This is a genomic window from Anaerostipes sp. AF04-45 (assembly GCF_003461725.1).
GTDB lineage: Bacteria > Bacillota > Clostridia > Lachnospirales > Lachnospiraceae > Anaerostipes > Anaerostipes caccae.
This window is the reverse complement of record NZ_QTXQ01000002.1, coordinates 230,451-288,121: the sequence shown is the minus strand read 5'-3', so window position 1 is coordinate 288,121 and position 57,671 is coordinate 230,451. Positions and strand designations below refer to the sequence as shown.

The window sequence follows — 57,671 nt, the reverse complement described above, 5'->3', positions numbered from 1 at the left end:
GACGGCGCTGTTGTGATGGACAAAAATAAGATCATAGAAGTCGGCCAAACAGAGGACATAAGAAAGGCATATAAAGAGGCGGAGTATATTGATGCGAAGAAAGGCGTCATTATGCCCGCCTTCATTAATACCCATGAGCACATATACAGCGCCATGGCCAGAGGACTTTCCATTGACGGATACGATCCGAAAGGCTTTTTAGACATCTTAGACGGCATGTGGTGGACTATAGACCGGAATCTATCGGAGGAACAGATCTTACAGAGCGCCAGGGCTACCTACATTGACAGCATTAAAAACGGTGTGACGACGGTATTCGACCACCATGCCAGCTTCGGCAGCATTACGGACAGTCTCTTTATTATAGAAGAAGCGGCAAAAGAACTGGGAGTGAGAAGCTGTCTGTGCTATGAAGTTTCCGACAGGGACGGAATGGACAAAGCAAAGGAAGCGGTTATGGAAAATGCAAGGTTCATTCAGCATACTCTGAAGGATGATACAGACATGATTGCCGGCATGATGGGAATGCATGCGTCTTTTACCATCTCCGATGAGACGATGGAACTGGCGGCGGCCAACAAGCCGGAGGAAGTGGGATACCATATCCATGTGGCAGAGGGCATCGAGGACCTTCATCACTGTTTGAAGCACTACGGAAAAAGGATCATCGACCGGCTGATGGACTGCGGAGTACTGGGAGAGAAGACTCTGCTCGGACACTGTATTTATGTAAATGAGCATGAGATGGATCTGATCAGGGATACGGACACGATGGTCGTCCACAATCCGGAATCCAACATGGGAAATGCCTGCGGCTGCCCTCCGACGATGAGGATGGTACAGAAGGGAATCCTTGCCGGACTTGGAACCGACGGCTATACCCATGATATGACAGAATCTTATAAGGTGGCAAATTTACTGCATAAACATTCTCTGTGCGATCCGAATACCGCATGGGCGGAAGTGCCGCAGATGCTTTTTGAAAACAATGCAAAGATCGCGGGCAGGTATTTTAAGTCCCCGCTTGGAGTTCTTAAAAAAGGTGCGGCCGCAGATGTCATCATCGCTGACTACGATCCGCTGACACCGATGAATGAAAGCAATGTAAACGGGCATATCCTGTTTGGTATGACCGGAAGAAATGTAGTGACTACCATCGGAAACGGAAAGGTTCTGATGAAAGACCGCAGGCTCCTGGTGGCCGATGAAGCCCAGGCCATGGCAAAATGCAGAGAAGAGGCAAAGAAACTGGCCGATACGATCAATAACCGATAGGAGGATGAATTTATGAGTGATATTATGACGTCAGTTCCCTTTCGAAAGCTCCTTGACTGGGTGCTGAGAGAAAAGGAAGAGAAGGGAACAATCTTTGGTGTCCGCAGGCCTTACGAGGCTGATCCGTCTGAGACCGTACAAATTTTCGGACGGAAACTGGAGACACAGATCGGACCGGCGGCGGGACCCCACACACAGCTTGCCCAGAACATCGCGGCAGCTTACGTGGCGGGCAGCAGATTTTTTGAACTTAAAACCGTACAGATCATGGACGGAGAAGAACTGTCTGCCTGTGTCAATAAACCGTGTATACTTGCAGAGGATGAGGGATATAACTGTGAATGGTCCACAGAGCTCTATGTGCCCCAGGCGATGGAAGAATACATAAAGGCGTGGTTTTTGCTGCATATTATTTCAAAAGAATACGGTCTCGGTGCTGCGGACGGATTCCAGTTTAACATCAGTGTGGGCTATGACCTGGCAGGCATCAAGTCTGAAAAGATCAACACCTTTATCGACACGATGACGGAGGCAAAAGACAGCAGTATTTTCAAAGAATGTATGAGGGAAGCCAAGCTTATGGCAAAACGGCTTCACAATGTCACTGAGGAAGATATTGAAGCTATTCCGTCCGATATATGCAATTCTGCGACGATTTCGACTCTTCACGGATGTCCTCCCCAGGAGATTGAAAGCATCGCCGACTACCTATTAAAAGAAAAAGGCCTGCATACCTTTATCAAATGCAACCCGACACTGCTCGGGTATGAATTTGCCAGAAAGACCATGGACGGCATGGGCTATGACTACATGGTGTTCGGGGACTTTCATTTTAAGGACGATTTACAGTATGAGGATGCGGTGCCGATGCTCACAAGGCTTATGAAGCTGGCGGATGAAAAGAACCTGGAATTTGGGGTGAAGATTACCAACACTTTCCCGGTGGATGTGAAAGAAAACCAGCTTCCGAGCGGGGAGATGTATATGTCAGGAAAGGCATTATTTCCACTGTCTATTTCCCTGGCAGCAAAGCTGTCTGAAGAGTTTAGAGGAAAATTAAGGATTTCTTATTCCGGAGGCGCGGATGCCTATAATATTGCAGAAATCGTGGGGGCAGGAATATGGCCGGTCACGGTGGCCACTACTCTGCTGAAGCCGGGCGGTTACCAGCGGCTTTCTCAGATGGCGGAGAAGCTTCAGGAACGCGGAGTCATGCTTCCGTTCAAAGGCGTTGACGTGAATGCGGTTTCAGAGCTTGCCGTGAAGGCCAGGACAGATAAGCACCATGTAAAAGCCGCAAAGCCGCTTCCTTCCAGGAAAATGAAACAGCCGGTTCCGCTCTTGGACTGTTATGTGGCGCCTTGTAAGGAGGGATGCCCGATTCATCAGGATATTACGGCATACATGCCGCTGACCGACGAAGGAAAATACAAAGAGGCGCTGGAAGTCATCATGGAGAGAAACCCTCTTCCGTTTATCACAGGAACCATCTGTGCCCATAACTGCATGAGCAAATGTACGAGAAATTTTTATGAGGAACCTGTACATATCAGAGACAATAAACTGAAGGCAGCCATGGGAGGTTATGAAGATGTCCTGAACTCTTTGAATCCGGCAGAAAAGAACGGCAAAAAAGCCGCTGTTATCGGAGGCGGACCGGCCGGCATGGCGTGTGCGTATTACCTTGCGAAGGCAGGAACGGAAGTAACCTTGTACGAGAAGACAGATTCTTTGGGCGGCGTGGTGCGCCATGTGATTCCGGAGTTCCGGATTCCGGCTGCATCTGTGGAGAAAGACGCTTCCTTCCTTCGAAAACTCGGCGTTGACATACAGCTGAACGTAGAGATTGAAAATGCACAGGCATTGAGGAAGCAGGGATATGACGCGGTAATTCTGGCTGTGGGGGCATCCAAACCGGGAGAACTCTCACTGGAAAAAGGCGGCGTGATCAATGCGCTGGAATTCCTGAAAGAGTTTAAAGAAAAAGACGGGGATGTGATGATCGGAAAGAACGTTGCAGTGATCGGCGGCGGAAATACTGCTATGGACACGGCACGGGCGGCGAAGCGGACAAAGGGCGTGGAGCACGTCTATCTGGTCTATAGAAGGACGAAACGGTATATGCCTGCCGATGAAGAAGAACTCTTGATGGCTGTGGAAGACGGTGTGGAATTTAAGGAACTTTTGTCACCGGTACTCCTGGAAGACGGAGAACTGGTCTGTAAGGTTATGGAACTTTCCGACCCGGATAAGACAGGACGGAGAAGTGTGAAGAGTATCGGTAAGCGCACAGGAATACCGGCGGATACGGTGATCGCCGCGGTGGGAGAACAGGTGCCTTCAGATTTTTATCAGGAAAACGGAATTCAGGTGGACAGCAGGGGAAGGGCAAAGACCGACCCGGAAACGCTGATGACCAGCCAGGAAGGCATTTACGTGATCGGAGACGGACTCTGCGGCCCGGCTACGGTAGTCGAAGGCATGAGAGATGCCATGCTTGCGGCTTCTGACATTCTCGGATCTTCAGTTTCCAGAGGAAACGACAATCCTGCGCAAAAGTCAGACTGCTGTGAGAAGAAAGGAATACTGAAGGATTCAAAGGAAGAAGAAAACCAGAGCAAAAGATGTCTCGGCTGCGATGTTGTATGTGAAAACTGCGTGGATGTCTGTCCGAACCGGGCCAATGTATCCATCCATGTGCCGGGATTCGAAAAAGACCAGGTCGTTCATATCGACTATATGTGCAATGAGTGCGGGAATTGCAGGAGCTTCTGCCCGTACGACAGTGCGCCTTATCTGGATAAATTTACTCTGTTTGCCAATGAAAAGGATATGGAAAACAGTAAAAATGACGGATTTTTTGTACTGGACCGTGAAGAAAAGAAATGTCTGGTAAGGTATCTGGGAGAAACAATGACAGTGAACTTGGAGGATGAGAGTTCTGCAGTGACAGAAGGTTTGAGAAGGCTGATGACCGTCATCTGTGAAGACTACGCATTTTATCTGCTTTAGTCTGCGGTCCGGAACGGGGAGTCCGGCAAAGCGGGCTGTTGAGCGGACAGCAGGGAGATAGTAGATATGTTTGATAGTTTTAAGAGTAAGACAGGAGTAAAAGAGCTGTTTTTGACCGATGGGAAGCCGCCGTACAAACAGGCGCTCCCTCTGGCTCTGCAGCATGTAGTGGCGATGATCGTGGGATGTGTCACACCGGCCATCATCGTAGCCGGGATCGCATTATCAAGAGGTGAGATCTCACCTGAGGATAAGATCGTCCTTGTACAGGGCGCGCTGATCGTCGCTGCGGTGGCGACGCTTTTGCAGCTTATTTCGTTAAAAAACAAAGTAGGGTCCGGCCTGCCTGTCATCATGGGTGTCAGTTTTGCATATCTGGCAACCATGCAGGCGGTAGTCCAGGAATTTGATCTGGCTACACTGTTCGGCGCACAGCTGACCGGCGGAATCGTTGCAGTCATCGTAGGTATTTTTATCAAAAGAATCCGTTCTTTATTTCCGCCGATCGTGACGGGAACGGTAGTATTTACTATCGGGCTTTCCCTATATCCGGTAGCGGTGGGATATATGGCAGGAGGCACCGGATCAAAGGATTACGGCAGTGTTAAGAACTGGGCGGTAGCCCTGATCACGCTGGCGGTAGTCGTGGGACTGAGCCATTTTACGAAAGGATTTTTGAAACTTTCCGCGATCCTGATCGGTATCTGTGTCGGATATGTGATCGCCGTCATTCTCGGAATGGTGGACTTCAGTCCGGTCCTCTCGGCGTCCTGGGTGCAGCTTCCGAGGCCCCTTCATTTCGGGATCAAGTTTGAGCCCTCTTCCATGATTACCATGTCGATCCTGTTTGTCGTGAACTCGGTGCAGGCCATCGGGGATCTGACGGCCACAACACAGGGAGGCCTGGGCAGAGAACCTTCGGACCGGGAACTCTCCGGAGGCATCATCGGAAACGGACTGGGCAGCCTGTTCGGTGCGCTGTTCGGCGGCCTTCCCACAGCTACCTTCAGCCAGAATGTAGGAATCGTGGGAACCACGAAGGTTGTGACGAAGAGAGTATTTTATCTGGCGTCAGGGATCATTCTGGCAGCAGGACTGCTTCCGAAGATCGCGTCTCTGCTGACCACGATCCCTCAGTGTGTATTGGGAGGGGCGACCATATCTGTATTTGCCTCTATTGCCATGACAGGAGTGAAACTGATAGCAAAAGCCGGGCTCAACAACCGGAATACGGCGATCGTCGGTCTTGGAGTGGCTGTCGGAATGGGCATTACACTGGCTCCGGATTCTCTTTCACTGTTTCCGTCATGGGTCATGATGGTTTTCGGAAAATCAGCGGTTGTACTGGCGACCCTGATCACAGTTGTACTGAACCTGATCATTCCGCAGGAGGAAGAAAAAGTGAGGGTCCGCAGGAGGATTCCTCTGAAATTTACGGTCAAAGAAAAGAATTTCAAGAACCTTAAGTCGCTGTAAGATGTGACGGGAATGGAGGGATAGGTATGTTCCGATGTATGGTCAATAAAAAAGAATATGTTGTGGAAAAGGACCAGAAACTGATCCGTTTTTTGAGAGACGAACTGAAGCTTAAATCTGTCAAAGACGGGTGCAGCCAGGGAGCCTGCGGCACCTGTACGGTGCTGGTGGACGGGAAGGCTGTGAAAGCCTGCATCCCGATGATGTCAAAGATGGACGGCAAAGAGATCCTCACGGTGGAAGGTATTCCCGAGGAGGAAAAAGAGGTTTTCGTCTATGCATTCGGGGAGGCGGGGGCCGTCCAGTGCGGTTTTTGTATTCCGGGAATGGTCATCTGCGCCAAGGGTCTCCTGGATGTAAATTTGAATCCGACGAGGAAGGAGATTGCTTTCGCACTCAGGAATAACATCTGCCGCTGCACCGGATATAAAAAGATCATGGATGCGGTGGAACTTGCGGCCAGACTTTTCCGGGAGAGAAAGAAGATTCCGAAGGAGAACGGACAGTGGAAGGTGGGAGAGAGAGTCCATCGGCTGGATGTGAGAGAAAAGGTACTGGGTACCGGGGAGTATACGGATGACATCGAGATGGAAGGCATGCTTTTTGCAAGCGCCGTCCGCTCGGAATATGCCAGGGCAAAGGTACTGTCTGTCGATGGCTCAAAGGCCCTTGCCGTTCCCGGTGTGAAGGCCGTGATCACGGCAAAGGATATCCCGGGGAATGTCCGGACCGGACATCTGAAACGGGACTGGTATGTACTGATTCCGGAAGGTACAACGACAAAATATCTGGGAGATTCCATTGCCCTCGTGGTGGCTGAGAGCGAGGAGGCGTTAGCTGAGGGGAAAAAACTGGTGAGGGTCGAATATGAAGAACTCACTCCGGTGAAGAACCCTTACGAAGCCATGAGAGACGATGCGCCCCTCGTGCACAGTGACGGCAACCTCCTGGCAAGAGAATACGTATGCCGGGGGAATGCAGAGGAAGCCATTAAAAATTCCAGACATGTGATCAGCAAAAAGTTTCATACTCCGTGGACAGAACATGCATTTCTGGAACCGGAGTGCGCAGTGGCTTTTCCATATAAAGAAGATGGAGTGAAAGTTTACTCCTCGGATCAGGGGGTGTATGATACCCAGAGAGAATGCTATGAAATGCTCGGCATTTCGCCGGAAAAGGTGTATGTGGAAAATAAGCTGGTGGGCGGCGGTTTTGGAGGAAAAGAAGATATGACGGTCCAGCACCATGCGGCATTGGCTGCCTACCTTTTAAAAAGACCCGTGAAGGTGAAACTAACCAGAGACGAGAGCATTCTGATCCATCCGAAGCGTCACCCTATGGATATGGAATTTACCATGGGATGTGACGATAATGGAATCATTCAGGGAGTGAAGGCAAGTATCATCTCTGACACCGGAGCCTATGCGTCCCTCGGGGGACCCGTGCTTCAGAGGGCCTGTACCCATGCGGCAGGTCCGTACAATTACCAGAATTTTGAGATCGAAGGCCGGGCGTACTATACAAACAATCCACCGGCAGGCGCGTTCCGGGGGTTTGGCGTGACCCAGAGCTGTTTCGGGCTGGAGATGGTTCTGACACTGATGGCGGAGAAAGTGGGAATTTCCCCGTGGGAGATCCGCTACCGCAACGCCATACGGCCGGGACAGGAACTTCCCAACGGACAGATTGTGGATGACTCCACAGGACTGGCAGAGACATTGGAGGCAGTAAAAGACGTTATCGACGAGTATCCGGACGCAGGCATCGCCTGTGCCATGAAGAACGCCGGAGTCGGCGTGGGCATCCCGGACACCGGACGATGTATTTTGAAGGTGATTAGTGGGAAACTTCATATAAGAAGCGGTGCATCCTGTATCGGACAGGGACTTGGGACTGTTTTGGTCCAGGTAGTCGGAGAAGAGACCGGACTGTCCGGAGATGATATCGTCTATGAGGCTTCCAACTCCATCTTGGCTCCCGATTCCGGGACGACTTCCGGTTCCAGGCAGACGCTGGTCACCGGTGAGGCGGTAAGGAGGGCATGCGCTCTCTACAACGAAGCGGTCAGGGGAAAGAACATCACGGATCTGGAGGGACAGGAATTCTATGGGGAATATCTGGCAGAGACCGATCCGATGGGAAGCGATAAGAAAAATCCGGTGTCCCACGTGGCTTACGGATATGCCACTCAGGTCTGTGTGCTGAATGAGGACGGAACGATCAAAAAGATGGTGGCGGCCCATGATGTGGGGAAAGCCATCAACCCTCTCTCGGTGGAAGGGCAGATCGAAGGCGGTGTGGTGATGTCCCTTGGATTTGCGCTGACCGAACAGTATCCGATCGATGAAAAGCTGAAGCCGACGGCAAAATACGGAACCCTGGGACTTTTCAGGGCAGATAAAGTGCCGGAGGTGGAGAGCCGGATCGTAGAGAAAGCAGGCCTTCCGGTTGCATGCGGAGCCATCGGAGTCGGAGAGATCACGTCCATCCCAACGGCACCGGCTGTGGCCTCTGCGTATTATAAAAAGAATGGTATATTTGAGCAGAAACTTCCGCTTAAGAACACACCATATGCAAGAAAAAAGAAATCATGATCATATAAAAAGGAGGCGGTTTTCGATGAAATACTTATTGAAAAACGGGACATTTGTGTCCGGAGACCAGATGAAGAAAGCCGACGTTCTGATTGAAAATGAGAAAATAGCAAAGACAGGACCGGATCTTAATGATCCGGAGGCCGTTGTTATCGATGTGACCGGGAAACTTTTGTTTCCCGGTTTCATTGACGCTCACACCCATTTTCAGCTGGAAGTCGCAGGGACAGTGACGGCAGATAATTTTGACACAGGGACCAGGGCGGCCATAAAGGGAGGCACTACGACGGTCATTGATTTTGCCACCCAGTATAAAGGCGAAACGCTGGAGAAGGCACTCGAAAACTGGCATATGCGGGCGGACGGCAGAAGTTCCTGTGATTATTCCTTCCACATGGCAATTTCCGACTGGAATGAGCAGACGGCTGAGTCTATGGAGCATATGATGGAAGAAGGGATCACATCGTTTAAACTTTATATGACGTACCAGGACATGATCCTAAATGACCATGATATTTTTATGGCGCTCAGGAAAATGAAAGAGATCGGCGGCATTACAGGCGTCCACTGTGAAAACGCAGGAATGATCGATGCGCTGACAGAAGAGGCGAAAAAGAGAGGGGATTTGGGAGCCGATGCCCATCCGAGGGTAAGGCCTGACGGGGCGGAAGCGGAGGCAGTCAACCGGCTGCTGGCAATCGCAAAAGAGGTGGATATTCCGGTGATCGTCGTCCATCTCACATGCAGGGAGGCGCTCGATGTCATCGAGAGGGCGAGAAACAGCGGACAGACGGTGTTTGCGGAGACCTGCCCCCAGTATCTGCTGCTGGATGAGTCTTTTTATGAGCGCAGAGAAGATGGAAGAAATTATGTCTGTTCCCCGCCTTTAAGGAAGAAGGAACACCAGGAAGTACTCTGGGAAGGACTGAGGACGGGAAAAATTCAGACAGTGTCCACGGATCACTGCAGTTTTACGGTGGAACAGAAGAATATGGGAAAGGATGATTTTACCAGAATTCCAAATGGGATGCCGGGGGTGGAAACCAGAGCCGTTTTACTTTATACTTATGGAGTGGGCTCAGGCAGGCTGACACCCCAGCAGATGTGCCGGGTGCTGTCAGAGAACCCTGCGAAGCTTTACGGACTTTATCCAGAGAAAGGCTGTATCATCGAAGGAAGCGATGCGGATATCGCTGTGCTTGATCCAGAGGGTGAAGATATCATCACTGCCCGGACACAGGAACAGAATGTGGATTATGCCCCGTTTGAGGGGATAAAAATAAAGGGAACCATCGATAAAGTTTTCCTGCGAGGCTGCCTTGTGACCGATGGAGGAAAAGTTGTGAAAGAAAAACAAGGAAAATTTATAAAGAGAGGACCTCATATGTTATGAAGCCAATCGTTGTAAGAGGCGGCGGGGACATTGCCACCGGGACCATTTATCAGCTGAGCAGGGCAGGATATCCGGTCCTTGTCTTAGAGACAGAACATCCGTCTGCTATCCGCAGGCAGGTGGCATTCTGTGAAGCCGTATATGAAAAAACTGCATCTGTGGAGGGCCTGACCGCTGTGCATGCAGATTCTCTGGAGGAAGCCATGGACATGGTTAATCCGTCAAGACCTGTGGTGCTTGTTGATTCGGAGGGGGATTCTATCAGAGAGATAAAACCCGATGTGGTGGTGGATGCTATTCTTGCAAAAAGAAACCTTGGGACCAGAAGGGATATGGCAAAGCTGACCATTGGATTGGGACCGGGATTTAGCGCAGGCAAAGATGTGGATTATGTGATCGAGACGATGCGGGGCCATAACCTCGGAAGGGTCATCGAAGAAGGTCCTGCCATGGCTGACACAGGCGTTCCCGGCAGGATTATGGGATACGGGAAAGAAAGAGTTATTCACGCTCCGGCAGAAGGAATCCTGTACGGGCGGACCGGGATTGCCGCACAGGTAAAAAAGGACGATGTCATTGCCGTGATCAGAGAAGACGGCGGCACAGAGGTGTCTGTATTCGCATCTCTTGACGGGATCGTCCGGGGAATCATCCGGGACGGCTACCCGGTGAAAAAAGGATTTAAGATCGCGGATATTGATCCCAGGATCGGAGAAAGAGATAACTGTTTTACGATTTCAGATAAGGCAAGGTGCATCGCCGGCAGTGTGCTTCAGCTTATATGTGCCGGTGAGAAAGGACAGCGAAGAAGGTGAGACGATGAAGAAAGTACGGGTTCAGGATGCTGTGGGCATGGTGCTCTGTCATGATATGACAGAAATCGTGCCGGGCAAGTTTAAAGGACGGGCGTTTAAGAAGGGGCATGTAGTGAAGGAAGAGGATATCGAAAAGCTGCTGGATATCGGCAAGCGTTATCTCTATGTCTGGGACCTGGAAAAAGGATATGTCCACGAGGATGATGCGGCGCAGCGGATGGTAAAAGCCGCCGCCGGAGCAAATATCTCTTACGGAGAACCGAAAGAAGGGAAAATTGAGCTCAGGGCATCCTGCCGGGGTGTCTTAAGAATCAATATCGATCTTCTGTACGAGTTAAACGGCTTAAAAGATGTGTGCTTTTCCACCATCCACTCCGGAAAGACAGTGGAAGAGGGAAAGGTTCTGGCAGGCACAAGAGTGATTCCTCTCGTGACAGAGGAAGACATGCTTTTACAGTTTGAGAAACTCTGTGAAGAGAAAGGCCCGCTGATCGAAGTCCTGCCGTTTCGTCATACAAAAATCGGAATCGTGACCACCGGTTCAGAGATCGCTGACGGGCGTATTGAGGATAAGTTTGGTCCGGTGCTTAAAAGAAAAGCAGAAGAACTGGACGGAGAGATCATCGGTCAGGTGTTTCCGGGAGATGAGAAAGAAGAAATCACAAATGCAATCCTTGATTTTATCGGACAGGGTGCGGATATGGTCCAGGTTTCCGGCGGCATGAGTGTGGACCCGGACGACGTGACGCCCTCTGCTATCAGAGACTGCGGCGGCGAGGCGGTCACTTACGGAAGCCCTGTGCTTCCGGGAGCTATGTTTATGCTTTCCTATGTAAAAGGAATTCCGGTTGTTGGACTGCCGGGCTGTGTCATGTACTCGAAGCGCACGGTGTTTGATCTGGCGGTGCCGAGACTTTTGGCCGGGGAAAAGCTTACAAGAGAAGATTTTATAAAAATGGCGCATGGAGGATTTTGCATGCAGTGTGATCCGTGCACTTATCCGGACTGCGGATTTGGAAGGTAGGAGAGATGAACGATTTTTCACATTTTGACACGAACGGCAACGCCGTCATGGTGGACGTGTCAGACAAAGAAAATACAAAAAGAGAAGCGGCTGCACAGGGCAGAATCTTTGTCGGAAAAGAGGTCTATCAAAAGATCAAGACGAAGCAGGTAGAAAAAGGCGATGTACTTTCGGTGGCCAGGATCGCAGGCATTATGGGGGCAAAACAGACCAGCAGTCTGATTCCTATGTGTCATGTACTGCTGATCCATAAATGCAGCGTGAACTTTGAGATGCGGGAAGAAGATTATTCGATCAGGGCCGTCTGTACGGTGAAGACAACGGGAAAGACCGGAGTGGAGATGGAAGCGCTCACAGGGGTGCAGATCGCACTTCTGACCATATATGACATGTGTAAGGCAGTCAGCAAGTCCATGTCTATGGGAGACATTCACCTTCTTGAGAAGTCCGGAGGAAAAAGCGGACCGTTCCGCTATGTTTCGGATAATATGCCAGAAACGGAGGACAGCAGTGGGAAAGATTGAGGCAATCTGTATCAGTGAAAAAAAGGGGACTGTAAAACGTCCGGTAGAAGAAGCACTTCTCGTTGAGGAGTTTGGAATCCGGGGGGATGCCCACGCCGGAAAATGGCACCGGCAGGTCAGTATTCTCGGATATGAGAAAATAAAAGAGTTCAACGAGCAGGGAGGAAAGGTGGAGGACGGAGACTTTGGGGAAAACCTTATCGTATCCGGAATCGATGTGGACGGTCTTGCTGTGGGCGATCGTCTCCTGGCAGGTGAGGTGATTCTGGAAGTGACCCAGAGGGGAAAGGAGTGCCACAGCCACTGCGAGATTTACAAAAGGGTCGGAAAATGCATTATGCCCACAGAGGGCATCTTTCTGAGAGTGGTCCGCGGAGGGACCCTCCGGGCAAATGATGAGATCATAAGAGCATGAGGAGAAGAAATATGGCATACAGAATCGCAGTCATCACGCTGAGTGATAAAGGAGCAGCAGGTGAGCGCCGGGATGAAAGCGGTCCGCTGATTCGAAGGATCACAGAGGAGCAGGGCTATGAAGTGGTTTCGGCTGAAATCCTTCCGGATGGGATAGAACCGCTGAAAGGAAGACTCATAGAGATTTGTGACCAGTACACGGCGGATCTGATCCTGACCACGGGAGGCACCGGATTTTCAGAGCGGGACCTGACGCCGGAAGCCACACTTGAGGCGGCGGAGCGTCTTGCTCCGGGGATCAGCGAAGCCATGCGCCTGGAATCGTTAAAGATTACAAAGAGGGCAATGTTAAGCCGGGGAGTTTCTGTCATAAGGAAGCGCACGCTGATCATAAATCTTCCGGGCAGCCCAAAAGCAGTCAAAGAAAATCTGGAATGTATCCTTCCCACACTTTCCCACGGACTGGGTATCCTGTGCGGAAAAGAATCGGAATGCGGACATCCGGGGAAATAGATATTTGACTGTATACCCTAACATTTGTTATGATAAAAGGACGGGATTATCAATAGTTCCTAAAAATCATGAAAGGATTCGTTATGGGAAAAGTTGCAGTAATTACAGATAGCAACAGCGGAATCACACAGAATCAGGCAGGGGAGTATGGGATCTACGTGCTGCCTATGCCGTTCTATATTGATGAGAAGCTGTATTTTGAGGATATTACCCTGACTCAGGAAGAATTTTATAAGAGACTTGGGGAGGGCGTGGATATCAAGACATCTCAGCCTGCTCCGGGAGATGTGATGGATTTGTGGAACAAGGTGCTGAAAGAATATGATGAGATCGTCCATATCCCTATGTCCAGCGGCCTGAGCAGTTCCTGTGAGACGGCTCACATGCTGGCAGAGGACTTTGACGGCAAAGTCCAGGTAGTGAATAACCAGAGGATTTCTGTCACCCAGAAGCAGTCCGTGCTGGAAGCCAAAAAGATGGCAGAGCAGGGCATGGGTGCGGCCGAGATAAAGAGCATACTGGAAGAACATAAGATGGAGTCATCTATTTTTATAACCGTAGATACATTAAAATATTTAAAGCAGGGGGGAAGGATTACCCCCGCAGCTGCAGCCATCGGCTCTGTTTTGAATATCAAGCCGGTGCTTCAGATTAAGGGAGAAAAGCTGGATGCATTTACGAAGGCAAGAGGGATGAAGCTTGCCAAGAAAAAAATGCTGGAGGCTGTAGATAAGGAACTGAACGAAATGTTTGGCCCGTCTGTGGAAAAAGAAGATGTCAATATTCAGGCCGCCTATACGGGAAGCAGGGAAGAAGCCGCTCTCTGGGCAGAAGAGATCAAAGGACGTTTTCCGGGACATCACTTTGAGATGGACCCGCTCTCTCTGAGCATCGCCTGTCACATAGGCTACGGAGCATTGGCAATCGCATGGACAAAAACTCTTGTATAAATATGAAACAGGAGGTATGAAATGAAAGATACAGTCAAAGATTTAAAGGAAAGAAGAAGCATAAAAAAGTATCAGGACAGACAAATCGAGGAGGAGGACCTTCAGGAGATTCTGAGGGCTGGGATGAACGCACCCACCGGCATGGGAATGCAGTCACCGGTCATGGCGGTCATACAGGACAAAGAAACGATTTCAAAATTGTCGAAGATGAATGCGAAATTCCTGGGAAATGAATCAATCGATCCTTTTTACGGAGCTCCGACGGTGATCGTTGTTTTGGCAGACAAAAACCGGCCCACATATGTGGAAGACGGCAGTCTCGTGATGGGAAATCTGATGAACGCTGCACACGCGCTGGGAATCGGTTCCTGCTGGATTCACCGGGCGAAGCAGGAGTTTGAGAGCGAAGAAGGCAGGGAACTCCTGAGACAATGGGGAATTGAAGGAGATTATGCCGGCATCGGCCACTGCATTCTGGGATACCAGGACGGAGAGACACCGAAGGCAAAACCCCGGAAGGAACATTACATTTACAGAGTTTGAACATAAAACAAAAAAGACGCTTTTTGACGGCCCGTTTTATAGTAGGCATCAGAAAGCGTCTTTTTTGTTCTATTATTTTCCTATCCCGTTTAAGAGGGCGGTAAAATCATCTTCCGGCATAGGCTTATAGAAATAGTAACCCTGAATCGTGTCGCAGCCGATATTTTTTAGAAAATCTACCTGCTCTTTATGTTCGATTCCCTCTGCTACGGTCCTTATTTGTAATTCCTTTACCATCGAAATAATTCCCCGGATGACGGTTAAATCTTTTTTGGAATCCGGGCTGCTGACAAAAAACAGGGAGTCCAGTTTCAATACATCGATCGGGATGTCCTTCAGCATGCTGAGAGAAGAGTAGCCTTTTCCGAAGTCATCCATGGCACAGAGAAATCCGTGTTCGTGAAGCTTCGCGATGATCTCCAGGAAATATTCTGTGTTCTCGAAACACGCTGATTCCGTGAACTCGATCTCCAGCAGACCGTCAGGGATCTGATATTCTTCTTTAATGGAAGAATAAATTCGTACAAAATCCGGATTATAAAACTGGATCTTAGAAACATTCACAGAGACCGGGATGACGGGGAGGCCGGATTTCAGCCGGTTTTGCATCAGAATACATACTTCCCGGAACACATACTGGTCCAGTGTGCTGATCAGAAAATTCTTTTTAAGCACCGGAATAAAGGAGGCAGGAGAAATCACCCGTCCGCTCTTATCCTGCCAGCGCACCAGGGCTTCAGCTGAATCAAAAGAGTCAGCTGAAAGGTTTACTTTCGGCTGATAGTAAACGATAAACTCCTTGTTTTTTAACGCATCGCTGAACCGGCTCTGAATGTTGATCTCCGCCACCATCTGTTCCCGGATGCTGTCGGTGTAAAAGGCGTAATGGCGTTCTTCCTGGCCTTTTACCGTCTTCTGGGCAAAATTGGCACGGTCCAGGATGGAATCGATCTCTATGGCAGAAGGCACATCTTTGACACAGCATATACCGCCGTAGATGGTAAGGCTGTAATGTTCTTTGGAGTCCATGGCGAAAGCACGGATACGGCTGTCCACGGCTTTTTGGCGTGCGATGAGCTCTTCCCGGTATTCATACTTCCTTAAAACGACGAATTTATCTCCGGAGATGCGGGCGAATGTCTCACCTTCTGTCATATCTTCCGACAGGAATACGGCATACTGTTTTAATAGAAGGTCGCCGAAATCATAACCAAAAATATCATTGCAGTATTTGAAATTCTGAAAATCCAGATGGAAAAATGCATAATCACACAGAGGGTTGGAAGCCAGGAGATGCTTGGAATCCAGCCGGAACTTTTCAAGATTTGAGGCTTTCGTAAGCGTATCCTGATAGGCGATAGATTCCAGGTTTGTGTTCCTGCGCTCCAGATGAAGCAGTCTTCTGAAATAGATGAGAAGGATGCAGACCCATGTAAAAATCGCCACGGCAGAGAGGGCGATACTCAGCCGCGTAAAATTTTTAATTTGTCCATTTGAATAGTTATCCGCAATAAATACAGTGTCGTTGGCGGTTGCAAAAAAATTTTCACTCAGAGCGAGCAGTCTTTTCGAATCGGCTCCGTCCCGGACCATGTCTATTTCTTTTTTTATCTCGTCCCATTCTTTGGAGAGCTTTTTCAGACTTTTCTTATATGTAGGATCTTCGAGAGGTGTCAGGCCGTATTTTCCTTCACCGGTGGAAAGCTCCGTTAAGATGTCGTCCACATAATCGATCAGGTAATCTTTAGACTGCCGGTTGGACTCCAGTTTGACGATCCTCTGTCCGCATCCGCGCACGATTCCGAGATAGTTGATCAGTTTGCCGTAGCCCTGCATATTTACAATAGAGCGCACAGAAAAAAGACTTGCAAAAATCATCAGCAAGAAAAAGACTGGTATTAACACTCTATTCCAACGTTTCATGAAGTCTCCCCTCTTCATTAGCCAATGCTTTGTCTGTGATATTTCCCAGGACATCCCTTTTTATCTTCTTATCATTATACCGGAAAAGTCCTTCTGTTGTCTATGATTATTAAAAGAAACAGGAAGATCGGTATACTACGATATATGGCTGATATACTCCCGAATCACACCGCAGGAATTCTCAAATTTTTCTTTCTCCTTATCAGTCAGGGATATCTCTATAACCTGTTCAATTCCGTCTTTTCCGATAATACATGGAACTCCCGCATGAATGCCGTATTGTCCATATTCTCCTTCAAGGAGAGGAGAGACCGGAAGGACTTTTTTTGAATCATGGAAGATAGAGCGGACAATCTCTGACAGAGCGATGCCGATACCGAATTCTGTGCTGCCTTTTCCCTCGATCACCTCATGTCCCGCATTGGCAGTCTCCTCTTCGATCTGTACAAGATCCAGTTTTCCATACCGTACCGTATCATCTTTCATCCACTGAAGCAGCGGTTTGCCGGAAATATGGACCGCAGAAAAAGGTATCATCTGTGAATCACCGTGTTCGCCCATGACAAAGGCCTGGATAGAACTGCGGTCCAGGTGCATCTTCTGGGAAAGAATTCTTCTTAACCTGCACGAATCCAGAGAAGTTCCGGTGCTGAAACAGCGGTTTTTCGGAAGGTCCAGCTGTTTTCTCAGATAATCCGCCACGATGTCGGCCGGATTGGAAATGCTGATCAGGATTCCCGGTATATGCAGGCCCTGCATATGAGAGGCGACCTCTTTCATGATGCGGATAGAGTCATCCAGCATATCCAGACGGGTCTGGCCCGGGAGCCTTGAAACACCGGCGGCCATAACGATGACATCCGCATCCTCCACATCCCCATAGTCTCCTGTCCGGACGGTGATCTGATGCGGGAGCAAAGAAACCGCATCGTCAAGGTCCAGCGCCTGGCTGTAAGCCTTTTCTCTGTCAATATCTATGTAAACCAGGTCATCCACTTCACCCCGGTACATGAGGCTGAGCCCGCACATAGTTCCCACGTGCCCCGCTCCGATGATAACGATCTTTCTAAGTTTCAATCCCATAGTCTGTCTCCTTTACAGTATTGCTTTCATGTGATAAAATCGTAGCACTTTCAATTTTAAAAGTCAACGCAGGGGACAGGGGAGATGATCATATGAAACATTGGCAGAACAGGATGCACACGGCCAGGAGAAAATGGGCGGCGGCATTCCCTGTTATTTTTGTGTCCTTATTTATGTTTTTTTCGATATTTCTTCTGTTTGGAATCGGCCAGGTAATCATGGTATCCTTTCTGACCCTTTTATTTCGGACAAAGAGCCAGAAAGATTTTTCCTTACAGGACCTGCTGCACTGCTACGGGATCATGCTCATCGTGTGCGGGGCATCGTACGCGGCATCCCTAAATCTGATCCTATGCTTTTTCCTGAATCTGCTGGTACCGTTCTTTCTAGTATTTCTTCTGACAGATAAATTTAATCCCAAAGCGTATTTTTTGTACGGAATGGAATTTGTGTTTCTTCAGCTGCGCCCGATCCCGGCACAGGCAATGCCTGCGCGCTTATGTGCTTTTTTTTATGCCTTTGCCGTTCTCACAGCCTTTTTGTATCTGCATTCCAGAATCATCAAGAAGAAAAGGCATTATGGAACTGTGAGAAAAGGAATGAATAATCTGGCGGTGCAGCTTGCCAGGCTTTCAGATGGGGAGAAGGATTCGAGAGATAAAGAGGAGCTGATCCGGATGATGTATCATATGAATCAGGTGATTTACTCCAGCCGCAATTATACATATCTGTCCAACGGATACGGCACGGTGAATTATTATTTTATGCTTATTTTCCAGCGTTTCCAGTACCTTCTGGATGAAATAATCGGAGAGGATGACATCAGAGATTCAGAAAACCGGGAATATTTCAGAAAGCTTTCCGGTATATTTTTCAGCGTGGAGCAGAAGATGAACCAGTCAGATAACGGTGAGCTCATAGAAAAAATCAAAAGCTTCAGCAGGACGGAAAATCTGACATCCAGAAGGGCCGGAGAGGGAATGAACGGGATCTTGGAACTGTTGTGTTTTGCGCTCTCAAAAATCACCGAGATAAAAATGAATCGGAAGGAGAAAGAGTGGAAGATTCCGGACGTTTCTCATAGAGTAAAAAGCATGAGGTCCCATCTCAGGCTGGATCAGTTTCATATGAGATTTGCGCTTAGACTCTCTATCGTCCTTTGCATCTCTTTTACAGTCTGCAGACTGACGAATCTGGAACATGGCTACTGGTATCCGATGAGTTCTTTTCTCATGCTGATGCCGTATTCGGAGGAAAGCATGATGAAGATCAACAACCGTATTCTCGGGACCATCGCGGGGCTGGGTGTGACCTTTGTGCTGACCGAACTATTTAAAAGCCTCGGCGGACATATCGCTGTCATTGCCGTCATGACCTGCCTTATGTATTATGTACCGGTCACCTCATGGACGATGCCTATGTACAGCACCTGCTACGGAATGGCGCTTACTACACTGAGCATGCCCAGGGGAGAAGCCATGGAACTCAGGATTCTGTATGTGGGGGCTGCGGCTGTGACCGTACTTCTTGCAAATAAATTTCTCCTTCCGATCACCGCTGAGTCTGAATTTTTAAAAAGTGTAAACAGCCTGCTGGATATCGATGAAAAAATAATGGGAGAAGTACGAAAGGGAAAAGACAGTGACCTGAACATGATGAGGGAGCTGCTTGTGCAGTTTCAGATGGCTTCAAAGGAGATTGAGGATTACACAGAAAAGCATTTAAATCCGGAAGAGAAGAAATTTTTCCGCCAGCTCCTGCCGGTCAATGCCCAGCTGGTTTCGGAGATGGAACAGATCGGTTCCTATATGCGCAGAAGACAGATGACTCCGAAGAATAACATGATGTTGGAAGAACTGCTTGGAAACATTGAACGGGCACTGAAAAGAATTAGAAAAAGTTACACAAAAAATGAACTGACAGGTTCCATGATCCTGGAAGAGGACAGGGTATATGGATGTCTGGACGAAGAACTGTATTTTAATACTCTTGCCATGAACTGCCTGGGGACCGTCAGGGAACTGAACGAGATTTTCCGGTGTAAATAAAGGCTGCGGAATGCTGTACCGCAGCCTTGTTTCTTTTTGGTTGATTTTATCAACTAAAATCAACTTCTAATCCATTGTAGTATTTCTGTATACGGTTATAATGAATTTGAGGTGATGAATATGAAGGAGTTAAATCTGTCAAATATTTTGGTGAAAAAGAGAAAAGAAAAGGGAATAACCCAGGATCAGCTGGCAGCCTATATCGGTGTCTCTAAAGCTTCGGTATCTAAGTGGGAGACCGGTGTTTCCCAAACAAAAAGATATTAAGAAACAGCCCATGTTTACCTGCTTGCAAACAAAAGAATATTGCTACTAGACTAAGAGATACTACATAAGTGTGTTGGTATCTCTTTTTTGTTGCCGTGAAACAGCAGACTATTTCATTTCTGCTTGATTACCTTAAAACTTATTAGTCTATGGTTTGTCAAGGGCTTGTTGCGTGAGAAATGCTGAATATCACCCTTTACAAAACATAGGCTGATAAGTAACTTTTCAAAAGCAGAAAAGAAATGGCAATGCTTATAACAATATGATATAATGCAGATGAAGACAAAAAAGGAATTTGTCGAGCTGGTTAGTTCGAGATAATTTTGAGTTTGTTAAGATGTGGTGCACTTGATGGAATCACAGGTACGACATCATATTATGGAGGATGAAATAGATGATAGGTTTGATTGTTGCGAGGTCAAAGAATAATGTTATAGGCAAGAATGGTAATATACCATGGAAAATAAAGGGAGAACAAAAGCAATTTAGAGAGTTAACAACGGGTAATGTGGTTATTATGGGGCGAAAGTCTTATGAAGAAATCGGTCATCCGTTGCCTAATAGAATGAATATTGTTGTTTCCACCACAACAGAGTATCAAGGAGATAATTTAGTTTCAGTTAAATCATTAGAAGATGCATTATTATTGGCTAAAGGACGAGATGTATACATATCTGGTGGATATGGACTATTTAAGGAAGCTTTGCAAATAGTAGATAAAATGTATATCACAGAAGTAGATTTAAATATTGAAGATGGAGATACATTCTTTCCAGAATTTGATATCAATGATTTTGAAGTTTTGATAGGGGAAACACTTGGTGAGGAAGTGAAATATACGAGAACATTTTATGTAAGGAAAAAATGAATTGAGTAAATTTTGGATTTAGGGTGTTTTCATAAATATATTGCTTTTTATGCATATATAAATTGTTGTAAGACAAATTCCAGTTGAACCAAATCGCTGCGCGATGGCCTGCCAAGGCTGTGGCGCAGCGATTTGGTTCAATTGGTAAAAATCGGTGTGCAGTCCAGAGGAATGGGCAGATACATTCTAAATGTAGTCTGCTTTTTCCTCTGTCCTGACGCCGATTGTTTACGAAATAATTTGTATGGGGCGATAAAATCAGAATTTGAGAGAGTATTGAATATGAATAAGGAATGGTCTGAACTTAATAAAACAATGCAGGCACAAATAAAAAAGAAAGATACTTATAAGAGGGGTATTGATACTTTACTTACTTTACGAAGTCAGTTAATACAAACCTTAGTATCTTTCAAAGAAGAATTATGCAGAGAAGATTTTAACTCAATCCCCTTCATAAACGCTGATGGTTATCATAGTAAGACGATTGCTTATTCTATTTGGCATATTTTCCGCATTGAAGATATAGTTGTGCATACAGTGATAAATGAAGATGAACAAGTATTTTTTGCAGGCAATTATCAAGAGCGTATCAATTCACCTATCATTACAACAGGAAATGAACTCATGAAACAGCAGATTGCAGACTTTTCAAAACAGCTTAATCTGGAAGAATTATATTTATATATTTTCGAAGTATGGGAAAGCACTGAGAAAATGCTTGAACGGTTATCTTATGATGAATTGAAAAGAAAAATACCGAAAGAAAGAAAAGGATACTTAGAATCGTTGAATGTAGTAAACGACAATGAAAAAGCAATTTGGCTGATTGATTATTGGTGTAATAAAGATATTTGTGGACTAATTCAAATGCCGTTTTCAAGACATTGGATTATGCACACAGAAGCCTGTTTGCGTATAAAGAACAAGATACATTCATAGGCAAAAATTTCAGTTTGTAGAACTAAGGAAATTGGAATTTAAGGAGGAATAAAGTATGGTTAGTGATTTTATAAGAGCAGCATTTCCATGGATTTTAATGGGTTTATTTGTAGCAATCAGTTGTTCCCTTATGAGTAAAAAAGAGAAATAAATTCCTGTTTGTATTTATAAAAGAGAAAAAATGAGAAAAGTAGTTTTATTTATTGCCATGAGCCTTGACGGATATATTGCGGACGGTAATGGTGGAGTAGCTTGGCTAAATGGTCATGGAAATGACAATGAAAACATCGACACTTATACAGAATTTACCAAAGATATAGATACTGTCTTAATGGGGTGGAATACTTCTCATCAGGTTGTTACTGAACTTTCTCCGCAAGAATGGGTATATAATAAATTTACAACTTATGTATTAACACATAAAGAGTGCAATTCTTCCCAACAAATTCATTTTACAAGTGAAAATCCTGTTTTATTATTGGAACGGCTAAAACAAGAAGCAGGAAAGGATATTTGGATTTGTGGCGGAGCAAATCTTGTTCAGCAGTTGGTAAGCAAAAATATGATTGATAAATATTACATTTCTGTTATTCCTACTCTGTTAGGAAATGGGGTTCGTCTTTTGGGCAACATAGACAGGGAAATAAAGTTAAGGCTTTGTAAAACACAGACTTATAACGGAATAACCGATTTGATTTATATGCGTAGATAACTAGAGAGAAACAGAAAAGCTGTTAAACCGACGGAGCGATCCGACCACGTTGGCGGGAAAATCCTTAAGATTTTTCCGCCATGCTTGCAAGGGGGCGGTTCGCTTCGGCGGTTCGGCGAGCTTGCGAGCCGTTCAAAGCCCCCGTTATCTAACAAGGGGGGCACAAAAAACAAGAAACACTATACACTAACAAGCGGAAAACGCTGTATTTATAAGGCAAAACCCCATTTTTACAGTAGTGATATAAATTGTACCTATATCACTATGAAAATTGAATAGTAAATATGAGAAAGACAGTTGATTTCAAAAAATAAGAAATTGATTGTCGTTTTCTTTTGCAGAAATTTAAGTGCAGGCAATTATGGTAGTTGTCGTAATTGCTGTCAGCTCAGTGTTTATCACTGATGGTGTGAAAGATTTACGGTTGGAGATGTTCAATAAGATTATTGGTGCTTAATTATTTTTATTGTAGTGCTGATATGAGAATGTTATAATTGGGGTATAAAACATACAAATAAATTTGCTGAAAAATGAGGTATCAAAATATGGAAAATGAATTACTGGAAAACTTAGGAAGACTTCACACAACTGAACTTGGCGTTATTAGAATTAAAAAGAACTTATCTTTGAATGTAGAAAATGTAATTGAATGGTGCAAAGAAAAAATTAGCCTTTCTAATGCGGAAATCACAAGAAAAGGAAAAAACTGGTATATAACGATTGATAATTGTATTATAACGGTAAATGCGTACAGTTATACCGTTATCACTTCTCACAAGGTAAAATGATAAATTTTTCTATAAAGGAATTAAACGCATTTGCAGTTATTGGGCAGGAAGTAGAACTGACTAATTATCAAAAAAAGAATATTCAGATTAGTACACAGTTTTGGAGAAAGTTTAACAGTAGTTTGAAAAAAGCGTATCTTTCACAATCAGGAAATTGGGTAAAATATGCTTTTATGGAAAGAAGAAATGGAAAACTTTATTATTTCTGTTCTATTCCCCAAAGAACCATTACCCCAGAGGGCTTTCTGTATAAAGAAATACCGTCTTATAAATATTTGGTTGTGGAGCATATTGGTGCTATGGATAAAATATATGAAACTTATGGCAAGATTTATGAAGAAATTATTCCTAGTACATCGTATATTCCTATAAAAGATATTATCCTACACTTTGAAAAATACGATTATCGTTTTCATTGGAATAGTGATAATTCAGTTATTGAAATTTGGATACCTATTCAAGATTAGAAGCAATTTTATATCCATACACACAAAGCAGTTAGTCTTAGGATTGACTGCTTTTTCTATACAGATTTTTAATGACAGGCAATTATCAATTATGGTAGTTGCCTTTTTTGATTGGAGGAATTGAAGAATGAATGATAAAAACTTTATTGAAGAACTAAGACAAAAGCGTGAGGAATACGGAGTAACACAAACAAGGCTTGCTGTTGCCTGTGGTATCAGCCGTGAATATTACAACCGCATTGAAAAAGGAAAACAGCCATTGAATGACGAATTAAGAGAAATCATAGAAAAACAGATTGAGCGTTTCAATCCGCAAGAACCACTATTCTTATTGATTGATTACTTTCGTGTCCGCTTTCCTACTACGGACGCATTGGCGATTATCCGTGATGTATTACAACTGAAATCTAATTACATGCTTTATGAAGATTATGGAAAATACGGATATGAAAGCAAATATGTACTTGGCGACATCAATATCATGTGTTCCATGCAGGAGCATTTAGGTGTTTTATTGGAACTGAAAGGCAAAGGCTGTCGGCAAATGGAATGTTATCTACTGGCACAGGAACGCTCATGGTATGACTTCATGCTGGATTGTATGACGGCTGGTGGTGTGATGAAACGGCTTGATTTGGCTATCAATGATAAAGCAGGAATATTGGATATTCCAAAGTTAAAGGAAAAATACAAGGCTGGCGAATGTATCTCCTACTTCCGTATGCAGAAAGATTACAGCGGTACAGAAAAATGCGGTAGCGATTTACCAAAGAATACAGGAGAAACCTTATATCTCGGTTCAACAAGTAGCGAATTATATATGTGTGCTTATCAGAAAAATTATGAGCAGTATGTCAAGAATGGCACAGAAATTGAAGATACGGAGATTAAGAACCGTTTTGAAATACGCATGAAGAACGAACGAGCCTATTATGCGGTTGTAGATTTACTGACCTATCGGGACGCTGAACGCACCGCTTTTTCTATCATCAATCATTATGTCCGCTTTGTTGACAGAGAGGACGACAAGCCAAAAAGTCAATGGATAACAAATGATGATTGGGCATGGTTTGTAGGGGAAAACAGAGAGCCGATACGCTTAACCACAAAGCCAGAGCCTTACACTTTACAAAAAGCGTTGCATTGGCTACAAAGACAAGTCGCACCAACCATAAAAATGGTACAGGCATTAGACAGAGAAAATCGTACAACGATACTGAAAGATATGATTGAGCAGGCAGAACTAAAAGACAAGCATAAACATTTATTACAATTAGAGAAATCAACCATAGAAGAACGTATAGATACCGCTGTTCCACAAGAGAATGACGGTATTTTTTAATGTAATTGAAAAATTTCAGATTTAGTCAGCAAAGAGCTGTTTTCATTCCCTATGTGAAGTGAAAGAAGAAAAATAAATTTTTTATTAAATCTGCAACAAAATGGCTACTTGCGTACAGATATGGTGCGAGAAAAGGAAATCTAAACTTTTTTTGAAAATAGGTCATTAAATCGGGGCTTGCTGTCCCTATATGAAGTGAAAGAAGAAAAAAGTTTTGAAAAAATGACGGAAATTCGTGATTAGTGGACAGTCTTCTGTGAAAAGAGGAAAAACATCATCATTTTGTATTCAAACAGGCATTAGCAGTTGAGTGTTGATGTGAAAAGATGAAAATACTTTGTTCTCAACTTAACAATTTAAGGTTTCCGTTCCCTATATGGTGCAAAGAAAATATTTCATTCTATTGTTGGCAGTAACGGTATGGTTTGGGTAGTTAGGGTGTGAAAAGGAAAATATTCTTTTTTCATCATCAACTTAGCAAAATGACATTTTCTATCCCTATATGGTGCATGAAAAGAAGTTAAAATTTTTCCATTTAAACTTAGCAAATGGACGTTTGCTGTACAGATAGTAGTGAAAAAGGAGAAAATCAACCGTTGATTGCCAAAATGAACCGTTCCATTTGTACTAATAATGGAAAAAGTTTTGGATTTTGGTTACGTTTCTCCTCTTTTCCAACGCGATATATAGGAAAGACGATTTTTTTCTTTCAATCGTTCTTTGACAACTGAATAAAGTAATTCAATACGTTTGACAGACAGCTAGCCGTTGAAACAAATACGCCACGACCTTTCCCCTGCAAGAGCGAGCGAAAACCTATTTGTGTTCTTGTAAAAGATTTGTCCTCTTTTATCGCCATGACCTGTACTGTCAGATAATGATACTCCCGTACAGCCACAGCTTGAGCATTAAGAGCGTCGCACGCAATGGGTACGGCTACATAAGAACTATGCAGAGGTGGAACTCCTGTGGGCTATGACAAAAGCCGTTGAATTGCTTAGAAAGATTTTACAGAAAGGGGGTATGTGTTATTGATAATGCTGTAAAAACAATTCAAAAGAAAAATGGCAAGTGTGGCATTGGCAACAGAGGAAAGACAAAGATTGTAGTAAAAGAGCATTTTTCCGAAAAGGGCAAAACAATGGAAGAACTTCTAACTGATGTCATGCTGGAAAAAGCAAAGCAGACAATCGCATAAAATCGGTGCAGTTGTAAGAAATAGATTGAATGACAAAAAGTACCCGTGTTATACTTTACTTGCAAGCAGGTATTGTAAACACGGGTTAGTTATAAAGGAGGATAACTGACAATGAAACAACAGATTTACAATACTGCACTTTATCTTAGGTTAAGCCGAGATGATGAATTACAGGGCGAAAGTTCCAGCATTACCACACAGAGAAGTATGTTGCGTTTATATGCAAAAGAACATCATTTGAATGTCATTGATGAATATATTGATGACGGCTGGTCGGGAACAAATTTTGACAGACCGAGTTTTCAAAGAATGATTGAGGATATAGAGGCAGGAAAAATCAACTGTGTTGTAACGAAAGACCTTTCCCGTCTTGGCAGAAATTATATTATGACAGGACAATATACAGAATTGTATTTCCCTAGTCATAATGTCCGCTACATAGCGATTGATGACGGTGTAGACAGCGAAAAAGGCGAAAGTGAGATTGCACCATTTAAGAACATCATCAATGAATGGGTGGCAAGAGATACAAGCCGTAAAGTCAAATCAGCATTTAAGACAAAGTTTGCGGAGGGGGCTCATTACGGTGCTTATGCTCCGTTAGGATATAAGAAACACCCTGACATCAAAGGAAAACTGTTGGTTGATGATGAAACAAAATGGATTATTGAAAAAATCTTTTCCCTAGCCTATCAAGGTTACGGAAGTGCAAAAATCACAAAGCAGTTAAGAGCAGAAAAAGTTCCGACAGCGTCATGGCTAAATTTTACAAGATACGGTACTTTTGCACATATCTTTGAGGGAAAACCCGAAAGTAAGCGTTATGAGTGGACGATTGCTCATGTCAAGGCGATATTGAAAAGTGAGGTTTATATCGGAAACAGTGTTCACAATATGCAGTCTACGGTATCGTTCAAGAGCAAAAAGAAAGTGCGTAAGCCCGAAAGTGAATGGTTTCGAGTAGAAAACACTCACGAGCCGATTATTGACAAGGAAGTGTTCTATCGTGTGCAGGAGCAGATAAAATCAAGACGCAGACAGACAAAGGAAAAGGCAACGCCGATTTTTGCAGGGCTTGTCAAGTGTGCGGATTGTGGTTGGTCTATGAGATTTGGAACGAATAAGACAAATAAAACGCCTTACAGTTATTATGCTTGCAGTTACTACGGGCAGTTTGGCAAAGGTAATTGTTCTATGCACTACATTCGTTATGATGTGCTGTATCAAGCCGTATTGGAACGCTTGCAGTATTGGGCTAAGGCAGTACAGCAGGACGAAGAAAAGGTATTGAACAAGATACAGAAAGCTGGCAATGCAGAGAGAATACGGGAAAAGAAGAAAAAGGCAAGTACATTGAAGAAAGCCGAGAACAGACAAAATGAGATTGACCGTTTATTTGCGAAAATGTATGAAGATAGAGCCTGTGAGAAGATAACAGAGCGAAATTTTGTGATGTTGTCCAGCAAGTACCAAAAAGAACAGATAGAACTGGAACAGCAGATAACAAGCCTAAGAGAAGAACTAAGTAAAATGGAACAGGATATGATAGGTGCTGAAAAGTGGATTGAGTTAATCAAGGAATATTCCGTACCAAAGGAACTGACAGCACCATTATTAAATGCCATGATAGAAAAAATCCTCATACATGAAGCAACAACGAATGAGGATAACGAAAGAATACAGGAAATTGAGATATATTACCGATTTATTGGAAAAGTTGAGTAATCAACAAGAGTAATATTTTTAACTAAGGGAAACCGGGCAGAGCTACCCGGATATTACATTTCTGCCCCAGCTGGCGGCCTATTTCAATATGAGTGTCGATGAACTCATAGGATATAAGCCGCAGATGACAAAGGAAGACATAAGGAAGCTTTATTTAAGGCTGGCAAAGGATTTCAGTCAAAAGCCGGCAAAAGAAGTATTTGAAGAATGCGACGGGATCTTGAAGAAGTATTATTCCTGTTTCCCTCTTATTATGCAGATGATCATTCTGTACATGAACCATTTTGTCCTGCTGAAGAAGCCGGAAGAACAGAAAGACGTAATGAAAACAGCGGCGGATCTCTGCCGGAGAGTGAAGGAAGAAAGCGGTGATGTCCTTCTCTCCTCTCAGGCAAACTCTCTGGAAGCCAGAATGGAACTGCTGGAGGGACATCCTGAAAAGGCGCTGGAACTACTGGACGAGGAAGTCAGGGCAAATTATTTTGATGAGGGTATCTTGTCGGAAGCGTACCGCATGCTGGGAAATGAGGTAAAGGCCAAAGAGACAGTCCAGATCAGTCTGTATCAGAATCTGGTGGGCGTGATGTCATTTATGATACAGGAGCTGACTCTGTATGAAAAAGATGAAGAAAAGTTTGAAATGCTTGTCCAAAGAGGCTGTCAGATCGCAGAGGTATTTGAAATGGATCTTCTGCATGTAAATGCAATGGCACAGTTATATTTTGCGGCAGCAGTAGGGTATATGGGACAGAAAAAGGAAGAAAAAGCACTTGCCATGCTTGAGAACTATGAGAGAGTCTGCCTGAATAATCTGCTGCCGTACACACTGCATGGGGATGATTTCTTTGATCTTGTCGATCCATGGCTGAATGAAATGTGCCTGGGAGTCCAGGCGCCGCGGGAAGAAAAACTGATCAAACAGTCAGTGACAGACGGGTTCAAACACCCGGCATTCGAGCCGCTCACAGGAAATCCCAGGTTTGAAGAGATAATAAAACGCATACAGAAAGAATGGAGGTTATGACGATGAATGAGTTAATGGAATATATGCCTTTTTTGATCCCCGTGATCATATTGGAACTGGTGCTGATGGTGACCGCCCTGGTACATGTGCTGAGACATCCGGATTACCGGTTTGGAAACCGCATATTTTGGATATTAATTGTCATGTTTATACAATTTTTAGGGCCGGTTGTGTATTTTGTATTTGGAAGAGGGGATGAATCATGAACGTATTGGAGATTCAACATCTTTCAAAACAGTTTGGGAGCCATCAAGTATTAAGAGACTTAAATTTTCAGGTTCCGGAGCACTCTGTATATGGATTTTTAGGCCAGAACGGAGCCGGAAAGACGACGACGATGAAGATCATCCTTGGACTTTTAAAGGCTGACAAAGGGGAAGTGAAGGTGCTGGGAGAACCGGTGCGCTACGGCTGTACAAAGACAAACCGCAGAGTGGGATATCTGCCGGATGTGCCTGAATTTTACGGCTATATGAATGCAGAGCAGTATCTGCGTCTGTGCGGGGAGATCACAGGTCTCACTTCAAAAGAGATAAGTTTAAGAAGCGAAGAGCTTCTCAGGCTGGTAGGGCTTTCGGAGGAAAAGAAAAAAATCCGCGGATATTCCAGAGGCATGAAACAGCGTCTGGGCATTGCGCAGGCACTGCTCAACGAGCCCAGGCTTCTGATCTGCGATGAGCCGACTTCTGCCCTGGACCCTCTGGGACGAAAGGAGATCCTTGATATCCTTTCAAAAGTCAGGGAAAAAACAACAGTGTTATTTTCAACCCATGTGCTGTCCGATGTGGAGAGAATCTGTGACCGGGCGGCAGTGCTCAAAGACGGCAGACTGGTCCTTTCGGGAAGCCTTGAAGAACTGAAGGCACAGCGCAGGAAAGACAGCCTCTGTCTGGAGACGGGCACGCCGGAAGGACAAAATCTGCTGGAATCTGAATTTCAGAAGAAGGGATATGTTTTTGAGGTTGAGAAAAAGAATGGAGTTTTAATTTTTCACACATCAGATATGGCCCGTTTGGAGACAGAGCTTATGATCTGCATGACAGAGCACAATATATGTCCAATGAAGATGGAAGTGCAGAAGCCGACCCTGGAAAACTTATTTATGGAGGTGATATCATGAGGGCGTACTGGGCGTTTACAAAAAAAGAGCTGCTGGAAAGTATCTGCACTTATAAACTGCTGATCCTCGGATGTATATTTCTGATGTTTGGCTTTTTGAACCCTGTCATAGCAAAGATTACCCCGGAGCTCGTGAAAAGTTTTATGCCCGGAGGCATCAGCATCGATCTTCCGTCTCCCTCAGCTGCGGATTCCTGGATGCAGTTTTTTAAAAATGTGCCTCAGATGGGGCTTGCTGTTTTAGCCATTCTCTTTTCCGGAATGATGGCAGGCGAGATTCAAAAAGGAACTTTAGTCTTGATGGTCACCAAGGGGCTTTCCCGGACTGCGGTGCTCTGCTCAAAGTTTACAGTGGCAGTCCTTTTGTGGACGGCGTCCTATGCGGTGTGTACGGGAGTAACCTATGGCTATACGGTTTATTTCTGGAAAATGGAAGGCATAGACCATCTGGTGGCTGCGCTTCTGGGGGTATGGCTGTTCGGGGTACTGCTGCTGGCCTCTGACCTTTTGGGAAGTGTGATTTCAAAGAGCAGTTATTCGAGTCTTTTATTTACCGGAATAATGGTCGCTGTGATGTTTCTGCTGAATATCGTACCGAAAATCCAGGAATTCAATCCGATACGTCTTGTATCCGAGCCGTACGGATTGATTACGGGGACCCTCAGACTTTCGGATTTTTCCGGGAACTTTCTGGCGGCGGGAGTGCTGCTGCTGATCCTCTTAGTTTTATCGGGCGCTGCCTTTGGAAAAAAACAGCTTTAAGAATTTGGTATCATATTGTAGAATGAAGGTTAGAAAATAAAACTTAGGAGAAACTAAGGATGAAGAGGATAGGAAAAGAGGAGCCGCTGTCTGAAGCCTTTGGTATCCGGGGCGGCATCCTTTCCATAGTGGGAGCAGGGGGAAAGACGACGTCGGTGTTCAAGATCGCAAGAGAGCAGGAAGCGATGGGAAAAAAGGTGCTGGTGACGACGACCACTCACATGGAATTGCCGGGAAAGGAGACTGTGCTTTCCGGAGATGCGGATGATATCATACAGAAACTGAAGCCGGGCCGGACCGTTACAGCAGGACTCCGTGACGGAGAAAAAATGAAGGGGCTGCCAAAAGAAGTCTTTCAGGCAGCCTCCTCTTTTGCTGACGTGACTATAGTGGAGGCGGACGGATCAAAAAAAATGCCGGTAAAGGCCAGAAATGAAACAGAACCGGTCATACCGGAGGGAACGGACCAGATCCTGATCGTGGCAGGGATGAGTGCTCTCGGCCGCCCCATAAAGGATGTGTGCCACCGGCCGGAGCGTGCGTGTAAAATTCTCGAAAAATCTAGTGAAGATTTTCTTAATTATGAGAATATTATGAAGCTGATCCGTATGGAATATGTTATAATGCTCAGAAAACAATACCCGGATGCGGAACTTCTTATCCTGCTGAACCAATGTGACACAAAAGAGCGGATGGATCAGGCTGCCCGTATAGGTATTTGTTTTGACAGCCAATATTCGGTCATTTTACGTTAGAGGAGTTCACATGTTTTTAAAGCAGGTATTGATCCAGGCAATGGATCTCGGAAAAATGATGCTGATAAGCGGAGCCGGTGTTTCCAGAGTGGAAGATACCATCGAGCGCATCTGTCTTGCATACGGGGCGAGGGAAGTTGAGGCGTTTACGATCACATCCAGTATAGTGGTCACTGTGACTACGGAAGACGGAGATGTGTTTACCCAGACGAAAAGAATTAAATATTACAAGACGGATTTTCATAAATTAGACCGGTTAAATGATCTTTCCAGATATGTGTGCAGGGAGAAGCCGGATATTGCTTATCTGGAGGAAAAGCTTTCAGACATTCGTCAGGAGCACATTTACACCCTGCCGGTGCAGTGCCTGATCGCATCACTGATTGCCGGGACGTTTGCAGTCTTTTTCGGAGGCGGATTTGTGGAAGGGATCATAGGGGCAGTCTGCGGAGCGGCGGTCTGGCGGCTGATGGCTTTTCTTCAGAAGCTGGATTCCAATATTATGTTTTCTGATTTTGCTGCAGCTTTCATGGTGGCCACTATAGCGTATATACTGGCGCATCTGGGGGCTACCAGAGATTACGGCACGATCATCATAGGAAATATAATGCTTCTTGTGCCCGGGGTGGCTTTTGTCAATTCTATCCGGGATATTATAGGGGGAGATGTGATGGCCGGTATGATACGGCTTTGTGAAGTGGTGGTGACAGCGGTATTTCTTGCGGCAGGTTCCTTCACTGCGCTTGTTCTGTGGGGAGGTGTCTTATGATTGCACAGGCGGTCCAAATACTTTCTTCATTTATTGGAGCTCTCGGATTTTCTATTTTATTTAATATGAGAGGAAAAAAGTTATTTTTTGCAGGACTGGGAGGCTTCGTCTCATGGACGGTTTACTTGGTCTTAGCTTCCATGACTACGAGTACATTTCTGCCGAATTTGGCCGCATCCATGGCGGCAACCATTTATGCCGAGGTACTTGCCAGGCTTTCCAAGAGTCCGGCTACTATATTCTTGATCGGGGCAATCATTCCCCTCGTGCCGGGAGGCCAGCTTTACTATACGATGAATTATGCGGTTGCAAAAAACTGGGGGCTGTTTGCCATGTATGGGCAGAGGACTCTGATCATCGCCATGGCAGTGTCCGGCGGGATTATGATGGTATCATCCGTATACCGATTGTACAATGGCCTTGTATTGGGCCGGGTCAAAAAGGAGAAACAGACAAACAAAAACGGAAACAATCCTGAATGAGAAGGATTGTTTCCGTTTTTCGTTATGCCAGGTATCTGAAAAGCTGAATGAACAGGGAACTGAATTTAAACAGGAGTTTCTTTGAACCTTCCGGTTCTTTTTGGGTCACTCCCTGTTTCGGGATATACTGTTCTTTTTTGTTTATTTCTAGGGACTGTTCTTTTAACTTGACCATGTGTGTTCTGAGTTCTCTGTTTAATTCGGGGCTGTCCAGCACGAGCATTGTCTCAGTGTCCAGATAGGTGCTTCTCATGTCAAAATTATAGGAGCCGATCACTGACAGCCGGTCGTCGATGGCGATGGATTTTCCATGGCAGGAGTGGTCTCCGAAAAACTCGAAGACCCTGGGGCCTGTTTTCAGGATTTTCGGCCGGTTTCTTGTATAGTCGGAGGAGGCAATGAAGTTATCGCCAACGGCCGTGGAGTTGATCAGCATTTCTACGTTGGGGACTTTCCCGGTCAGTTCCTCCATTCCCTGATACATATCCTTAGAGAAAACCGCATATGGTGTCTGGATCGTGACGTCTTTTTTGGCAGTCAGCATGAGCTGCTGCATCGTATACCACACATAAGGCTCCTTATTGCCGATGTGGATCGGGTTTGTCACAAAAGAAGCCTTTTTTACCGGAACGGTCTGTTTCATCCAGTCCGTCTTCAAAGGAAGTTTCTTTTTGATGGACTGATAGCGGCGGGAGAGATATTTGATCTCACTCTTTGTCTTTTCTTTCCGGGGATTTCCTTCTAAAACTGTTTTACAGTCTGAGGAATCCCATACTTTTTTGAAATAAGAAAGGACCTGGGGAATCGCTCCGTTCTTTTGCTCCGGTTTTTTGGAATAAAGAAGGACTTCCCGGTCATAGCCGATGCTTCCCCGGCTGTCGTCTCCAATAAAATAGTCAAACATGTTCCGGCCGCCCATGAGGAGGAGGGAACCGTCCGCAATCACATACTTGTCATGGAGCCGGCCGTTGATTGTCCACGGCTTTAAAAAATTTGGCTCATTGTAAAAACGGATTTCTATGTTTGGATGGCTTCCGGCGGCCTGAAATATTGTTTTTCCGTTCATGTGCAGCATTCCGTAGAGTCCGTCTACTAAAATCTGTACTTTGACTCCGCGGTCGGCGGCATCGATGAGAGCCGCAAATATATCGTCAGTGCTCTTTCCTTCCCGTATATCAAAGGTAGAGATGATGATGCTCTTTTTTGCATCCCGGAACATGGCAAGTCTTGTGTCCAGAGCGCCTTTGTTTGTCTCGACGATGCCGGCCCGCTCCCTGCCGGGGCCCGAACCGTAAAACGCCGGTACATCGACTGTTTTTTTATAGGAATCGCTGACTGTCTTTTGGAATGCAAAGGGCAGGCATGCCCCAGCCGCCTCATAAAGAAGGATCATCAGTATGAATAGCAGAATCCGTCTGCCTGTTTTTCTTTTTGTCTTCGCCATAGGTTCACCTTTTTCTTTCGCATATTCTTCATCTATTGTAACGCACCGGATATGGTTTTACAATATTTCAAAAAGTTGAGCTTTACAGCCGAAGTCTGATCTTGATTTTTGGAACATACAGGGGTTGTTTTTTTGAGTCAATGTCATATAATCAAACTAACTCATGAACCGGAACAGTCAATGGAAGGAGGCTGTTTTGAACGAAAAGTTTTTGAAACTGCCCGAAGAAAAACAAAGAAAGATCATTTATTCGGCGGTCCGGGTATTTGCGGAGAAGGAATATAGGTATGCCTCCACGGACAGGATGGCAGAACTGGCCGGAATATCAAAAGGACTGCTGTTTTTCTATTTCAAGAATAAAAAAACATTATACCTTTATGTGTATGATCACCTGATCGGCCTGATCGTGCGGCAGATGGAGGAGATGAATTTTAAAGAAGAACATGACTTTTTTAAACTGTTTGAACTGTCAATACGTGTAAAATCCGCACTGATGAAGGATAACCCGTATATCCACGGATTCCTTCTGAAGGCCAGATATGAAGAAAATGAGGCGGTGAAGCAGGAGCTTTCAGAGAGAAACAAGACCTTTTTAGAGGAGATGTTCCCGCGGTGGTTTCCAGAGGTGGACTTTTCAAAATTTAAAGAAAATGTGGATCCGCAGGACGTATTTATGCTGCTTTACTATCTGGGAGACGGATATTTAAGGGAGGCGGTGGGCAGAAATGATTTTGAACTGGACCGGATCTGTGAAGATTATGAGCGCTGGATGGACTGGATAAAGGGAAGCGTCTACCGAAAGGAGTATCTATGAATACGATTGAAATGAAACACCTGACAAAGGATTATGGAAACCAGAGGGGGATTTTTGACGTCTCATTTTCTGTAAAAAAGGGAGAAGTGATGGGATTCCTCGGCCCCAACGGTGCTGGAAAGACTACGGCGATCCGTCACCTTCTTGGATTTTCCACTCCGGATCACGGAACCTGTATGATCAATGGAATGGACTGTTTTCATAAAGCAAAGGATATTCACAGATCTCTTGGCTATCTGCCGGGAGAGATCGCATTTATGGATGATATGACGGGAAAGCAGTTTCTTAAATTCGCCGCAGACCTGAAAGGCATGAAGAATCAGGGCAGGATGCAGGAACTCATGGATATGTTTTCTCTGGACCCGCGAGGCCGGATCAAAAAAATGTCCAAGGGAATGAAACAAAAGATCGGCATCGTATGTGCATTCATGGATTCTCCGGATCTCTACATATTGGATGAACCAACGAGCGGGCTGGACCCTCTGATGCAGAACCAGTTTGTGGAACTGATCCTGGAGGAAAAAAAGAGGGGAGCGACGATCCTTATGTCCTCCCATATGTTTGAGGAAGTGGAGAGGACCTGTGACCGCACGGCGATCATCAGAGAAGGAAAGATTGTTGCCGTGGAAGACATGGGGACACTCGGAAAGAGCAAGCAGAAAATCTTTACGGTTACTTTGGGTTCAAAGGCGGAAGCAGAGGCAGTTTCCAGGGAGACAGACGGGGTAAGGCAGATCAAGGGAAACCGGGTCACGGTCGGCATCAGGGGAGAACTCTCAGAGTTTATCCGATGTTTAGGGAAATACCGGGTCTTAAATCTGACAGAACAGAAGCAGAGCCTGGAAGACTTGTTCCTGCATTTTTACGGAGGTGATTCTCATGAATAATATATTTGTCATGCCGCTCCTGAAACGGGAAATAAAATCCAACTGCAAAGTGTTCCTGATTATCGCAGCCGTGGCCTCCATGTATATCAGCGTCATGGTTTCCATGTTTGAACCCGGTCTGGGGGAGATGCTGGCAGAGTTTGAGAAGGCGATGCCGGGGCTCATGTCCGCCGCAGGGATGACAAATCCTGGGACGACCCTCCAGAGTTTTTTAAAAACCTATTTATACGGTTTTTTTATGTTCGTGCTGCCTATGATATATGAACTGTTTACGGCCAATAAGCTGGTGGCCGGATATGTGGACAGGGGTTCTATGGCATCCATTCTCTCCTCGCCACATTCCAGAAGAAAAGTCATCCGCACACAGGGATTTTTCCTGACAGCCAGCGTATGCCTGATGATCTTCTATATCACGGCGCTGGGCATTGTCTGCTCTGAGATGATGTTTCCGGGAGACTTGGAAATCGCGGAATTCCTCAGATTAAATGCGGGACTGCTCTGCCTCCATGTATGCATCAGCGGATTTTTCTTCTTTATGTCCTGTATCTGCAATGACACCCGCAGGTCCACAGGCATCGGGGTCGGTGTCTTTCTTGGTTTTTATCTGATACAGATGCTTTCAAATATGGGGGATAAGCTGGAAAATCTGAAATATGCCACGGTCTTTACTTTATTTGACGGGGATGCCCTTCTAAAGGGAGAGAGCAGGGCAGTTGCCATGTCGGGGATTCTGCTTTTGATCGGAATTCTGCTCTTTGAACTGGGGAAATACCGGTTTCAAAAAAGAGATCTTCCCCTTTGATAAAAGAGATTTCCTTAACACTTAAGGATTCCAGTGATATAATAGGGGACAGAAAACAAATTTTAGAAAAGAGGAACTGACATGTTAGGAAAACTGGGAAGAAACGATGCCTGCTGGTGCGGAAGCAATAAGAAATATAAAGCCTGCCACATGGCTTCGGACGAAAAAATAGAGACATTCGCGCGGCAGGGACATATTGTGCCGCCGAGATTTATTCTCAAAAACGGGGAACAGATCGAAGGAATCCGGGAGAGCGGAAAGATCAATACCGCAGTCCTCGACTATGTGGCAGAACATATCAGGGAAGGGATGACCACGGAGGAGATTGACCGTCTGGTCCATGAAAAGACGGAGGAACTTGGAGGCATCCCTGCTCCTTTGGGATATGAAGGCTTTCCGAAAAGCGTATGTACGTCCATCAATGAGCAGGTTTGCCATGGCATCCCCTCTGAGGATATTGTGCTGAAAGACGGAGATATTATCAATGTGGATGTGTCAACGATCTATAATGGATATTTCTCGGATTCATCGAGGATGTTCTGCATCGGAAATGTAAGTGATGAAAAGAAGAAGCTTGTGGATGTGACGAAGGAGTGTGTGGAACTAGGACTTGCGCAGGTGAAGCCGTGGGGCTTCATGGGAGATATGGGCCAGGCGGTCCACGATCACGCAGTAAAGAATGGATATTCGGTCGTGCGGGAAATCGGAGGACACGGTGTCGGGCTGGAGTTTCACGAGGAGCCGTTTGTCAGCTACGTCACGAAAAAGGGCACGGAGATGCTTTTGGTCCCGGGCATGGTATTTACCATTGAGCCTATGGTTAATATGGGAACCGATGAAGTCTACACTGACGGAGGAGATAACTGGAGCGTCTACACGGCAGACGGCCTTCCGTCCGCCCAGTGGGAGATTCAGGTACTCGTGACAGAGACGGGATATGAAGTGCTGGCTTATTAGGAGGTGTCTGTTTGTCTGCATATGAATGGTTGTTTAAGATGCTGAAGGAACGGGGGAAGGTGTTTTGTGCTACGATCCTCTCCGGGTCTGCGGCAGGAGAGAAATGCATTTACACTCAGGATGAAATGCATGGAAAGCCTTTGTGGAAGGAAATTCTTCCTGAACTCAGGAGGGTGGAGCAGACAGAGGTTGTTTCGATCGGGAAACGTGAGATTTTTGTAGAGCTCTTTCAGGAAGCCCCCAGGCTCGTTATTTTAGGAGCAGGGCATGTGTCACAGCCGGTCTGCCAGATCGGAAAGATCCTTGGATTCGACATAACGGTAGTGGATGACAGAGAAGAGTTTGTTACGAGAGACCGGTTTCCGTGGGCGGACCGTCTGCTCTGCTGTGATTTTGACTGCCTGCCGGAGGAAATATTCGGATATGAAAATACATTTTATGTGGCGGTAACCAGGGGACACCAGGGAGACCGGGCCTGTGCGAGAAGAGTCTTATCCCATCCCCATGCGTATTTCGGCATGATCGGCAGCCGCACGAAAGTAAAGATTACAAAAGATGCCCTGCTGGAAGAAGGGTTTTCTGCCGAGAAGGTAGAGTCTATGCACTCGCCGATCGGTCTGCCCCTTGGAGGACAGCTTCCGGAGGAGATCGCCGTGAGCATCATGGCAGAGATCGTGAAAGAAAAGAACCGCCGCTATACCGGCTTTGCGGATATGGATGTGGCAAATGCGGTCCTTGGGGGAGAACATGGAGTCATGCTGACGATACTTTCAAAGAGCGGATCTTCCCCGAGAGGAACAGGCAGCAAGATGTTCCTTGGAGAAGGAGGGACATCTTATGGAAGCATCGGGGGAGGCAGTATAGAGTTTACCGCATGCAGGGAGGTCGGGCACGTATCTGGCGTGCAGGTAAAGGAATACGACCTCTCAGCAAAAGATGCCTCTGACCTTGGAATGATCTGCGGCGGGCATGTCCGGATCCTGTTTGAAAGGATATAGAGATGAAGATTCACATGATCCTGCTGGCTGCGGGGTTCGGCAGCCGTTTTGGGTCCAACAAGCTTTTATATGAGATGGGCGGTAAACCTATGTACAGGCACACACTGGATGTGATGCTTTCGCTGGCCCGGGAAATGAAAGATGCGGACGTGACAGTGGTGACCCGCTATGAAGAAATTTACCGGGATGCAAAAGAAACCGGTGCGCTCTGCCTGATGAACCGGCACAGCGAACAGGGGATATCATCCTCGGTTCAGATCGGGCTGGAAGCTAATCTTCACCCCGGAAAGGATGCATACTATCTTTTCTTTACGGCCGATCAGCCGGAATTGAAGAAGGAGACGGTCAGGAGATTTTTGTCTGCTTTTTTGCGGACGGGAAAAGGAATCGGCTGTCTTTCGGAAAATGGAGTTCCGAAAAACCCGTGTGTGTTTCACAGCTGTTACACGAAGGAACTTCTCTCCATACAGGGAGACCGGGGAGGCAAGCAGGTCGTTAAGAGCCATCCGGAAGATGTGTTTTTATTTGAGGCCGGGTGGCAGGAACTGAGGGATATTGATACATTGGATCAGCTGAAGAATTAAAAAGTGGATTTTACACAGGATGGAAAGCCGTGTAAAATCCACTTTTGTTTATTTCATAAAAAGAAACTTGTCTTTCGGAAACCTGAGAAAGACTGTATCTTTTTTTATCTGGCCGTCCCAGAGCGTTTTCGGAAGCTCAAAACGCAGTCCTGTCCAGTCTCCGGACTTTTTATTCTGCTTTTCCCGAAAGAGAAGGATCATGGAGAAGGTATCTTCAATGATATTCGTGACCGTACATTCCATCGTGTTGGGCAGAGTTGCATCCGGTTCGATGGAAAAGTAATGGGCCCGGAAACCGGCATATTTTATATCTTTTGGCACAGGGACGGAAGATGTCAGGACAATGTTCCAGTCGGACGCAAAAAATGTGTGGTCATCAATATACTCTGCATGTGAAATGTTTTTGCATCCGGTGAGAAGTGCAGCTTCCAGAGATTCCGGATTTTGAAACAATTCCTTTTTGCGCTGTATGGTCTTAAGCCGTCCGTTTCCCATGACGGCGATCCGGTCGGACATCCGGTACACTTCGTCTCTGTTGTGGGAGACGAACAGGGCGGTTCCGGGAAAGTCCCGTATGATGTGCATCAGTTCCTGTTCCATCTGCCATTTCAGATAATCATCCAAAGCCGAAAAAGGTTCATCCAGCATGATCAGGGAAGGAGCGGATGCCAGCATCCTTGCAAGGGCCGTGCGCTGCTGCTGGCCGCCGGAAAGCTGGGAGGGATAATGGTCTCCGAGGCCGGACAAATAAAATTTTTCGATCCATGAGTCCGTAAAAGACCTGTCCCTGGAAGGAAGCCCGCAGGCTATATTTTCACGCACCGTCATGTGAGGGAATAAGGCATAATTTTGAAACAGATATCCTACCTTCCGGTCCCTTGCGGGCAGATTGATCCGTTTTTGGGAGTCAAATAAAACTCTGCCGTTAAGAACAATCCGTCCCCGGTCCGGTGTCTCGATTCCGGCAATGCATTTCAGGGTCAGGCTTTTTCCGCAGCCCGAAGCTCCCAAGATGGAAAGCATTTCATTGCCTGCCTCAAAAGAAGTCTTAAGATGAAACTCAGGCAGATGTTTTTCAATGTCTACATAAAGACTCATTTTGCCGCTCCTTTCTGCCGTATAAGGCGCACTTGAAAAGATGTCCAGAAATTCAAGGCGAGCATCATCACAAAGGAGAAACAGACGATGATCATGACCCATAGAAAGGCACTCTCACGGTCACCTGCCTGCACAGCCGTGTAAACAGCCACGGACATGGTCTGGGTTTTCCCGGGGATATTGCCTGCGATCATGATGGTGGCCCCGAATTCGCCGAGAGCCCGCGCAAAGGAAAGAATTGTCCCTGCAAGGATGCCCGGCCATGCCAGGGGAAGCATGATCTTTCGGAATATTTTTCTCTCTGTCATTCCAAGAGTCCTGGCGGCATACAGATATTCCGGATTGATCTGTTCAAAGGCGCCGCGGACCGTGCGGTACATCAGCGGAAATGAGACGACAGTGGAGGCGATGACCGCCCCCTGCCAGGAAAATATAAAGGAAAACCCAAACTGGGAAAAGAACTGTCCCACCAGGCTGTTTTTCCCGAAAGCCAGCAGCAGGAAAAAACCTACGACGGTTGGGGGCAGAACTAAAGGCAGAGTGAACAGGCCGTCGAGGACAGCCTGTCCGTGCTTCAGTTTTACAACAGTCCGGGCAGCACAGATGCCCAGAACGAAGGTAAAGATGGTAGCCGGCAAGGCTACTTTTAAAGAAATCCACAGTGGGGAGAGATCCAGCATTATTTTATCCTTTGGAAGCCGTAAGACTCAAACAGCTTCAGTATTTCATCAGTTTTTAAGTAATCTGCAAACTTCTGGGCTTCTTTCTGATGTCTGCTGTCTTTTAACACGGCCACCGGATAGATCACAGGGTAGGCAGCTTCCTTTGGAGCCCCACAGACTACTTTGACCTTTTTCGATAGTTTCGCATCCGTCATATAGACGACTCCGCAGTCCACTTCGCCGCTTTCTACCCAGGTGAGGACCTGACGTACATCACTCCCGTAGTTTGCTTTCTTCTTTATTTTATCCAAAATTCCGAGTTTTTGAAAGACTCCTTCTGAATATTGTCCGACAGGGACTGCTTTTGGCTCACCCAGCGCCACTTTTTTTACGCTTGAATCTGCCAGATCTTCAAAAGTTTTAATAGATGTCTGGCTGCCTTTTGGTACGATCAGTACAAGCTTGTTTTCCAGCAGATCCGTCCGGGATTTTTTACTGATCAGATTCTTTTTTGAGAGAGCATCCATCTGTTTTTGGGCAGCCGACATGAAAACGTCTGCGTCCGCCCCCTCTTCAATCTGTGACTGAAGTGCTCCGGAACTTCCGTAGGAAAAGCGAAGTTCCACATTGGGTTCCTTTTCTTTATATTTTTCGGCGATGTCCTTTGTCACATCCGTAAGACTGGCGGCCGCGGAAATGGTCAGTGTGACAGTTTTTTTTTCGGCTGCATTTTTGCCTTTGGAACTGCATCCGGACAGAACAGCAGCGCCCAGTACTGTGGCAGTAAGCATGACAAATATTTGTTTTTTCATTATTATCGTGTATCCTCCTGTATTTCATTTTTATATCTCTACTTTACCTGAAAAAGGAAAACCGTTTTATTTGAAAAGCAAATAAAAGACTGAAACTTCTTTTGGGAAGAAGAGGCTGCGGTGAATTTTCGGCTATTCATAGGTAAAAACTATAAATGAGTGAGGAGACCGGGTTCATAGATTCAAATAACAGGGAAATTGCGGGGATTGATATGGACGAAAAAATAGAAAATCAGCTGAACCTTTCTCTGAGTCTGACTCCTGAAGAACGGGAGAAGAGCAGAGACTTGGATGTGGGGTATGACAGGCAGCAGAATCTGTGGGAATTGATTATCAGGTATATCGGTGAGATCAGTCAGATTCCGGTTCCGGAAGGAGGAAGGCTGGAAGCCTTGAGCAATGAATATGCCATAGCTTATCTGCCCGAGGAATCCATCGATGCTTTTTCAAACCTTCCTCAGGTTATTTATATGGAAAAGCCTAAAAATCTTCTGCTGAGTGATCAGGCGGGGATTGCCGCCTCCTGTATTCTGTCGGTAAGGGATGGACAAAAGGGGCTCCACGGCGATGGAACCTATGTGGCTGTGATCGATACGGGCATCGATATTTTTCATCCGGATTTCATTGACGACCAGGGGAATACGGTGATTGAAACTTTATGGGATCAGACGATTCCGGGGCATCCGCCGGAAGGTTTTTATGAGGGGAGTGTATATACAAAGGAAGAGATAAACCGTGCGCTGAAGGCACCGGCGGCAGAGGGCAGGGAGATTGTGCCAAGCAGAGATACGAACGGGCACGGGACCCATGTGGCTTCCATCTGTGCGGGAAGGCAGGGCGTTGCAGACAAATCCTCTCTGATTGTGGTGAAGCTTGGAAATGCGACGGAACAGGGGTTTCCCAGAACGACACAGCTGATGACGGCTCTGGAGTACGTGATCCGTTACGCTGAGGCAAAGGGAAAGCCGGTCAGCGTAAATTTAAGTTATGGGAATAATTATGGAGACCACAGAGGAAATTCCCTGCTTGAAACATATATCAGCCAGATGGCAGGTCAGTGGCAGACCGCTGTCTGCATTGGAACAGGAAACGAGGGAGCATCAGGCAGGCACAGGCAGGGATGTTTAAGGCAGCCGGAAGATGTGATCTTTGCAGTGGCGCCGTATGAACAGAGCCTGAATTTGCAGCTGTGGAAAAATTATGTGGATGAATTCAGACTGTGGCTTCAAAGTCCCTCCGGAGAGCGAAGGGAGATCCAGGACCAGGAGGGCAGGACTGACTACCGGTTTGGGACGACAACGGTTTATGTCTATTATGGTTCTCCGACTCCTTATAACAGGCTTCAGGAAATCTATTTTGCCTTTGTGCCGCAGGGCAGTGAGATCGAAAGCGGTCAGTGGACCATTGTGATGGAACCGGGAAGGATTGTCAGAGGGGACTATTACATGTGGCTGCCTGTATCCGCCGGAACCAATGAGGGAACCAGATTTTTAGAACCCAGCCTGGATCTGACACTGACGATTCCTTCTACAGCAAGAAGTGTGATATCGGTGGGAGCCTACGATGTATTTTATAATTCTTATGCATCTTTTTCCGGAAGGGGAGATTTGAATATCTGTATGGAAAAACCGGATATTGTGGCTCCTGGCGTGGGAATTCTGGGGGCAAGTCCTGGCGGGGGAAATACAAGAATGAGCGGAACTTCCATGGCAACGCCGTTTGTGACGGGCAGCGCGGCACTTTTAATGGAGTGGGGGATTGTGAGAGGGAATGATCCATTTTTATACGGAGAGAAGATTAAGGCATACCTGCAGAAGGGAGCAAGGGAACTTCCGGGATTTAGTGAGTATTCAAATTCGCAGGTGGGGTATGGGAAGCTGTGTGTGAGGGACAGTCTGCCGATATAAAATGTTTTTATTTTAAAAAAATGTAGGATACACTAAAAAAAGAAAAAAAGGAATTTATATATGCAGGGGGTCTATACCAAACATAAAATTTATTTCGCCGGATTCTTGTTAAATCAATCCAAATGTAATATACTTCCTAAGTGGAGCATTATACCCGGAGCAGTAAAATTAAAATAGCAGCACATACAAAAGATAAAGCTGTTCCGGGTATAATTTCCCATGAATGCACAGGCACAGATAAAAAGTCGGAGAAAAATTTTCAGCTGTTTTGTTGTTTCATGCTTGACAGCTTCTTTTACTATATGCTATTCTGTCCCTGCTGTAAAAAAGCTATATATTTTTCTGTTTCTGATCACAAACAGAAAAATATATAGCTTTTTTACATGGAAAGGAGAAATTATGGATACTATTGCAAACCCAATGGGTACGAAAAAGGTATTTCCTCTGCTGATTTCTATGGCCGTGCCTCCTATGATCTCAATGATGATCCAGTCGCTTTACAATATCGTAGACAGTATGTTTGCAGCCAGGCTTGGTGTGAACGCTATCACTGCAATTTCACTGGCTTATCCTCTGCAAAACCTCATCTTATCCGTCGGTGTAGGACTGGGAGTGGGCATAAATGCCTGTATTGCCATGAGTCACGGAACAGGGGATACCAAAAAAGCAGATCAGGCAGCTGCCCACGGACTGGTGCTGGCCGGTCTTCATGCACTGGTTTTTATCGCTGCCGGCCTCCTGGGAATCCGTGCGTATCTTGGAATGTTTACAAAGGACCCGGAAGTCCTTTCCCTGAGCAGCCAGTATACATATATTGTCGTGCTGTTGTCTGCCGGTTCACTTGTTCATGTAGCAATAGAAAAGATTTTTCAGGCGATGGGTAATATGAAAGTGCCGATGATCCTGCAAGGGATGGGCGCCTTGATCAATATTATATTAGATCCTCTTTTTATTTTTGGGGTTGGTATCTTTCCTAAAATGGGAGTAGCAGGAGCAGCAATCGCCACAGTGATCGGACAGTGGAGCGCCTGCCTCCTCGCTGTTTTCCTCCTGTTTCGGAAGGAACATACCGTCCACATCCGGTTTCGCGGCTTTGCATTTGACCGGGAACTGCTCAAAAAGATTTATATGGTAGCAGTTCCGTCCGCCATCACCATGTCTCTGCCGTCTATATTGATCTCGATCCTGAATGGGATACTGGCCGGAATTTCAGAAGTGGGGATTGCAGTACTCGGCATTTATTTTAAAGTACAGACATTTATCTATATGCCGTCCAACGGTCTGATCCAGGGAATGAGGCCTATCATCAGTTTTAACTACGGGGCAGGAAGAGACGACAGAGTGAAAGAGACGATTCGGGACAGCCTTCTTGTCACCGGTGGGATTATGGCCGCAGGAACCATATTATTTGTTGTTTTTCCTGTGCAGATTATGGGATTGTTCCACGCTGGAGGAACGCTTCTTAAAATGGGAATCATGGCATTTAGGATCATCAGTATTGGCTTCCTGTTCTCTGCTGTGGGAGTCGTATTTTCCGGTGTCTTTGAGGCGCTGGGAAAAGGGAGCGCGTCTCTTGCCGTGTCTACACTGAGACAGTTTTTTATCATTCCGGTTCTTTCTTTATTCCTGGTTTCACGGATGGGAGTCAATGGAATTTGGGTTTCTTTTCCGGCAGCAGAGGCGGCAGCGGCTCTGGCAGCAGTCCTTTTATACCGGAAATACAGTAATAAAAGGTGAATTTTCGGACGTGTTGTGTTAAAATCTAAATGACTTGAAGTGAAAAGGAGAATATGACATGGATAAGAAATTAAAAGCAGTCCTGATCGCGGTCCTGGTTATTGTTCTCGGCGGTGCGGGATTTCTCGGATATGAGTATGTGACTCAGAAGCTTACGGCGAATGACGGAATCGAGATGCTCTCCAAAGGGGAATACCAGAAAGCGTATGAGGCATTTGAAAAAGCAGGAGGTAAAAAGACCATCCTGTGGACAAACCAGAAAAATGATGTGATGTTTTACCAGGCGGAATCGCTCTATCGGCTGAAGCGTTATAAAGATGCCATCCGTATCTATGACCGGATCATAGAGAAAAAGCCGCAGGGAAGGGCCTATGAATGGAAAGCACTTTGTTACATGGGATTGGGGCAGGAAGAACAGGCACTGGAGGTCTGCAGTGAAGGGATTCGTTCTCTGCCATCAGAAGGAGAGAGTTATTATGCCAAGTATAGTATTCTGGCAAAGCAGGAGAAGTACGATGAAGGGCTTTCTGTTGTCGGTGAAGCGTTGAAGCAGAATCTTACCACAAAGAAAAAAGATCTGATGTTTGCAAGGATCAGTCTTTATGAAGCAAAGTTTGACTTTAAAACAGCATACCGTTATGCAAAAGAATATGTAAAAGCCTATCCGGACGATGAAAAAGGGAAAAAAGAGGCTACATTTCTGGAGACCAGATAGATGATCTTCAAAGCAGTGTAAAAATGGAGTTCCGTAAACGGAGCTCTTTTTTTGTGCAAAAACGACAAATTCCATGGATAAAGTTTGTGTGAAATAAAGTTTTGTTTCTTAAATAAAAGTATTGACAAAATAAAATTTTATCGTTAAAATATAAACATAAAATATAGTTTCACAAAAAGTGATGAAGCAAAACTAAGTTACTCTAAAGGAGGATATGTATGAAACTGATCATCGCTGCCCACGGGCAGATGGCACAGGAAGTGGTCAATTCAGCCAATATGGTTTTCGGCGGAATTGAAAATGCGGAGGCCGTTACTTTTGTTCCTGGCGAAAATGCCGACGATCTGAAACAAAAGTACCAGAACTGTATGACAGAGGGAGAAGATGTACTGTTTTTGGTGGATTTGTTCGGAGGAAGCCCCTATAATGCGGCATTTCAGATCGCAGCACAGACTGAAAACACAGATGTGATTTCCGGACTGAGCCTTCCGATGCTCCTTGATGTGGTTGGCATCAGAGAGACATATGAAGAGATTCGTCCATGGGAAGTGTATGACAAGCTTGGAAAAGACACCTACATAAAATCATGCAGAAACTTATTAAACCGGCAGAATGAAAAAGAAGAGGAGGATGAATTATAATGAAAATCAATTTATGCAGGATCGATGACAGACTGATTCACGGACAGGTAGCAACTGTCTGGGCAAAAGAGGCGAATGCGGAAAGAATCATCGTGTGCAGTGACGAGGTGGCAAAGGACGATATCAGAAAGACACTGCTTTTACAGGTGGGGCCTCCGGGAATCAAAGTCAGCGTTGTCGATATCGCCAAAGCAATTCGTGTTTACAACAATCCTAAATATGAAAATGATACTGTGTTTTTATTATTTACATGTCCGCAGGATGTATTAAGAATGATCGAAGGCGGTGTGCCGATCACAAGTGTCAACATCGGAGGAATGGCTTTCAAAACAGGAAAAGAACAAATTACAAAAGCTGTGTCTGTGGATGAAAGCGATAAGGATGCTTTCCGCAAAATGCATGAGAGAGGCGTAGAGCTGGAAATCCGTCCGGTAGCCACAGACAATAAAATCGACTTAATGACAAAAATCTGATAGAGGAAAGAAAAGGGAGGAACTATTATGGGATTATCAGGAATTCAAATTGTATTGCTGTTTATCGTATCTTGTATCGTAGGAATGGGAAGTGTGCTGGATTCTTTTCAGACACACAGACCGCTGATCGCATGTACACTGGTGGGAATCATTCTCGGTGATGTAAAGACCGGAGTTATGCTTGGGGGTACTCTTGAGATGATCGCCCTCGGATGGATGAACATTGGAGCGGCACAGTCTCCGGACTCCGCACTTGCCAGTGTTATTTCTACCATTCTCGTTATCGTAGGAAATCAGTCTGTATCCGCAGGAATCGCCATCGCACTTCCGGTTGCAGTTGCAGGACAGGTGCTGACCGTGCTGGCAAGAACTGTCACAATCTTTTTCCAGCATGCGGCAGATAAATATGCGGAGGATGCAAACTTTAAGATGATTGACATCTGCCATATCACCGCTCTGGCAGTTCAGGCACTTCGTGTTGCTATTCCATGTCTTTTAGTGTCTATGGTTGTCAGTCCGACAGGGGTTCAGAGTATGCTGAACATGATCCCTGACGTGATTACAACAGGGCTTTCCGTAGCCGGAGGATTTATCGTAGTTGTTGGTTATGCAATGGTGCTGAACATGATGGGAGCAAAATATCTTATGCCGTTTTTCTTCCTCGGATTCGTCATTGCCGCATTCACAGACTTCAACTTAGTTGCGTTTGGTATCATGGGTATCGTATTCGGACTTATTTACATACAGTTAAATCCAAAATTTAATATGCCGAAAGCTGTTCCGGCAGCGGCTGCTCCGGCAGGAGGGGCATCCATGGATGCGGATTTAGATGACGACTTAGACGATGAATTAGATTAGGAAAAGGGAGGAAACAAGATATGAGTGAAGAAATCAAAAACACAGAAAATACTTTAACAAAAAAAGACCGTGTCAGTATGTTTTTAAGGAGCAACTTCCAGCAGGCATCTTTTAACTTTGAGCGTATTCATGCTCTCGGATTTGCATTCGACATGGTGCCGGCCATCAAGAGACTTTATCACACAAAAAAGGAACAGTCAGAAGCGTTAAAGCGCCATATGACCTTCTTTAACGTAACTCCGGCCTGCGTCGGACCGGTACTCGGTGTGACAGCAGCCTTGGAGGAAACAAAGGCAAACGGCGCGGACATCGATGAGGGAACCATCGGAAGCATCAAAATCGGTCTGATGGGACCTCTGTGCGGAGTCGGTGATCCGATCTTCTGGGGAACCCTTCGTCCGATCACGGCAGCAATCGGTGCATCCATGGCATTGACAGGAAACATTTTAGGACCGTTATTATTCTTTGTACTTTTTAACGCAGTTCGTCTGGCCGCATTATACTTTGGCTTGGAGTTTGGTTACAAAAAGGGACTGGACCTTGTAAAGAATCTGGCAGGAAACATGCTTCAGAAAGTTACAGAGTGTGCTTCTATCTTAGGACTGTTCGTCATGGGTGCTTTGGTTTCAAAGTGGACGACCATCAACGTTCCGCTTGTTGTATCTAAGGTTACCGCAAACGGAAAGACAACGGTCACAACCGTGCAGAACATTTTAGACCAGCTTATGCCGGGACTGCTGGGACTTGTTTTGACCTTAGTTGTCTGCCGCCTGTTAAAGAAGAATATCAGTCCGATCCTGATCATCTTTATCTTATTTGCAGTCGGCATCATCGGTTATGGATTAGGAATTTTAGGAGCATAGAGATTCTCTGGGAGGAGTGAAGAATGAAGACAAAAGCAGTAAGACTGTACGGACAGGAAGATATAAGACTGGAAGAATTTGAACTTCCTCCGATCAAAGAGGATGAGATTCTTGCTGAGGTCGTGACAGACAGCCTTTGCATGTCCAGCTATAAGGCGGCGATACAGGGTGAAAAACATAAAAAGGTGCCGGAAGACATCAATGAAAATCCGATCATCCTGGGGCATGAATTCTGCGGAGTGATCCTTTCGGTAGGTGAAAAATGGAAAGATCAGTTTCAGGCGGGTGACAAGTTTGTCATCCAGCCGAACATCGGGACGAAAAATGGTTTTGCTCCGGGGTATTCCTATCCTTATGCAGGGGGAGACGCCACAAAGATCGTGCTGATGAATCAGATCATGGAAAACGGTTCTCTTTTGAAATACAACGGGGAGTCCTTCTTTGAAGGCTCCCTGGTGGAACCGCTGTCCTGTGTGGTCGGAGCATTTAACGCACAGTACCACCACAAGAAGATGTACAGCTATGAACATGTCATGGGAGTCAAAGAAAATGGAAATATGGCGATCTTAGGGGCTACCGGTCCCATGGGATTCCTGGCTATTGACTTTGCGCTGCACGGCCCGAAGAGACCAAAACTGCTGGCGGTTACCGGCAGAACAGAATCTAAACTGGATCTTGCGAGGAAGCTGTATACAGAAGAAGAGGCGGAAAAACAGGGAATCAAACTTGTCTACGTCAATACGGGACAGATGGAAGACTTCAGCGGCCCTCTGCGGGAATTAACAGAAGACGGACGGGGATTTGATGATGTCTTTGTGTTTGCGCCGAATGAGCAGATGGTAACCCAGGGAGAGAAGCTTCTGGCCTTCGACGGATGCCTGAACTTCTTCTCAGGACCTGCCGACACCGGGTTTACGGCTCCTGTGAATTTTTACAATGTACATTATAATTCCACACATTTCATCGGTACAAGCGGAGGGAATACGGATGATATGAAGCAGTCGATCGAGCTGATCGAACATAAGATTGTGAATGTGGCAAAGATCGCAACCCATGTGCTTGGACTCGACCAGGTGGCTGAGACAACGAAGCAGCTTCCGAACCTTGGGGGAGGGAAAAAAGTCGTCTATACGCACAGGAAGTTTCCGCTGACCGAAGTTGACAAGCTCAGCGAAATAAGTGACAATAAATTAAAAGAAGGACTCGGTCCGATTCTTGAAAAACATGGTCACTTATGGAGCGCAGAAGCAGAAGCATACTTTTTAGAAAACGCTCCAGAGATTTGAAAGGGAGAGTTTTATGGCAAAGGAAGCAACGGTAAGGAATCAGATATTTTCTGCATATGACAGTCTGTTTGATGCCGAAAAGAAGGTTGCGGATTATCTGATGAATCATCAGGAAAAGGCAATCGAGATGTCAGTTTCTGAGCTGGCTGCGGCATGTGAGGCCAGCCAGGCTACGATCGTCCGGTTCTGTAAGAAAATCGGGTGCAACGGCTATCACCATCTGAAGATCAAGATGGCGAAGGAAATGCGGGAACAGGATGACCATGAGTTTTCTAATGAGATCAGTATCGACAATATCGAACAGTCACTGATGAATATTATGGCCAGCAAGATGGAGGAACTGAAAGAGACTCTGAGCAGCATCGACGGAAAGATGCTCAGGGAGATCATAGACCTGATCCTGAATGCCAAGGTAGTAGAGTTTACTGCCATGGGGAACACGATTCCGATCGCACTGGACGGATCTTATAAGTTCAATCAGCTCGGAATCCCGGCAGTCGGCTCTACCATCTGGGAAACCCAGGAAGCCTATGCGAGGACCATGAGAAAAGGTGATGTCATGATCGCCGTTTCCGCCTCCGGAGCTTCCAGACATCTGCTTAATATGGCCAACATTGCCAAGGAAAACGGAGTGAAAGTAGTTGCTATCACGAACCAGGCCAAGTCACCCCTTGCGGAGGCAAGTGACTATACGCTGGTGACCGCAACAAGGGAGCAGGTTTTCCACGATCAGGTCAGTTTTACAAGGATGGCTGCCATGGCAGTGATCGACAGCCTTTTCCTGCTGCTGTTTTCAACAAAGTGGGATTCTTTCAAAAACTTGACTGAACATGAACAGTCAGTGGCGGAAGATAAGATTTAAGTTTTTTATCACAGTTTTCGTTTCATTTTAATATCCCTCCTCCAATGGGTGATAAAAAACTTTTTTCATATAGATGTATTTTTACCGCATCAGAGCAAACAGAGTGTAGTATGAAAAACAAGCATTTAATTGGAGGATTTTTTATGAACGAATCATGGTTGGGCCTTGAAGGCAAGACAGTCATCGTAACCGGCGGGGCATCCGGAATCGGGAAAGCAGTTGCCCAGGAATTTTTAAATGTCGGGTGCAATGTAGTTGTTTCTGACATGGCGCCGGAAGCGCCGGAGTTTGACACTGCAGCCGGCAGGTTCCATTACGTGAAGACCGACGTGACCAGTGCAGAAGATGTGGATGCCATGGTAAAAGAAGTGGTGGACACATTCGGAACCGTAGATGTACTGGTGAACAACGCAGGGATCAATATCCCGAGACTCCTGGTGGACCCGAAAGAGCCGAAAGGACAGTACGAACTGGACGAAGCAGTCTGGGATAAAGTGTGCAGCGTCAACTTAAAGGGAGTGTTCTTCTGTGCACAGGCAGTGGGCAGAATCCTTGTGGAAAAAGGAGAAGGGGTCATCATCAACATGTCTTCAGAGAGCGGACTGGAAGGCTCCGAGGGACAGAGCGTGTACGCGGCGACAAAGAACGCAGTGAATTCCCTGACCAGAAGCTGGGCAAAAGAATTAGGGAAACAGGGAGTGCGCGTAGTAGGCGTGGCACCGGGCATCATGGAAGCGACAGGATTAAGAACGTTAGCGTATGAATCAGCGCTGGCTTACACAAGAGGGATCACAGTGGATGATTTAAGAGCGGGTTACAGCAAGACATCCACAACACCGCTCGGAAGATCCGGAAAGCTCTCCGAAGTGGCAGATATGTGTGTCTATCTGGCAAGCCAGAGATCTTCTTATGTACACGGTGTGACCATCAATGTAGCCGGTGGAAAGACCAGAGGATAAGAATAAAACACAAAAGTTGTATTACATAAGAAAGGTACTGCATGTTTAACGTGCAGTACCTTTTAATTTCATATACAAAAGCGGGTAAGGATTGCCCTGTTCGTCATGATCGGTTCGTTTACAGACCTGAAAGCCCATGTGTTCATAAAAGCCCCTGGCGAGCGGATTTTGTTCATTGACAGCCAGCTCATTGATGGAATAGTTTTCGATCCCATATTGAATTAACTTTTTTCCCAGGCCTTTTCCTCTTTCTTCCGGTGAAAGAAACAGCATTTCGAGTACTTGATTTTCCAGTCCCATAAATGCAACAGGACAGTTATTTTCGTCTTCTGCAATAATCAAATGAGAAATATTTTTTAATGCTTCCGGAACATATCTTTTAATATTTGATATTTCGTCAGCTGACAAAAAAAGATGTGTTTTTTTAACAGAATCCTCCCACACTTTTAACAGCTGTTCTATCAGCAATGGAGTTCTTTCTTTTACTTCAGTAATTCTCATATTTTCCCCCGTATAATATCTGATTTTTATTTTAATGTTTGTTTCTGATTATAACATGGAATGCAGCGGCGTAACCGCCGAGATAAAGAAAATATACCAGAAAATAATAATCCATAGTTCCTGCCGGATCATGTCTGATAGTATACAGCCAAAGGAGCACCGGAAGGATGATGCCGGCAATACATATGATATGTATGACATGGTTTTCTGTCTCAGCAGCGATATGTCTGCTGAAAAGGCTCAGCAGGACTCCGAGCAGTACAAAAAATATGCATTTTAGAATAAAAGGCTGCATGGTCATATCCGGACGATACAGCACCTGTTCTTCTGCCACGGTGATACCGTATGCCATTAGGTAGGAAACGGCAGGTGCCGCAAATATCAAAACTTTTTTCATAAGAGAGCTCCTTTCCTATATTCTGCATGTACTGCCGAAAATATATACTGTCTACATTATAAAAGAATTGGTATTCTATAACAATAGCAACGGGAAAATGTAAGAACATGTAAATGAATTGTAAATATTGAAGTTATACTGCAACAGTTCTGAAACTGCTGTGATTTGTATTGTTATTTTATTTTGTCTATTTTATAATCATTAAGACAAGCAACAGCAGTACAGGGAGGTAATATATGCTGATGGAAATTGCGGTAGGAGTGATCATTGTCATTGGAATACTGGGGTTCATCGGATATTCTTATATGATAAAACAGCAGTCAGATGAGGTGCGGAAGCTCTATGAGGATTTTAAAAAAACATACGGAAAAGAATATCAGATTGGCTTCGGCCTGTGTAAAGGTACTGTTTTTAACAAAGAATATATTGTGATCCTTGCTGCAGATAAGGAAAAGAAAGTCGTGGATGCGGTGACGGCGGAAGGCTCCGGCATGGAATGGACCCATGGAACGGCGTCCGAGTATATTGGCATGGATATCGCAAAATACAAAAAAGAGCAGGAAGAAAAGAAAAAACGGCAGACGTTATATCAAAAAAGCGAACCGGAGGTATCACCGAAGGAAAAAGCATTCATCACTGCAGTCAGGAATCTTTGAGTTGGCATGCAGCTCAAAGAAAAAAGCCTGCCTGCTTTGTTTATGAAGGATAGTGTCAGGAAAGGGAGATAGATGGAAGAAATATTGGAACAGAAAAAAGAGAGAGTAATCCTTGTTGGAGTCGCTCTCGGGGATAGTCAGGAAGCGGAGGAATCTCTGGAAGAACTGAAAGAACTTGCAGAGACCGCAGGAGCCGAAGTGGCGGGCTCTATTATACAGGCCAGAGAGCAGATTCACTCGGGGACCTATGTAGGAAAAGGAAAGATCGAGGAGATCCGGGATCTTTTGTTTGAGACAGAGGCAGACGGCATTGTCTGCGACGATGAGCTTTCGCCGGCTCAGCTTGCCAATCTGTCTCAGACCCTGGATATTAAGGTCATGGACCGGACTCTGGTGATCCTTGATATCTTTGCAAAACGTGCACAGACAAAAGAGGGAAAGATCCAGGTGGAATTGGCCCAGCTCCGTTACCGGGCTACAAAGCTTACCGGCAAAGGAGTCAGTCTTTCCAGACTGGGAGGCGGAATCGGCACAAGGGGGCCGGGAGAGAAAAAGCTGGAGATGGACCGGCGGCTGATCCGCACGAGAATTTCACATTTAAAAACAGAACTGGCAGGTGTTATAAAACACAGAGAGGTACAGCGGAAACAGAGACAGAAAAATCACACTCCGGTGGTCTGTATCGTCGGCTACACCAATGCCGGGAAATCCACACTTTTAAATCATTTTACGGACGCGGGTGTCCTGGAGGAAGATCAGCTGTTTGCCACTCTGGATCCGACGACAAAGAGTGTGGAACTGAACAGCGGGCAGACGGTGCTCATGACAGACACGGTAGGATTTATCAGAAAACTGCCGCATCATCTGGTGGACGCGTTTAAAAGTACGCTGGAAGAGGCAAAGTACAGTGACATCATCCTTCACGTAGTGGACTGCTCCAATCCATTTATGGAACAGCAGATGGAAGCGGTCTATGAAACTCTCGGACAGCTGGGAATCAAAGACACACCGGTGATCACGGCCTTTAATAAAATTGACAGGACCGGTAAAAATTCTCTTCTAAAAGATGTCCGCGCAGATGAGACTGTAAAAATATCTGCAAAAGAGGGAACGGGAACTTCAGATCTTCTGAGAGTGATCGAGGATGTGCTGAAAAAGCAGAAAATCTATCTGGAAAAAAAATACGGCTACGATGAAGCCGGAAAGATACAGGCCATCAGAACTCATGGACAGCTTTTGAAAGAAGAATACCGTGAGGATGGAATTTATGTGGAGGCTTATATACCAAAAGAAATACTAGGCATGGTGTAGGAGGATGTATGATTATACAGAAAGTGATCAACAATAATGTAGTCAGCACTTTTGACATGAACAACCACGAAGTCATTTTGATGGGAAAAGGCATAGGATTCCGGAAAAAAGCAGGGGATGAACTCGACAAGACAAAGATCGAGAAAATTTTTACCCTGGATCAGCGGGAAAAAAGTCCTTTTATCCAGGAAGTGCTCGCTATTATCCAGGAGTTTTATGAGATCAGTTTCAATGCAGAGCTGCCGGCCTATCAAAGATTTATTACGCATCTGGAATATCTGGAAAACAGCATTAAATCCGGAGAGTCACATTCTGTGGAAGATGAAGAGGATGATGTGGAATTCTACGAGAGAAACCAGAAAAAATATCCGGAGGCTTATATATGCAGCCAGAAAATTGTCGAGCACATTGAAGGTCATTACGGCTACACCCTGTCCGTAGATGAAAAAATGTACCTGATCATCTATGTAAAACGGCTGATCCTGGAAGCCGGCATCCAATAGGAATTTGTTGTGGTTCCAGTTGACATTTGGACGGGTTTTTGATAAGATTTAGACATTGAATATTGGATTGTGACTGGTAATGCAGGCAAGACCTTTTTGATAGATGTAAGCTGAGATTCGCGCATTTATTAAGGGGTCTTTTTGTTTTTTTCAGCTCAGTCCGTCATTTATTAACTAAAATTTACAGAATGAAGGAGATTTTATTATGGTATCTAAGAAGTTTGTAATTGAAAACGAGCAGGGATTACACATGAGACCAGCAGGAGTTTTAGCAAAGGCAGTAACAAAGTTTGAATCTGATGTCACCATCGTTTTCGAAGACAAGAAGATCAATGCTAAGAGTCTTCTGAACATTATCGGAGCATGTATCAAATGTGGTTCAGAGATTGAACTTGTATGTGAAGGTCCTGATGAGGAAGCAGCTTTAGCGCATGCGACAGAATTAATTGAATCTGGTTTAGGTGAATAATTAATCTCATTTTACAAAGGGGACAGGTGGCATATGTATAAAGGTATTGGAGCATCTGCGGGAATCGGCATCGGAAAAGTTGTTGTGATCAAGGAACAGAGCCTGGATTACAAAAAGGAGACAATCACAGACGCCGAAGCAGAAAAGAAAAGATTAAGCGAAGCGATCGAAGTGTTCATCGATAAGACAGCCAAGATGGTGGAAGCCATGAAGGTGACTGCCGGAGAACAGGAATCTGAGATTTTAGAGGGACATATCCTCATGATTCAGGACCCTGCGATCAAAGAGCAGATCGATGCCAAGATCGATGACGAAAAGATCAATGCGGAAGCTGCCGTCGAGGAAGCATGTGATTTCTTTGCACAGATTTTTGCCATGGCTGAAGATGAATTGACCCAACAGAGAGCATCTGACTTAGGAGATATCAAAACAAGATTAATCAAGATCTTATTAGGGATCGAGGAAGTAGATATCAGTGCTGTTCCGGAAGGAACTGTTCTGGTTGCAGAAGATCTGACTCCGTCTATGACTGCCGGCATTAATCCGGCCAACGTAGAAGGCGTACTGACAGAGATCGGAGGAAAAACATCTCACTCTGCGATTATCTGCCGTTCTATGGAGATTCCTGCGGTACTTAGTGTTGAGAATATCGTTTCCATCGTCAAAGATGGGGATGTTGTCGTATTAGACGGAGCGACAGGAGAAGCCTATGTAAATCCTGAAGATTCTGTTCTGGAAGATTACAAGGCTAAGAAAGCAGCATATCTGGAAGAGAAAGCGGCTCTGTCCAAGTTTATCGGACAGGCGTCACAGACTGCTGACGGACATGTGGTTGAACTGGTTGCCAATATCGGCGGTCCGGATGAGGCTGCAAAAGTTGTGGAGTGTGACGGGGAAGGTGTGGGATTATTCCGTACCGAGTTCTTATTTATGGACCGCGACAGCGTACCTACCGAAGAAGAACAGTTCAAAGCATATAAAACAGTTGTAGAAACTTTGGAAGGAAAACCTGTTATTATCCGTACTCTGGATATCGGAGGAGACAAGGCACTTCCTTACCTCGGATTAGAGACAGAGGAAAACCCGTTTCTTGGCTTCCGTGCAGTGCGTTTCTGCCTGAAACGTCCTGACATTTACAGACCTCAGCTGAGAGCTTTGCTGAGAGCCAGTGCATTCGGAAAGATCCGCATCATGGTTCCGCTTGTAACATGTGTGGACGAACTCCGCGCTGTGAAGGCCCTTCTTGAAGAAATCAAAGGCGAATTAGACGCAGAAGGCATCGCATATAACAAAGACGTAGAAGTCGGCGTTATGATGGAAACTGCCGCTGCAAGCCTAATTGCCGACATTCTCGCAAAAGAAGCCGACTTCTTTAGCATCGGTACCAACGACCTGACAGGATACACGATGGCGGCTGACAGAGGAAACTCTGACGTAGCTTATCTGTACTCAGCATATAATCCGGCAGTGCTCCGTTCTATCAAGAACATTATCGGCGCTGCAAATGCAGAGGGTATCATGGCTGGTATGTGCGGTGAAGCTGCCAGCGATCCGCTGCTCGTACCGGTACTTCTTGCATTCGGGCTGAATGAATTCTCTGTAAGTGCAACTGCGATCCTTGCCACAAGAAAAGTCATGTCCTTATGGACGATGGATGAAGCAAAAGCTTTG

At 45.6% G+C, this 57,671-nt stretch carries 57 protein-coding genes and 1 pseudogene (2 of these 58 cut by a window edge); 50 read left to right on the top strand and 8 right to left on the bottom strand.

Annotation, left to right across the window (positions count from 1 at the left end):
• The 12 genes from ssnA to DWV34_RS04265 all read left to right on the top strand — a co-directional run.
• Positions 1-1,275 carry the 3' portion of a putative aminohydrolase SsnA gene (gene ssnA / locus DWV34_RS04320; protein ID WP_009290386.1) on the top strand. Its footprint begins 60 nt before the window's first position, so 1,275 of the gene's 1,335 nt are visible here — the last part of the coding sequence; its start codon lies beyond the left edge, outside the window; the stop codon is at positions 1,273-1,275.
• Between the two features lie 12 nt (positions 1,276-1,287).
• Positions 1,288-4,287, top strand: a complete 3,000-nt coding sequence (gene ygfK / locus DWV34_RS04315) for a putative selenate reductase subunit YgfK (RefSeq protein WP_009290387.1) — start codon at positions 1,288-1,290, stop codon at positions 4,285-4,287.
• A 66-nt stretch (positions 4,288-4,353) separates the two neighbouring features.
• Positions 4,354-5,763, top strand: coding sequence for a uracil-xanthine permease family protein (locus DWV34_RS04310; RefSeq protein WP_022260892.1), 1,410 nt, complete (start codon positions 4,354-4,356; stop codon positions 5,761-5,763).
• 26 nt (positions 5,764-5,789) lie between these two features.
• Positions 5,790-8,357, top strand: a complete 2,568-nt coding sequence (xdh, locus tag DWV34_RS04305; protein ID WP_022260891.1) for a selenium-dependent xanthine dehydrogenase — start codon at positions 5,790-5,792, stop codon at positions 8,355-8,357.
• A 25-nt stretch (positions 8,358-8,382) separates the two neighbouring features.
• Positions 8,383-9,750 (top strand): dihydropyrimidinase, encoded by a 1,368-nt coding sequence (hydA, locus tag DWV34_RS04300; RefSeq protein ID WP_009290390.1) that lies wholly within the window; start codon positions 8,383-8,385, stop codon positions 9,748-9,750.
• Complete coding sequence (gene yqeB, locus DWV34_RS04295) at positions 9,747-10,565, top strand: selenium-dependent molybdenum cofactor biosynthesis protein YqeB (RefSeq protein WP_009290391.1); 819 nt, start codon at positions 9,747-9,749, stop codon at positions 10,563-10,565. Before hydA ends, yqeB begins: the two co-directional genes overlap by 4 nt.
• Before the next feature lie 4 nt (positions 10,566-10,569).
• Positions 10,570-11,589 (top strand): molybdopterin-binding protein, encoded by a 1,020-nt coding sequence (locus DWV34_RS04290; RefSeq protein ID WP_022260890.1) that lies wholly within the window; start codon positions 10,570-10,572, stop codon positions 11,587-11,589.
• Positions 11,590-11,594: 5 nt separating this feature from the next.
• On the top strand, positions 11,595-12,113 hold the full coding sequence (moaC, locus tag DWV34_RS04285; protein WP_006569030.1) for a cyclic pyranopterin monophosphate synthase MoaC: 519 nt from the start codon (positions 11,595-11,597) through the stop codon (positions 12,111-12,113).
• On the top strand, positions 12,100-12,528 hold the full coding sequence (locus DWV34_RS04280) for an MOSC domain-containing protein (protein ID WP_022260889.1): 429 nt from the start codon (positions 12,100-12,102) through the stop codon (positions 12,526-12,528). The genes moaC and DWV34_RS04280 overlap by 14 nt, the downstream gene beginning before the upstream one ends.
• A complete protein-coding gene (locus tag DWV34_RS04275; protein WP_009290395.1) occupies positions 12,525-13,040 on the top strand; it encodes a MogA/MoaB family molybdenum cofactor biosynthesis protein in 516 nt (171 codons plus the stop codon). Before DWV34_RS04280 ends, DWV34_RS04275 begins: the two co-directional genes overlap by 4 nt.
• 83 nt (positions 13,041-13,123) lie before the next feature.
• Positions 13,124-13,990, top strand: coding sequence for a DegV family protein (locus tag DWV34_RS04270; RefSeq protein ID WP_009290396.1), 867 nt, complete (start codon positions 13,124-13,126; stop codon positions 13,988-13,990).
• A gap of 21 nt (positions 13,991-14,011) precedes the next feature.
• The gene (locus DWV34_RS04265) at positions 14,012-14,533 is read left to right on the top strand and encodes a nitroreductase (RefSeq protein ID WP_006569026.1); all 522 of its coding nucleotides are present in this window, start codon (positions 14,012-14,014) and stop codon (positions 14,531-14,533) included.
• A gap of 72 nt (positions 14,534-14,605) precedes the next feature.
• Here DWV34_RS04265 and DWV34_RS04260 read toward each other — a convergent pair whose 3' ends face one another.
• Both DWV34_RS04260 and DWV34_RS04255 read right to left on the bottom strand, forming a co-directional pair.
• A complete protein-coding gene (locus DWV34_RS04260; protein WP_243000815.1) occupies positions 14,606-16,456 on the bottom strand; it encodes a putative bifunctional diguanylate cyclase/phosphodiesterase in 1,851 nt (616 codons plus the stop codon).
• A 135-nt stretch (positions 16,457-16,591) separates the two neighbouring features.
• Positions 16,592-17,539 (bottom strand): L-lactate dehydrogenase, encoded by a 948-nt coding sequence (locus DWV34_RS04255; RefSeq protein WP_009290398.1) that lies wholly within the window; start codon positions 17,537-17,539, stop codon positions 16,592-16,594.
• A 92-nt stretch (positions 17,540-17,631) separates the two neighbouring features.
• Here DWV34_RS04255 and DWV34_RS04250 point away from each other — a divergent pair, with 92 nt between their 5' ends.
• The 17 genes and pseudogenes from DWV34_RS04250 (at position 17,632) to DWV34_RS04165 (ending at position 32,804) form a co-directional block, all read left to right on the top strand.
• On the top strand, positions 17,632-19,587 hold the full coding sequence (locus DWV34_RS04250; RefSeq protein WP_009290399.1) for an FUSC family protein: 1,956 nt from the start codon (positions 17,632-17,634) through the stop codon (positions 19,585-19,587).
• A 120-nt stretch (positions 19,588-19,707) separates the two neighbouring features.
• Entirely contained in the window at positions 19,708-19,854 is a 147-nt protein-coding gene (locus tag DWV34_RS04245; protein WP_330416959.1) for a helix-turn-helix domain-containing protein, read from the top strand.
• Positions 19,855-20,248: 394 nt separating this feature from the next.
• Positions 20,249-20,744, top strand: a pseudogene (gene dfrF, locus DWV34_RS04240) (trimethoprim-resistant dihydrofolate reductase DfrF).
• A 260-nt stretch (positions 20,745-21,004) separates the two neighbouring features.
• Entirely contained in the window at positions 21,005-21,661 is a 657-nt protein-coding gene (locus tag DWV34_RS04235; RefSeq protein ID WP_002303420.1) for a hypothetical protein, read from the top strand.
• Positions 21,662-21,842: 181 nt separating this feature from the next.
• Positions 21,843-22,373 carry a dihydrofolate reductase family protein gene (locus DWV34_RS04230; RefSeq protein ID WP_002303421.1) on the top strand — a complete coding sequence of 177 codons (531 nt, stop codon included), beginning with the start codon at positions 21,843-21,845 and terminating at the stop codon, positions 22,371-22,373.
• 545 nt (positions 22,374-22,918) lie between these two features.
• A complete protein-coding gene (locus tag DWV34_RS04225; protein ID WP_002587847.1) occupies positions 22,919-23,161 on the top strand; it encodes a DUF3781 domain-containing protein in 243 nt (80 codons plus the stop codon).
• Positions 23,158-23,628, top strand: coding sequence for a GyrI-like domain-containing protein (locus DWV34_RS04220; protein WP_002303261.1), 471 nt, complete (start codon positions 23,158-23,160; stop codon positions 23,626-23,628). Before DWV34_RS04225 ends, DWV34_RS04220 begins: the two co-directional genes overlap by 4 nt.
• A gap of 127 nt (positions 23,629-23,755) precedes the next feature.
• On the top strand, positions 23,756-24,970 hold the full coding sequence (locus DWV34_RS04215; RefSeq protein ID WP_002323151.1) for an XRE family transcriptional regulator: 1,215 nt from the start codon (positions 23,756-23,758) through the stop codon (positions 24,968-24,970).
• Between the two features lie 988 nt (positions 24,971-25,958).
• Entirely contained in the window at positions 25,959-26,168 is a 210-nt protein-coding gene (locus DWV34_RS04205; RefSeq protein ID WP_002303258.1) for a hypothetical protein, read from the top strand.
• A 111-nt stretch (positions 26,169-26,279) separates the two neighbouring features.
• Positions 26,280-27,893: a recombinase family protein gene (locus DWV34_RS04200; protein WP_002323152.1), complete on the top strand. Its 1,614-nt coding sequence runs from the start codon at positions 26,280-26,282 to the stop codon at positions 27,891-27,893.
• An 88-nt stretch (positions 27,894-27,981) separates the two neighbouring features.
• Positions 27,982-28,917, top strand: coding sequence for a transcriptional regulator (locus tag DWV34_RS04195; RefSeq protein ID WP_243000813.1), 936 nt, complete (start codon positions 27,982-27,984; stop codon positions 28,915-28,917).
• A 2-nt stretch (positions 28,918-28,919) separates the two neighbouring features.
• Positions 28,920-29,123, top strand: coding sequence for a PLDc N-terminal domain-containing protein (locus DWV34_RS04190; RefSeq protein WP_009290401.1), 204 nt, complete (start codon positions 28,920-28,922; stop codon positions 29,121-29,123).
• Positions 29,120-30,037 (top strand): ABC transporter ATP-binding protein, encoded by a 918-nt coding sequence (locus tag DWV34_RS04185; RefSeq protein ID WP_006569020.1) that lies wholly within the window; start codon positions 29,120-29,122, stop codon positions 30,035-30,037. The genes DWV34_RS04190 and DWV34_RS04185 overlap by 4 nt, the downstream gene beginning before the upstream one ends.
• Entirely contained in the window at positions 30,034-30,798 is a 765-nt protein-coding gene (locus DWV34_RS04180; protein ID WP_009290404.1) for an ABC transporter permease, read from the top strand. Before DWV34_RS04185 ends, DWV34_RS04180 begins: the two co-directional genes overlap by 4 nt.
• A 59-nt stretch (positions 30,799-30,857) precedes the next feature.
• Positions 30,858-31,553, top strand: a complete 696-nt coding sequence (gene yqeC / locus DWV34_RS04175; protein ID WP_118475526.1) for a selenium cofactor biosynthesis protein YqeC — start codon at positions 30,858-30,860, stop codon at positions 31,551-31,553.
• 10 nt (positions 31,554-31,563) lie between these two features.
• Positions 31,564-32,322, top strand: coding sequence for a threonine/serine exporter family protein (locus tag DWV34_RS04170; RefSeq protein ID WP_009290406.1), 759 nt, complete (start codon positions 31,564-31,566; stop codon positions 32,320-32,322).
• Positions 32,319-32,804 carry a threonine/serine exporter family protein gene (locus tag DWV34_RS04165; RefSeq protein ID WP_022260886.1) on the top strand — a complete coding sequence of 162 codons (486 nt, stop codon included), beginning with the start codon at positions 32,319-32,321 and terminating at the stop codon, positions 32,802-32,804. Before DWV34_RS04170 ends, DWV34_RS04165 begins: the two co-directional genes overlap by 4 nt.
• A 22-nt stretch (positions 32,805-32,826) precedes the next feature.
• Here DWV34_RS04165 and DWV34_RS04160 read toward each other — a convergent pair whose 3' ends face one another.
• Positions 32,827-34,248, bottom strand: a complete 1,422-nt coding sequence (locus DWV34_RS04160; protein ID WP_009290408.1) for a phospholipase D family protein — start codon at positions 34,246-34,248, stop codon at positions 32,827-32,829.
• Positions 34,249-34,444: 196 nt separating this feature from the next.
• Here DWV34_RS04160 and DWV34_RS04155 point away from each other — a divergent pair, with 196 nt between their 5' ends.
• The 6 genes from DWV34_RS04155 (at position 34,445) to DWV34_RS04130 (ending at position 39,290) form a co-directional block, all read left to right on the top strand.
• Positions 34,445-35,062 (top strand): TetR/AcrR family transcriptional regulator, encoded by a 618-nt coding sequence (locus tag DWV34_RS04155; protein ID WP_009290409.1) that lies wholly within the window; start codon positions 34,445-34,447, stop codon positions 35,060-35,062.
• Positions 35,059-35,949, top strand: a complete 891-nt coding sequence (locus DWV34_RS04150; RefSeq protein WP_009290410.1) for an ABC transporter ATP-binding protein — start codon at positions 35,059-35,061, stop codon at positions 35,947-35,949. The genes DWV34_RS04155 and DWV34_RS04150 overlap by 4 nt, the downstream gene beginning before the upstream one ends.
• Complete coding sequence (locus DWV34_RS04145) at positions 35,942-36,751, top strand: ABC transporter permease subunit (RefSeq protein WP_009290411.1); 810 nt, start codon at positions 35,942-35,944, stop codon at positions 36,749-36,751. The genes DWV34_RS04150 and DWV34_RS04145 overlap by 8 nt, the downstream gene beginning before the upstream one ends.
• A gap of 81 nt (positions 36,752-36,832) precedes the next feature.
• On the top strand, positions 36,833-37,708 hold the full coding sequence (locus tag DWV34_RS04140) for a methionyl aminopeptidase (protein WP_009290412.1): 876 nt from the start codon (positions 36,833-36,835) through the stop codon (positions 37,706-37,708).
• 11 nt (positions 37,709-37,719) lie between these two features.
• Positions 37,720-38,706, top strand: a complete 987-nt coding sequence (locus DWV34_RS04135; protein ID WP_009290413.1) for an XdhC family protein — start codon at positions 37,720-37,722, stop codon at positions 38,704-38,706.
• A gap of 2 nt (positions 38,707-38,708) precedes the next feature.
• Positions 38,709-39,290: a nucleotidyltransferase family protein gene (locus DWV34_RS04130; protein WP_022260885.1), complete on the top strand. Its 582-nt coding sequence runs from the start codon at positions 38,709-38,711 to the stop codon at positions 39,288-39,290.
• A gap of 48 nt (positions 39,291-39,338) precedes the next feature.
• Here the strand turns inward: DWV34_RS04130 and DWV34_RS04125 are convergent, their stop codons facing one another.
• From DWV34_RS04125 to modA, 3 genes are read right to left on the bottom strand one after another with little or no spacing between them, the layout of a single operon-like run.
• Positions 39,339-40,388, bottom strand: a complete 1,050-nt coding sequence (locus tag DWV34_RS04125; protein WP_022260884.1) for a sulfate/molybdate ABC transporter ATP-binding protein — start codon at positions 40,386-40,388, stop codon at positions 39,339-39,341.
• Positions 40,385-41,068, bottom strand: coding sequence for a molybdate ABC transporter permease subunit (gene modB, locus DWV34_RS04120; protein WP_187115073.1), 684 nt, complete (start codon positions 41,066-41,068; stop codon positions 40,385-40,387). The genes DWV34_RS04125 and modB overlap by 4 nt, the downstream gene beginning before the upstream one ends.
• On the bottom strand, positions 41,068-41,862 hold the full coding sequence (gene modA, locus DWV34_RS04115; RefSeq protein WP_118475523.1) for a molybdate ABC transporter substrate-binding protein: 795 nt from the start codon (positions 41,860-41,862) through the stop codon (positions 41,068-41,070). Before modA ends, modB begins: the two co-directional genes overlap by 1 nt.
• 155 nt (positions 41,863-42,017) lie before the next feature.
• Between modA and DWV34_RS17925 the strand changes: the two genes are divergently transcribed.
• The 10 genes from DWV34_RS17925 (at position 42,018) to DWV34_RS04065 (ending at position 52,163) form a co-directional block, all read left to right on the top strand.
• Positions 42,018-43,769, top strand: a complete 1,752-nt coding sequence (locus DWV34_RS17925; RefSeq protein ID WP_009290418.1) for a S8 family peptidase — start codon at positions 42,018-42,020, stop codon at positions 43,767-43,769.
• A gap of 399 nt (positions 43,770-44,168) precedes the next feature.
• Entirely contained in the window at positions 44,169-45,506 is a 1,338-nt protein-coding gene (locus DWV34_RS04105) for an MATE family efflux transporter (RefSeq protein WP_009290419.1), read from the top strand.
• A gap of 58 nt (positions 45,507-45,564) precedes the next feature.
• Complete coding sequence (locus tag DWV34_RS04100; RefSeq protein ID WP_006568996.1) at positions 45,565-46,221, top strand: CDC27 family protein; 657 nt, start codon at positions 45,565-45,567, stop codon at positions 46,219-46,221.
• Between the two features lie 218 nt (positions 46,222-46,439).
• Positions 46,440-46,862 carry a PTS sugar transporter subunit IIA gene (locus tag DWV34_RS04095; protein ID WP_006568995.1) on the top strand — a complete coding sequence of 141 codons (423 nt, stop codon included), beginning with the start codon at positions 46,440-46,442 and terminating at the stop codon, positions 46,860-46,862.
• Complete coding sequence (locus DWV34_RS04090) at positions 46,862-47,335, top strand: mannose/fructose/sorbose PTS transporter subunit IIB (RefSeq protein WP_006568994.1); 474 nt, start codon at positions 46,862-46,864, stop codon at positions 47,333-47,335. Before DWV34_RS04095 ends, DWV34_RS04090 begins: the two co-directional genes overlap by 1 nt.
• 27 nt (positions 47,336-47,362) lie before the next feature.
• The gene (locus DWV34_RS04085) at positions 47,363-48,193 is read left to right on the top strand and encodes a PTS mannose/fructose/sorbose transporter subunit IIC (protein WP_006568993.1); all 831 of its coding nucleotides are present in this window, start codon (positions 47,363-47,365) and stop codon (positions 48,191-48,193) included.
• A gap of 20 nt (positions 48,194-48,213) precedes the next feature.
• Entirely contained in the window at positions 48,214-49,056 is an 843-nt protein-coding gene (locus tag DWV34_RS04080) for a PTS system mannose/fructose/sorbose family transporter subunit IID (RefSeq protein ID WP_006568992.1), read from the top strand.
• Positions 49,057-49,079: 23 nt separating this feature from the next.
• Positions 49,080-50,342 (top strand): zinc-binding dehydrogenase, encoded by a 1,263-nt coding sequence (locus DWV34_RS04075; protein ID WP_009290420.1) that lies wholly within the window; start codon positions 49,080-49,082, stop codon positions 50,340-50,342.
• 13 nt (positions 50,343-50,355) lie between these two features.
• On the top strand, positions 50,356-51,204 hold the full coding sequence (locus DWV34_RS04070; RefSeq protein ID WP_006568990.1) for a MurR/RpiR family transcriptional regulator: 849 nt from the start codon (positions 50,356-50,358) through the stop codon (positions 51,202-51,204).
• Between the two features lie 143 nt (positions 51,205-51,347).
• Positions 51,348-52,163, top strand: a complete 816-nt coding sequence (locus DWV34_RS04065; protein ID WP_039930519.1) for an SDR family oxidoreductase — start codon at positions 51,348-51,350, stop codon at positions 52,161-52,163.
• A gap of 45 nt (positions 52,164-52,208) precedes the next feature.
• Here the strand turns inward: DWV34_RS04065 and DWV34_RS04060 are convergent, their stop codons facing one another.
• Both DWV34_RS04060 and DWV34_RS04055 read right to left on the bottom strand, forming a co-directional pair.
• Positions 52,209-52,664: a GNAT family N-acetyltransferase gene (locus tag DWV34_RS04060; RefSeq protein WP_022260814.1), complete on the bottom strand. Its 456-nt coding sequence runs from the start codon at positions 52,662-52,664 to the stop codon at positions 52,209-52,211.
• 31 nt (positions 52,665-52,695) lie between these two features.
• A complete protein-coding gene (locus tag DWV34_RS04055) occupies positions 52,696-53,061 on the bottom strand; it encodes a hypothetical protein (protein ID WP_009290422.1) in 366 nt (121 codons plus the stop codon).
• Between the two features lie 236 nt (positions 53,062-53,297).
• Between DWV34_RS04055 and DWV34_RS04050 the strand changes: the two genes are divergently transcribed.
• The 5 genes from DWV34_RS04050 to ptsP all read left to right on the top strand — a co-directional run.
• The gene (locus DWV34_RS04050) at positions 53,298-53,717 is read left to right on the top strand and encodes a hypothetical protein (protein ID WP_006568978.1); all 420 of its coding nucleotides are present in this window, start codon (positions 53,298-53,300) and stop codon (positions 53,715-53,717) included.
• A 72-nt stretch (positions 53,718-53,789) separates the two neighbouring features.
• Positions 53,790-55,028 carry a GTPase HflX gene (gene hflX / locus DWV34_RS04045; RefSeq protein ID WP_009290423.1) on the top strand — a complete coding sequence of 413 codons (1,239 nt, stop codon included), beginning with the start codon at positions 53,790-53,792 and terminating at the stop codon, positions 55,026-55,028.
• Between the two features lie 8 nt (positions 55,029-55,036).
• Complete coding sequence (locus DWV34_RS04040) at positions 55,037-55,531, top strand: CAT RNA binding domain-containing protein (protein WP_009290424.1); 495 nt, start codon at positions 55,037-55,039, stop codon at positions 55,529-55,531.
• A 205-nt stretch (positions 55,532-55,736) separates the two neighbouring features.
• Positions 55,737-56,000 (top strand): HPr family phosphocarrier protein, encoded by a 264-nt coding sequence (locus DWV34_RS04035; RefSeq protein WP_006568975.1) that lies wholly within the window; start codon positions 55,737-55,739, stop codon positions 55,998-56,000.
• 33 nt (positions 56,001-56,033) lie between these two features.
• Positions 56,034-57,671 carry the 5' portion of a phosphoenolpyruvate--protein phosphotransferase gene (ptsP, locus tag DWV34_RS04030; protein WP_118475521.1) on the top strand. 72 nt of this gene lie beyond the right edge of the window, so only the first 1,638 of its 1,710 coding nucleotides appear in the window; the start codon lies at positions 56,034-56,036; the stop codon falls past the right edge of the window.

What these genes read in the sequence shown, in the direction of transcription:
- modA (WP_118475523.1), bottom strand. Translation starts at nt 41,862, where the DNA reads ATGAAAAAACAAATATTTGTCATGCTTACTGCCACAGTACTGGGCGCT.
- DWV34_RS04105 (WP_009290419.1), top strand. Translation starts at nt 44,169, where the DNA reads ATGGATACTATTGCAAACCCAATGGGTACGAAAAAGGTATTTCCTCTG.
- hydA (WP_009290390.1), top strand. Translation starts at nt 8,383, where the DNA reads ATGAAATACTTATTGAAAAACGGGACATTTGTGTCCGGAGACCAGATG.
- xdh (WP_022260891.1), top strand. Translation starts at nt 5,790, where the DNA reads ATGTTCCGATGTATGGTCAATAAAAAAGAATATGTTGTGGAAAAGGAC.
- DWV34_RS04055 (WP_009290422.1), bottom strand. Translation starts at nt 53,061, where the DNA reads ATGAAAAAAGTTTTGATATTTGCGGCACCTGCCGTTTCCTACCTAATG.
- DWV34_RS04060 (WP_022260814.1), bottom strand. Translation starts at nt 52,664, where the DNA reads ATGAGAATTACTGAAGTAAAAGAAAGAACTCCATTGCTGATAGAACAG.
- DWV34_RS04225 (WP_002587847.1), top strand. Translation starts at nt 22,919, where the DNA reads ATGGAAAATGAATTACTGGAAAACTTAGGAAGACTTCACACAACTGAA.
- DWV34_RS04065 (WP_039930519.1), top strand. Translation starts at nt 51,348, where the DNA reads ATGAACGAATCATGGTTGGGCCTTGAAGGCAAGACAGTCATCGTAACC.
- DWV34_RS04220 (WP_002303261.1), top strand. Translation starts at nt 23,158, where the DNA reads ATGATAAATTTTTCTATAAAGGAATTAAACGCATTTGCAGTTATTGGG.
- DWV34_RS04035 (WP_006568975.1), top strand. Translation starts at nt 55,737, where the DNA reads ATGGTATCTAAGAAGTTTGTAATTGAAAACGAGCAGGGATTACACATG.
- DWV34_RS04150 (WP_009290410.1), top strand. Translation starts at nt 35,059, where the DNA reads ATGAATACGATTGAAATGAAACACCTGACAAAGGATTATGGAAACCAG.
- DWV34_RS04230 (WP_002303421.1), top strand. Translation starts at nt 21,843, where the DNA reads ATGAGAAAAGTAGTTTTATTTATTGCCATGAGCCTTGACGGATATATT.
- DWV34_RS04265 (WP_006569026.1), top strand. Translation starts at nt 14,012, where the DNA reads ATGAAAGATACAGTCAAAGATTTAAAGGAAAGAAGAAGCATAAAAAAG.
- DWV34_RS04160 (WP_009290408.1), bottom strand. Translation starts at nt 34,248, where the DNA reads ATGGCGAAGACAAAAAGAAAAACAGGCAGACGGATTCTGCTATTCATA.
- DWV34_RS04215 (WP_002323151.1), top strand. Translation starts at nt 23,756, where the DNA reads ATGAATGATAAAAACTTTATTGAAGAACTAAGACAAAAGCGTGAGGAA.
- DWV34_RS04200 (WP_002323152.1), top strand. Translation starts at nt 26,280, where the DNA reads ATGAAACAACAGATTTACAATACTGCACTTTATCTTAGGTTAAGCCGA.
- DWV34_RS04245 (WP_330416959.1), top strand. Translation starts at nt 19,708, where the DNA reads ATGAAGGAGTTAAATCTGTCAAATATTTTGGTGAAAAAGAGAAAAGAA.
- DWV34_RS04165 (WP_022260886.1), top strand. Translation starts at nt 32,319, where the DNA reads ATGATTGCACAGGCGGTCCAAATACTTTCTTCATTTATTGGAGCTCTC.
- hflX (WP_009290423.1), top strand. Translation starts at nt 53,790, where the DNA reads ATGGAAGAAATATTGGAACAGAAAAAAGAGAGAGTAATCCTTGTTGGA.
- DWV34_RS04260 (WP_243000815.1), bottom strand. Translation starts at nt 16,456, where the DNA reads ATGAAACGTTGGAATAGAGTGTTAATACCAGTCTTTTTCTTGCTGATG.
- DWV34_RS04235 (WP_002303420.1), top strand. Translation starts at nt 21,005, where the DNA reads ATGAATAAGGAATGGTCTGAACTTAATAAAACAATGCAGGCACAAATA.
- DWV34_RS04270 (WP_009290396.1), top strand. Translation starts at nt 13,124, where the DNA reads ATGGGAAAAGTTGCAGTAATTACAGATAGCAACAGCGGAATCACACAG.
- DWV34_RS04310 (WP_022260892.1), top strand. Translation starts at nt 4,354, where the DNA reads ATGTTTGATAGTTTTAAGAGTAAGACAGGAGTAAAAGAGCTGTTTTTG.
- DWV34_RS04290 (WP_022260890.1), top strand. Translation starts at nt 10,570, where the DNA reads ATGAAGAAAGTACGGGTTCAGGATGCTGTGGGCATGGTGCTCTGTCAT.
- DWV34_RS04255 (WP_009290398.1), bottom strand. Translation starts at nt 17,539, where the DNA reads ATGGGATTGAAACTTAGAAAGATCGTTATCATCGGAGCGGGGCACGTG.
- DWV34_RS17925 (WP_009290418.1), top strand. Translation starts at nt 42,018, where the DNA reads ATGAGTGAGGAGACCGGGTTCATAGATTCAAATAACAGGGAAATTGCG.
- DWV34_RS04080 (WP_006568992.1), top strand. Translation starts at nt 48,214, where the DNA reads ATGAGTGAAGAAATCAAAAACACAGAAAATACTTTAACAAAAAAAGAC.
- DWV34_RS04180 (WP_009290404.1), top strand. Translation starts at nt 30,034, where the DNA reads ATGAGGGCGTACTGGGCGTTTACAAAAAAAGAGCTGCTGGAAAGTATC.
- DWV34_RS04170 (WP_009290406.1), top strand. Translation starts at nt 31,564, where the DNA reads ATGTTTTTAAAGCAGGTATTGATCCAGGCAATGGATCTCGGAAAAATG.
- yqeC (WP_118475526.1), top strand. Translation starts at nt 30,858, where the DNA reads ATGAAGAGGATAGGAAAAGAGGAGCCGCTGTCTGAAGCCTTTGGTATC.
- DWV34_RS04125 (WP_022260884.1), bottom strand. Translation starts at nt 40,388, where the DNA reads ATGAGTCTTTATGTAGACATTGAAAAACATCTGCCTGAGTTTCATCTT.
- DWV34_RS04070 (WP_006568990.1), top strand. Translation starts at nt 50,356, where the DNA reads ATGGCAAAGGAAGCAACGGTAAGGAATCAGATATTTTCTGCATATGAC.
- moaC (WP_006569030.1), top strand. Translation starts at nt 11,595, where the DNA reads ATGAACGATTTTTCACATTTTGACACGAACGGCAACGCCGTCATGGTG.
- DWV34_RS04145 (WP_009290411.1), top strand. Translation starts at nt 35,942, where the DNA reads ATGAATAATATATTTGTCATGCCGCTCCTGAAACGGGAAATAAAATCC.
- DWV34_RS04190 (WP_009290401.1), top strand. Translation starts at nt 28,920, where the DNA reads ATGAATGAGTTAATGGAATATATGCCTTTTTTGATCCCCGTGATCATA.
- DWV34_RS04050 (WP_006568978.1), top strand. Translation starts at nt 53,298, where the DNA reads ATGCTGATGGAAATTGCGGTAGGAGTGATCATTGTCATTGGAATACTG.
- yqeB (WP_009290391.1), top strand. Translation starts at nt 9,747, where the DNA reads ATGAAGCCAATCGTTGTAAGAGGCGGCGGGGACATTGCCACCGGGACC.
- DWV34_RS04250 (WP_009290399.1), top strand. Translation starts at nt 17,632, where the DNA reads ATGAAACATTGGCAGAACAGGATGCACACGGCCAGGAGAAAATGGGCG.
- DWV34_RS04130 (WP_022260885.1), top strand. Translation starts at nt 38,709, where the DNA reads ATGAAGATTCACATGATCCTGCTGGCTGCGGGGTTCGGCAGCCGTTTT.
- ygfK (WP_009290387.1), top strand. Translation starts at nt 1,288, where the DNA reads ATGAGTGATATTATGACGTCAGTTCCCTTTCGAAAGCTCCTTGACTGG.
- DWV34_RS04090 (WP_006568994.1), top strand. Translation starts at nt 46,862, where the DNA reads ATGAAAATCAATTTATGCAGGATCGATGACAGACTGATTCACGGACAG.
- DWV34_RS04075 (WP_009290420.1), top strand. Translation starts at nt 49,080, where the DNA reads ATGAAGACAAAAGCAGTAAGACTGTACGGACAGGAAGATATAAGACTG.
- DWV34_RS04195 (WP_243000813.1), top strand. Translation starts at nt 27,982, where the DNA reads ATGAGTGTCGATGAACTCATAGGATATAAGCCGCAGATGACAAAGGAA.
- DWV34_RS04040 (WP_009290424.1), top strand. Translation starts at nt 55,037, where the DNA reads ATGATTATACAGAAAGTGATCAACAATAATGTAGTCAGCACTTTTGAC.
- DWV34_RS04140 (WP_009290412.1), top strand. Translation starts at nt 36,833, where the DNA reads ATGTTAGGAAAACTGGGAAGAAACGATGCCTGCTGGTGCGGAAGCAAT.
- DWV34_RS04185 (WP_006569020.1), top strand. Translation starts at nt 29,120, where the DNA reads ATGAACGTATTGGAGATTCAACATCTTTCAAAACAGTTTGGGAGCCAT.
- modB (WP_187115073.1), bottom strand. Translation starts at nt 41,068, where the DNA reads ATGCTGGATCTCTCCCCACTGTGGATTTCTTTAAAAGTAGCCTTGCCG.
- DWV34_RS04085 (WP_006568993.1), top strand. Translation starts at nt 47,363, where the DNA reads ATGGGATTATCAGGAATTCAAATTGTATTGCTGTTTATCGTATCTTGT.
- DWV34_RS04095 (WP_006568995.1), top strand. Translation starts at nt 46,440, where the DNA reads ATGAAACTGATCATCGCTGCCCACGGGCAGATGGCACAGGAAGTGGTC.
- DWV34_RS04275 (WP_009290395.1), top strand. Translation starts at nt 12,525, where the DNA reads ATGAGGAGAAGAAATATGGCATACAGAATCGCAGTCATCACGCTGAGT.
- DWV34_RS04100 (WP_006568996.1), top strand. Translation starts at nt 45,565, where the DNA reads ATGGATAAGAAATTAAAAGCAGTCCTGATCGCGGTCCTGGTTATTGTT.